Below are 55,059 nucleotides of genomic sequence, written 5' to 3'. Positions count from 1 at the left end.
CTCCACGCCCTGCCGCTATTGGCGGAGGGCCGGGCCATCCTGAATGTCGCGCTGGATTGCGGCTACGACAGTCCGAGCGCCTTCGCGGCTGTGTTTCGCCGCTCCCTTGGGCGCCCGCCGAGCGTGTATTTCCGCACTCCGCAGTCAGAAAACGACGCTGCGACCCGCGATATGTCGCCTGTGCTGGCGAGAACGTGACACCCGGTCCCGCCTGACGGCGTGAACCTCGGCGGTGGATCGCCGTTGATCGCCGGTTGCCGATCCCCGCATGTCTGCCGGGTGGCGAACCGAGAATATCAAAGATTGTCCATGGGCTGGCCCCGCCGCATCCTCCTTACCGCCGGCCTCGCGACCGTGGCGGCCGGAATAACGCTCGGCCTCGGCCGGTTCAGCTACGCGCCGATGCCGGACCGTGCGGACTTGCTCAATCCGGACCGCTACCCGATCCAGACCGCGTTCGATGTCCTCGGGCGCCGGGTCTCCCGTGCGGAGGCGGAGCACCTCAATGGCACCGAGGCGGGCCGCAGGGAGCTTTCAGCGGCCAGCGGCGCCGTGGCGATCGATCCCGCCATGGTCGAGCGTGGGCGGCAGGCTTTCTATCAGGAGACCTTCGGGAACGAGGTCTTCCTCACCGACGTGATGGGCATGCTCGATGGCGGCCTGACACCGACCGAAGTCGCCCTCGCGGTGGCTCGGCTGGGCGGGCAGGGTACCACCAATCTTCAGGTCGCCATGGCCCGGGACATGCGCATCGGCGCCCGGTCCTATCGCAAGGGTGAATTGGTGCCGACCGGGCTCGACGTGCCGAAGGGCGGTGCTTTCATCATCGGCATCAAGACCTTCTCGGACCGGGGGCACCTGCGCATGGGTATCACCTGCGCCCTGTGTCATGCCGCGGTCGACCCGAGCACCGGCAAGGTCGTGGAGGGAGCGCCCAACACCGACCTCAATGCCGGGCTGCTGATGGCGCTCGCCAGGAATTCCTCCGCCTATTTCATGCATGCCAGCGTGCCGGAGGCCGATGCCAAGCCCGCGGCCGAGCCCGAGCATGCCGTCTCCACCGGGACCGGTCTGGCCCTGCCGGATGCCGAGGCGGTGGAGGCGGCCACCAAGGTCCAAGTCGCGAGCTGGCCGCCGGGCAGCTTCGACTCCTCGGCCGACCGGGTGACCAACCCGACCTCGATCCCGTCGAGCTTCTCCGCCCACGGCGAGCCCTACAGCTGGAGCGGGCGTGAAGCGGTCGGACCGTTTGCGGGCCTGTCTTCCCTCAACAACAACGTCCACGCCGCCAATTCCGATACGACGCAACTCGCCGCCGCAGCGCCGTGGCTGTTCGGCATTGATGCGGAGACCTATCTCGGCATCGTCCTGCGGGGCGCTGCCACCGAGTCCTTTCGGTACAACCCCGGCGCGTCCCTCAAGCCCTCGGAGGTGCTGCGCAGCGTCGACCCGACGCCGGCCTCTCCGGGGCTCAACAGCTATGCGGTGCTGCCGACCTATCCGGCGACCAACTACGTCACCGACAACGGCCTGTTCACCTCCGTCCCCGGGGAGTCGGTCAACCACGCCAACAACGCCATGTCGGCGTTCCAGAACCTTCTGCACCCGCCGCCGACTCGGCAGGATGCCGCCGCCGTGCAGGCCGGGCGTGCGGTGTTCGAGAAGGCCGGTTGCGGCGCCTGCCATGCCGGGCCGGCGCTCACCAACCATCGGATCATCCCGGAGGCCGAGATCGGGACCGAGCCGACCCGGGCCAGGGCCGGCGCCAAGATGGAGGCGCGGCTTTCGCCCCCCAGCCTGTTCGCAACCGATACGCCATTCCCGCTGCCGGCCGATCCTGTGATCGTTCCGGTGCCGCTGTCGGGTGAGCGGTTCGCCCAGGTCCAGCTGGCCTGGGGGCAGGGGGGCACCGCGGGTGGCTACAAGGTGCCGAACCTCGTCGGGCTGGCCTGGACGGCGCCCTACCTGCACGATTCGGGCATCGCGGTCGGCTCCGATCCGGCGACGCAGCTCGGCGTTCCGGGCACGCTCTATCGCGGCATCGCCCCCGATCCGTCGAATAGCCTTCGCAGCCTGATCGACCGGGATCTGCGGACACGCGTGATCGCTGCGAATAAATCCTCGGATACGGCGCGGATCGCGCGCGTTACCGGCGAAGGGCACGCCTACTGGGCGGACGCCGGCGCTGGCGTCTCGCGCCCGGAGCAGGATGCGCTGATTGCCTACCTGCTGTCGATCGATACGTTGACCGAGCCGGCGGCGACGCCCTGATCATGACGGAACGGATCCCCATGGCAAACACCCAACCGGTCTGGCTCATCACCGGCTGCTCCACCGGTTTCGGCCGGGAACTCGCCAAGCTCGTCATCGCCCGGGGCTGGCGGGCGGTGGTGACGGCCCGCGACCGGGCCACGGTCGCCGACCTGGTGGAGGGCGCCGCCGACCGGGTCTTGGCCCTTTCGCTCGACGTTACCGACTCCAGCCAGATCGCCCAGGCGGTCAGCGAGACGACGCAAAAGTTCGGGCGTGTCGACGTGCTGGTGAACAATGCCGGCTACGGCTACCAATCCTCGATTGAAGAGGGCGAGGAAGACAAGATCCGCGCCCAGTTCGACGCCAACGTGTTCGGGCTGTTCGCCCTGACCCGGGCGGTGCTGCCGGCGATGCGGGCGCAGCGCGCGGGCCATATCCTCAACGTGACCTCGGTGGCCGGCTTCGTCGGCTTCCCGGGATCCGGCTACTATGCGGCGACCAAGCACGCCGTCGAGGGCTTCTCCGACGCGTTGGCGGCTGAGGCCGGCCCGCTCGGCATCAAGGTCATCTGCATCGAGCCGGGCCCGTTCCGTACCGACTGGGCCGGCCGCTCGCTGATCCAGACCCCGAACACGATGGCCGACTACGCCGAGACTGCCGGCGCCCGCCTCAAGGCGACGTCGGAGAAGAGCGGGACGCAGGCCGGCGACCCGGTCCGCGCCGGCGAGGCGATGATCCAGATGACGGAGATCGACAACCCGCCCCGCCACCTCGTTCTCGGCGCCTGGGGGTACGATGCGGTCACCACCCGGCTGAAGCAGACCCTCGCCGAGATCGAGGCGTGGCGCGCGACGAGCCTGGGGGCGGACTACCCGGAGGGGTGAGCGTCGAGGCGCTCTCATCATCGCCCTTGCACGCGGTTCGATCCGTTTCGGGGCGGATCGCTCCGTTCACGCCGTGCTCGCCAGTGCAGCGATGGACCTCGAGCACTGTGCGATCGCCGCAGGCCGCGTGCCCCTCGGTTGCTTCGCTGCGCTGGGACGAACGGGAAGGGCTGTCGCCACGACCCACGGACCTTCGCGCCGCCGACCGCTATCAGGTCGCGTGACGCGACCGAGGCCAGGCCACCTCAAATCACCGCCTCGATCAGACCCCGGCGCTTGGCTTCTTCCGCCTCGAGATACCAATTGGCCGGCGCCTTCTCCAAGACCTCGTTCAGCGTCACGTCCGAGCCCTGGATCAGGTTGGAAAAGCCCTCGTTCTGGATCACGATCGAGCATTCGATCTCGTGCAGGGTCGCCTTCACGGCGGCGATGCAGGTGGTGAGCGGACCCTGAACGTGGAGCTGCTTGTTCATCTTGCGCTCGTGAATCATCAGCCGGGTGCCCCGGGTGAGATAGCGGTTCGGCCTGGCGAAGAAGCTCATGAACGTGGTGCCCGCCGAGTAGATCGCGGCCTTGCCGAGGAAGACGAAGCGGCGCTCCGGGTTCATCTCGGTGTGGTAGCGGATGTCCTCGCCCATCATCCGGGCGACCTCCGGGTCGCCGCCGAGCGTCGAGAGCTCGATCACGACGATGTCGCGCTCGGCGGCCTCGGCGAACTGGCGGCGGAACTCCTTGTACATGTCGTAATCGACAGGGCCCGACAGCAGCACGGCGGGGCTGCGGAAGGCAGTGGGGTCGAGGGGCGTCGTGTCCATGGGAGTCCTGGGCGTTGCGCCGGCCCGGCCGCGGGAACGGAACCAGGCCGGGTGAAATCAGCGGACGGGGTCGGGCGCACCGTGACCCTTGCCGACGAACGGGATGCCCTCGATCGGGCATTCCTCGGTGCCGACGCTCTGGCGGGTAATGGCGCGAACGGCGTCGCGGGTTCCGTCGGGATCCTCGATCCAGCGGCGGTAGAACTCGTAGGGGCATTCCGATAGCCCGTGCCGGTTCTCCTTCGAGTTGATCATGCCGGTATAGCCCCGGTGCAGCAGCTTGAAGAGGTGGTTCTCGGACTGGCCGTGGGCGCGCGAGTCCCGGATCAGGAACTTCGACAGGGCGGCGTACTGGATGCCCATCTCCTCCTCGCCGCACTCGCCGAGCGTCCGGCCGTCGAAGCCGATGATCGCCGAGTGGCCGAAATAGCTGTAGACGCCGTCGAAACCGGCGGCATTGGCCACCGCCACGTAGGTGTTGTTGGCGAACGCCATCGCCTTCGACATCAGGATCTGCTGCTCTTTCGCCGGGTACATGTAGCCCTGGCAGCGGATGATCAGCTCGGCGCCCCGCATGGCGCAGTCGCGCCAGATCTCCGGGTAATTGCCGTCGTCGCAGATGATCAGGCTGATCTTGAGCCCCTTCGGCCCGTCCGAGACGTAGGTGCGGTCGCCCGGATACCAGCCCTCGATCGGCGTCCAGGGCATGATCTTGCGGTACTTCTGCACGATCTCGCCCTGGTCATTCATCAGGATCAGGGTGTTGTAGGGGGCCTTGTTCGGATGCTCCTCGTGGCGCTCGCCGGTGAGCGAGAACACGCCCCAGACCTTGGCCTCCCGGCAGGCGGCGGCGAACACCTCGGTCTCCGCGCCCGGCACCGAGGAGGCCGTCTCGTACATCTCGGCGGCGTCGTACATGATGCCGTGGGTCGAGTATTCGGGGAAGATCACCAGGTCGAGGCCGGGCAGGCCGGTCTTCATGCCGATGATCATCTTGCCGATCGCCTTGGCATTCTCCAGCACCTCGGCGCGGCTGTGGAGGCGCGGCATCTTGTAGTTCACGACGGCGACGCCGACGCTGTCCTGGCTGGACGAGATGTCTCCGTGCATCATGGCGTGGATTCCTCCTGTTTCGAGGGCGCACGAGGCGCCGTTTCCCTCCCCCCTCTGCGGGGAAGGGTGGCCCCCGAAGGGGGTCGGGATAGGGGAGCGCCGCGTCCGGAAAGGGCGTACCGGGCGTGACATCCTGAATCGTCGCGCTGCCCCTCTCCCGCCCCGCATGCGCGGGGCACCCTTCCCCGCAGAGGGGGGAGGGTGGTTGGCGGTTCAGTGGCTGATCATCCAGGGCCGCGCGCTCGGAAAACTCTTGGCCGCAGCGGGGGCCGGGGTCGTCTTCTTCGGCGCGCAGCAGCCGCAGCCGGCGCCGTGACCCGAGGCACGCCGCGGCGCGTGGCGGCTGCGCTCGTTGGTGGCGTGAGCCGCCTTGAGCCCCGCATCCATGCCCGAGATCCGCGGCGCGGTGAGGAAGGCCCGGTCGCACGCCGACCCGCAATCCGGGCAGGCGTGCGGATCCTTGAACTCCGCCATCGGCCGCATGGCGGTGAACGGACCGCAGGCCGTGCAGGCATACTCGTAGACGGGCATGATCAAAGATCCGGCGAGAGCGGCATCTGGATCGAGCCGTCGAGGAACTTGGTCGGTCCGTCGGCGCCGGGGTTGATGTCGAATTCGAAGATCTTGGTGGGAATCCACAGAGTTGCGCAGGCGTTCGGGATGTCGACCACCCCCGAGATGTGTCCCTGGACCGGCGCCGTGCCGAGGATCGAGTAGGCCTGGGCGCCCGAATAGCCGAACTTCTTCAGATATTCGATCGCGTTGAGGCAGGCCTGCCGGTAGGCGATGTGCACGTCGAGGTAGTGCTGGCCGCCGTGCTCATCGACCGAGATGCCCTCGAAGATCAGGTGATCGTCGAATTTCGGTGTGATCGGCGACGGCTTGAAGATCGGGTTCTTAATCCCGTACTTGGCCATGCCGTCCTTGATCAGCTCGACCTTGAGATGGACCCAGCCGGCCATCTCAATGGCGCCGCAGAAGGTGATCTCGCCGTCGCCCTGGCTGAAATGCAGGTCGCCCATCGAGAGCCCGGCGCCGGGGACGTAGACCGGGAAGTAGATTTTTGACCCGCGCGACAGGTCCTTGATGTCGCAATTGCCGCCGTGCTCCCGGGGCGGGACCGTGCGGGCGCCGGTGGCGGCGGCCGCGTCCTTCGCGTCACCTTTCAGCCGGCCCATATGGGCGGTCGGTCCGAAGGGCAGGGTGGCGAGCGCGGGCACACGCTCCGGGTTGGTGTCGTAGAGCGCCTTCTCGCGGGTGTTCCAGGTCTCCAGCATCTTCGGATCGGGCAGGCAGCCGATCAGGCCGGGATGGATCAGGCCGGGAAAGCGCACGCCCGGTATGTGGCGGGACTTGGTGAACATCCCCTCGAAATCCCAGATCGACTTCTGGGCCTGGGGAAAGTGCTCGTCGAGGAAGCCGCCGCCGTTCTTCTTGGAGAAGAAGCCGTTGAAGCCCCACTGGCTCTCGGGCTTGGCGCCGATATCGAGGAGGTCGACCACCAGCAAATCGCCGGGCTCGGCGCCCTCGACCCCGATCGGACCGGACAGGAAGTGGACGATCGACAGGTCGATGTCGCGCACGTCGTCGGCGGAATCGTTGTTCTTGATGAAGCCGCCGGTCCAGTCGTAGGTCTCGACGATGAAGTCGTCGCCCGGCTTCACGGTGGCGACCATGGGGATGTCCGGGTGCCAGCGGTTGTGCACGCTATCGTTGTCGTAGGCCGATTGCGTCAGATCGACCTTGATCAGCGTCTCGGGCATGTTCTGTCTCCAGCTCCCTAGAACCTTGGGGCGGACCCCATCCGCGCGCCGTTGCGCGAAACTCACCCGCTCGCGAGCAGCTCTTTCAGCGCGTCGTCGAGGATCTTGATGTCGCCCGGGCTGGTGCCGGGGCCGCCGGCGAAATGGCCCCACCACGTGTCGATCACGCGCAGCTCCGCATCCGGCATGGCGGCCGCCTCGATGGCGTTGTCCTCGGGCGGGAAATACAGGTCGGTGGAGGCGGGCATCAGGATCGCCTTCGCGCGGATCGCGCCCAGCGCGGCCTTGAAGTCGCCCTTGAAGGTGTCGTTGGCGCTGATGTCGCCGTGCTGCCAAGTCCACAGCATGGCAAGGAGGTTGTTGGCGTCCCGCGCGTAGAACAGCCCCTCCCAGAACCCGATAAGGAAGTCCTCCAGGGACGCGTAGCCCATGTGGGTGATGTCGGCCTCGAGCCGGTAGAAGGTCTGCGACAGGCCCCAGCCGGCATAGACCCGGCCGAAGGCGCGCAGGCCCCGGGTCGGCGGCTGCGCGTACCAGCCCTCTTCCCAGGCGGCGTCGGCCTGGAGCGCCGCCTTGGCGCCTTCCAGGAAGACGTAATTGTGCCGCGAGCACTTGGCCGAGCCCTGAAACGGCAGGATCCGCGGCACCATGTCGGGATATAGCGCCGCCCAGTGGTAGGTCTGGAGCGCGCCCATCGACCAGCCGGTGACTAGAACCAACTTCTCGATGCCGAAATGCTCGGTGACGAGGCGGTGCTGGGCGCGAACGTTGTCGTAGGCGGTGACGTTGGGGAAGCGCGGCCCGTTCCAGGGCGCCGGCGTGTTGCTCGGCGAGGACGAGAGCCCGTTGCCGAACATGTTCGGGATGATGATGAAGTACTTGTCCGGATCGAGCGCCCTGCCGGGGCCGATCAGCCATTCGTTCTCGGTGTGCTGGCCCGAATACCAGGTCGGGTAGACGATGGCGTTGTCCTTAGCGGGGCTCAGGGTCCCGAAGGTCTTGTAGGCGAGCTTGGCCGCACGCAGCGTCTTGCCGCATTGGAGCACGAAGTCGCCGAGTTCGAAGATCTCGTGATCGGCCATGTGGGCGCCCCTAGACCGACAGGAACCGGGCGACGGCCGCCTCGTCGATGCCGTCCCGCGGCCCCTCGTGGACGATGGCGCCGTTCTCCATCACGATCACCCGGTCGGCGACGTCGAGGGCGAAGCTCAGGACCTGCTCGGACACCACGATCGACAGGCCGCGGTCGTCGCGGATCTTCTTCAGGGTCCGGCCCATCTCGCGGATGATCGAGGGTTGGATGCCCTCCGTGGGCTCGTCCAGCAGCAGCACCTTCGGGCGGCTGGCGAGCGCCCGGGCGATGGCGAGCTGTTGCTGCTGGCCGCCGGACAGGTTGCCGCCGCGCCGTCCCTTCATCTCCAGCAGGACCGGGAACATGTCGTAGAGGTCCTGCGGCACCTTGCGGGCGCCGGTGACCGTCAGGCCGGTCTCGATGTTCTCCTGCACCGTCATGGTGGAGAAGATCATCCGGCCTTGCGGCACGTAGGCGAGGCCCTTGGCGACCCGGGCGTGGCTCTTGAGCCCCGCGACCTCCTCGCCCTCGACCCGGATCGTCCCGGATTTGACCGGCACGAGACCCATCAGGGTCTTCATCAGGGTGGTCTTGCCCATGCCGTTGCGGCCCATCACGGCGACGATCTCGCCGGGTGCCACCGAGAAGCTCAGCCCGTGCAGAACCTCGCTCTGGCCGTAGGCGGCGTGGAGGTCGTGGATGTCGAGGGCCGGGGCCACGTCCGGGATCACGACGCGCGGGGGAGCCTGGGCGAGCGGCGGGTGTGCGGTCTGGAGCGAGCCCATCGTCAATGTCCCAGATACACTTCGATGACCTTCGGGTCGTTCTTGACCCGCTCCATCGACCCCTCGGAGAGGACCTTGCCCTGGTGGAGCACGGTGACCCGGTGGGCGATGTCCTCGACGAACTTCATGTCGTGCTCGATCACCAGCACCGAGCGGCCCTTGATAATCTGGTTGAGGAGTTCCGCGGTCTTGATCCGCTCGCCGACGCTCATCCCGGCCACCGGCTCGTCGAGCATCAGCAGCTCCGGGTCCTGGATCAGCAGCATGCCGATTTCGAGCCACTGCTTCTGGCCGTGGCTCAGGAACTCGGCACGCTCCTTGAGCTGATCCTTCAGGAAGATCGTCTGGGCGATCTCGTGGATCCGGTCGCGGACTTCCGCATCCCGCTTGAACGTCAGGGCGCCGAACACCGAGCGCCCGCGGGGGAACGAGATCTCCAGATTCTCGAACACCGTGAGGTCGTCGTAGATCGACGGCGTCTGGAACTTGCGGCCGACGCCGGCCTGCACGATCGCGCTCTCGGAGAGCTTGGTCAGCTCCTGACCCTTGTACTTGATCGAGCCGGTGCTGGCCTTGGTGCGCCCGCAGATCAGGTCGAGCACCGTGGTCTTGCCGGCGCCGTTCGGGCCGATGATCACCCGGATCTCGTCCGGGTCGACGTAGAACGACACGTCGTTGACCGCCTTGAAGCCGTCGAACGAGACCGTCAGCGCCTCGACGGCGAGGAGGTAATCCGCCGGGGCAGCTTCGGCGCCGACCACGGGGGAGGAGAGGAGCGCGGCGTTCATGGGTTCCTCACTCGGCCGGAGCGCCAACGGGCGCCTTTTGGGACGGGGCGATGGCGGGCGGGGGCGCGCGCAAACCCTTCACCCGGCGGGTCAGGCGGGGCTCGATCTGCTCGCGCCAGATGCCGGCCAGACCGTTCGGGAAGGCGAGCACCACGGCGATGAACAGGGCGCCGAGGCCGAACAGCCAGAGATCCGGAAAGCTCTCGGAAAAGCTGGTCTTGGCCCAGTTCACCAGCAGCGTGCCCCAGACCGCGCCGAACAGGGACAGGCGCCCGCCGACCGCGGCGTAGATCACCATCTCGATCGAGGGCACGATGCCGACGAAGGAGGGCGACATGAACCCGACCTGGAGGGTGAACATCGCCCCGCCGATCGCCGCGAAGCCGGCCGCCAGGCAGAAGGCGAAGACCTTGAAGCCGGCGACCGAATAGCCCGAGAACCGGACCCGGTCCTCCTTGTCGCGCATGGCGACCAGGATGCGCCCGAGCTTCGACTTCTTCACGTACTGCGCCGCCAGGATGCAGGCGATGAGCAGGCCGCCGTTCACGAAGTACAGGATCACCTTGGCGTGGTCGGTGCGGATGTCCCAGCCGTGGAGGGTGCGCAGGTCCGTAATGCCGTTGATGCCGCCGGTATAGCCCTGCTGGCCGACGATCAGGATCGTCAGGATCGCGGCGATGGCCTGGGTGATGATCGCGAAATAGGTGCCGCCGACCCGGCGCTTGAACATCGCGTAGGAGATGATCAGCGCGAACAGCACCGGGACCGCCACCACCAGGATCAGGGTCAGCGGCAGGCTCCTGAACGGTAGCCAGAACCACGGGATCTCGGTGATCTGGTTCCAGTCCATGAAGTCCGGGATGCCCGGGGTCGATTGGATCTTGGTGTTGGCGACGCTTGAAGCCTCAAGCTTCAGGTACATCGCCATGCAGTACCCACCGAGCCCGAAAAAGACGCCCTGGCCCAAGGACAAAATACCGGCATAGCCCCAGCAGATCACCAGCCCGAGCGCCACGAAGGCGTAGGTGAGGTACTTGCCGACAAGATTGAGGCGGAACCCGTCGAGGGCCAGCGGCAGGACCACCAGGATTACCCCGGCGAGCAGAGCCAAGCTCAGCCACTCCACCGGCTTCATGAACGGGTTGTCGTTGACGGTGACCGACTTGGTCAGGGTCTGGACCGGAATCGTCATCGTGGACATCCTCAGCGCCGGACCTTGAGGGTGAAGAGGCCCTGCGGCCGCAACATCAGGATGCCGACCACCGCGAGCAGGGTGATCACCTTGGCCATCGAGCCGGAGAGGAAGAATTCCAGGGTCGATTGCGTCTGGGAGATCGAGAAGGCCGACGCGATGGTGCCGAGCAGGCTCGCGGCGCCGCCGAAGACGACGATCAGGAACGTGTCGACGATGTAGAGCTGGCCGGAGGTCGGCCCGGTCGAGCCGATCATCGTGAAGGCCGAGCCGGCGACCCCTGCGATGCCGCAGCCCAGCCCGAACGTGTAGCGGTCGACCTTCTCGGTATCGATGCCCACGGCGCCTGCCATGGCGCGGTTGGCCATCACGGCCCGGACCTGCTGTCCGAAGCGCGAGCGGTAGATCAGCATCGCCACGCTCACGGTGATCAGGATGGTGATGGCCATCACGAACAGGCCGTTGACCGGGATCTCGATCGTGTCGGTGACCTGCACCGAGCCGATCAGCCAGGACGGCAGCTCGACGCCGACCTCGCGGGCGCCGAAGATCGACCGGTAGGCCTGCTGCAGGATCAGCGACAGGCCCCAGGTGGCGAGCAGGGTGTCGAGCGGGCGCTTGTAGAGGAACCGGATCAGGCTCCACTCCACCAGCATGCCGAGCGCTCCGGAGGCCAGGAACGCCAGCCCCATCGCGACGAAGAAGTAGACCGGGAACAAAGCCGGCAGGTAGCTCTGGCAGAAGGCCGAGCAGAGATAGGTGACGTAGGCCCCGAGGATCATGAATTCCCCGTGGGCCATATTGATCACGCCCATCTGCCCGAAGATGATCGCCAGCCCCAGCGCCATCAGCAGGTAGACCGAGAACAGGATCAGGCCGGCAAAACCCTGCATGGCGAAGATCGCGCCGAGGTCGCCGAGGGAATACTCGCCCAACATTGTTTCGTGTCTCCCGCGATCTTGCTGGTGTGTCGGCGTCCGCGACGCTCTCCCTCCCCCCCCCCCTGCGGGGGAGGGTGGCCCGCGAAGCGGGTCGGGAGAGGGGAGCGCCGTATCCGGAGAGGGCGCGGCGGAGATGAAATCCTGCTCCGTCGCGCTGCCCCTCTCCCGACCCCGGCTGACGCAGGGGCCACCCTCCCCCGCAGAGGGGGGAGGGGGATTCTTTAGGCCACGGCAAGGCACCCGATGCTGATCTACATCCTCAAACGCCTGGTCTACGTGACGCCCGTGGCGTTCGGCGTCAGCCTGGTCTGCTTCCTGCTGGTTCATCTCGCGCCGGGTGATGCCCTGAGCGCGGTGCTGCCGGCGGACGCGACGCAGGAGACCATCAACGAGATGAAGGCCGCCTACGGCTTCGATAAGCCGTTGCCGGTCCAGTACCTGATCTGGCTGTGGCACGTGCTGCACGGCGATCTCGGCACCTCCATCGCCACCGGCCGGCCGGTGCTGGGCGAGGTCACCCGCGCCGTCATCAACTCGCTGATCCTGGCCTCGGTGGCGACCGTGATCGGCTTCACCTTCGGGACGCTGTTCGGCTTCGTCGCCGGCTACCACCGCAACTCGGTGGCCGACCGGGCTGCGTCCGCGCTCTCGGTCTTCGGCGTGAGCGTGCCGCATTACTGGCTCGGCATGGTGCTGGTGATCGTGTTCTCGGCGACGCTGGGCTGGCTGCCGCCCACCGGCGCCGGGCCCGACGGCTCGGGCAACTGGCGGCCCGATTTCGAGCATCTGCGCTACCTGATCCTGCCGGCGGTGACGATGTCGGTGATCCCCACCGGCATCATCGCCCGCACGGTGCGCGCCCTGGTGGCCGACATCCTGGCCCAGGACTTCGTCGAGGCCCTGCGCGCCAAGGGCATGGACGAGTTCGGGGTGTTCAAGCACGTCGTGCGCAACGCCGCCCCGACCGCGCTCGCGATCATGGGTCTGCAGCTCGGCTATCTGCTCGGCGGCTCGATCCTGGTCGAGACCGTGTTCGCCTGGCCCGGCACAGGCTTCCTCCTCAACGCCGCGATCTTCCAGCGCGACCTGCCCCTGCTCCAGGGCTCGATTCTGGTCCTGGCGATGTTCTTCGTCGTCCTGAACCTGCTGGTGGACGTGATGCAGACCGCCCTCGACCCGCGCATCGAACGCGCCTGACCCGGAGGCCGATGATGACCGCACCGATCACCGCAGCCTCGATGGCCCTCGACGGCGGCGTGCTCTCCGCCGGAGACGCCGCCCCGGAGGCCGCCTTCGTCCCGTCCCGTGGCTTTTGGGGGCATGTCGGCCACCGCTTGGTGCGCGATCCCGTCGCCATGGGCGCCGGGGCCCTGATCCTTCTCGTCGTCCTGGTCGCGATCCTGGCGCCCTGGATCACCCCGATGGACCCGTACAAGGGGTCGATGCTGCGCCGCCTCAGGCATGTCGGCGACGCCACCTACTGGCTCGGCTCGGACGAACTCGGGCGCGACATGATCAGCCGGCTGATGCTGGGGGCACGGCTGTCGCTGTTCATCGGGGTCACCCCGGTTCTGATCGCCTTCGTGATCGGCTCCGCCATCGGCATCCTCGCCGGCTATGTCGGCGGCTGGCTCAACACGATCCTGATGCGCACCATCGACGTGTTCTTCGCGTTCCCGTCGGTGCTGCTGGCGATCGCCCTGTCGGGCGCGCTCGGCGCCGGCATCTTCAACTCGATCGTGTCGCTGACCTGCGTGTTCGTGCCCCAGATCGCCCGGGTCGCCGAGAGCGTCACGACCGGCATCCGCAAGCGCGACTACATCGACGCCGCCAAGCTGTCCGGCGCCTCGCCGCTGACGATCATGCGGGTGCAGGTGCTGGGCAACGTCGTCGGGCCGATCTTCGTCTACGCCACCAGCCTGATCTCGGTCTCGATGATCCTCGCTTCGGGCCTGTCCTTCCTGGGTCTGGGCGTGCGCCCGCCGGAGCCGGAATGGGGCCTGATGCTCAACACCCTGCGCACCGCGATCTACGCCAACCCGGTGGTCGCGGCCTTGCCGGGCGTGTGCATCTTCGTCGTCTCGATCGCCTTCAACCTGTTCTCGGACGGCCTGCGCGCCGCGATGGAGATTCGCCAGTGAGCGTCATCCCGAGCGCCCCGGATCCGTTCGCCCGCGACCGCGGCGGACCGGCCCAGCCGCTCCTGTCGGTGTCAGGGCTCTACAAGCATTTCCCGGTCCGCAAGGCCGGGGGCAAGAAGCAGGTGGTGCGCGCGGTCGACGGCGTCGATTTCGACGTGCTGAAGGGCGAGACCCTGGGCATCGTCGGCGAATCCGGCTGCGGCAAGTCCACCACCGCAAAGCTGCTCATGGGCCTGATCGAGCGCGATTCCGGCTCCCTGCTGTACGACGGGCAAGCCGTGGGCGAGCGGGTGATGCCGTGGCGGTCCTACCGCCGACAGGTCCAGATGGTCTTCCAGGACAGCTACGCGTCCCTCAACCCGCGCATGACGGTCGAGCAGTCGATCGCCTTCGGCCCTAAGGTCAACGGCGTGCCCGGCCGGGAGGCGGTGGAGCGCGCCCGCGCCCTGCTCGCCCGGGTCGGACTGGAGCCCAAGCGCTTCGCCGGCCGGTATCCGCACGAGATCTCCGGCGGCCAGCGCCAGCGGGTCAACATCGCCCGCTCGCTCGCCCTGGAGCCGCGGCTGGTGCTGCTCGACGAGGCGGTCTCGGCGCTGGACAAATCGGTGGAGGCGCAGGTGCTGAACCTGCTCCTCGACCTCAAGGCCGAGTTCGGCCTGACCTACATCTTCATCAGCCACGACCTGAACGTCGTCCGGTTCATCTCCGACCGGGTGATGGTGATGTATCTCGGCCGGGTCTCCGAGATCGGCCCGTCCGACACGGTGCTCGACGCGCCGGCCCATCCCTATACCGAGGCGTTGCTGGCCTCGATGCCATCCCTCGATCCCGACAATCGCACCCAGGCCGCGTTGCTGCAGGGCGACCCGCCGAACCCGATCGACCCGCCCTCCGGCTGCCGGTTCCATCCCCGCTGCACCCTCGCCGAACCGATCTGCAGCGAGAAGGAGCCGCCCCTCGACACGGTCGGGCCGCTGCACCGGGTCTCATGCCTCGCTCGTCAGCCGGGCTCCGGCCATTCCGCCGCCCCGGCCCGGGCGCTCGCAGCATGAGCGCCCCGATGTCGAACCCGGAACCCGCCGTCACCCTCGGGAACCTGCGCGTCGCCTTCGGCAACGTGCAGGTCGTCGACGGCGTCGACCTCACCGTGGAGCGCGGGCAGGCGATGGCGCTCATCGGCGAGTCCGGCTCGGGCAAGAGCGTGACCCTGCGGGCGATCCTGCGGCTGTTCCACGAGGGGCGCAGCCGGATCGAGGGCACGATTCTGGCGGCCGGCCGGGACGTCCAGGCGCTGAGCAAGCGCCAGCTCGCCGATTTCCGCGGCGGCGACGTCTCGATGATCTTCCAGGAGCCGCTGCTGGCCTTCGATCCGGTCTACACGGTCGGCCAGCAGATCACCGAGGCGATCCACCGTCACGAGAAGATCTCGAAGGACGATGCCCGCAAGCGCGCGCTCGCCCTGTTCGAGCGGGTGCGGATCCCGAGCCCCGAGCGGCGGCTGGACAATTACCCGCACGAGATGTCGGGCGGCATGCGCCAGCGCGCGATGATCGCGCTCGCGCTCGCCTGCCGGCCGCAGGTGCTGCTGGCCGACGAGCCGACCACCGCCCTCGACGCGACGGTGCAGATCCAGGTGTTGCTGCTCCTGCGCGAGCTTCAGCGCGACCTCGGCCTGTCGATCATCATCGTGACTCACGATCTCGGCGCGGCCGTCGAGGTCGCAGACCGGATCGCCGTGATGTACGCGGGCAAGATCGTCGAGACCGGCACCGCGCATCAGGTCGTGCTCGATCCGCACCATCCCTACACGATCGGCCTGCTGCGCAGCCGGGCGGAAGGGGCCTTGGCGAAGGGCTCGCGGCTCCAGACCATCCCGGGCAGCCCGCCCGATCTCGCCAACCGGCCGCCCGGATGCCCGTTCGCGCCGCGCTGTTTTCTGGCCGAGGAGCAGTGCCGCCGGGAGATGCCGCCGGTGGCCGAGATCGCCTCCGGCCACAAGGTCGCCTGCTGGCGGACCGACGAGGCCGCGGCCGCCTACCGGGCCGGACCGACCCCGGTGCGCGCGGCGGAGCTGGTCACGGCCTGACCGGTATCGGGGATCGACGCATCCGCGCGAAGCCTTTATCCGGCTTCGCGCGGCTTTCAGGCGGACCACCGTGCGACCGGCCGCCCGAGCACCGCAATGAGCCAAACCTCCGCTGAGATCGTCCTGGTTCCCCGCGGGGAGGGCGGCCATTTCCTGCCGGCGGCGCTGGGCTGGATGGGAAAGCCGGTCACCGTCACGGCCCATCCGGGGGCGGCCAACCACATCCTCTGCCTGCCGGTTCTCGACTTCGTCCGGCTCGGCTTTCCGGAGGCGAACGGACGGCTCGACCTGCTGGAGCCCGGGGACGTCGAGAACCTGCGCTCCGGGCGGGCGGCCCTGCTCCTCGACCTGTCGAACGAGGGGCCCGGCCTCCATGCCCCGACCTTCGAGGCGCTCCACCGCAACCTCGAAGGCCTGGGGATCCCGCGGGACCGGGTCACCCTGGTCACCCAGAACCGGCTGCTACGGCTGGATTACGAGCGGCTCTACGGTGAGGGCCTGCGATTCTGGATCTTCGAGTTCTTCCCGCTCCAGGTCGCCCTCTGGCTCGACGAGGAAGCCGACCCGCGGCTCTTTCCCGAACACTTCCTCGACCGGACGGGCTACGCACCGTTCGCTCAAGACACAGGCCCGGCCCGCTTCCTCTGCCAGAACGCGGCCCTGCGTTGGCACCGGGTGCTGCTCTATCGCTGGTTCCAGCTCAACGGCCTGGACCGCGACGGCCTGATCTCGTTCCACGGCATCGGCGCGGACAACCCGAAGGCGGGCGGCATCGACGTGTTCCACGCGCCGCCGGAGATCGAGACCGCCTTCGGGCCGCTGCTGGCGGATGTCGGCACCTGGATCCCAAGGCAGGCGCGGCGCCTCGATACACCGGCGCCGGGCGGCGACATGGTCCTGACGGTCGATACCCAGGCCTATGCGGCGTCCGACCTGACCATCATTTCCGAGACTGACTTTTTCGAACTGGGCGTCGAGCGCATCACGGAAAAGTCGCTCAAGGCCGCGGCCATGGGGCTACCCTTCGTGACGATAGGCGCCCCCCGCGCCGTGGCGCTCCTGTCGGAACTGGGCTTCCACACCTTCGGCAGCCAGATCGACCATCAGTACGACCGGATCGCCGACCCGATCGCGCGCTTGCCGCTCGTGTTCCGGTCGATCGAGGCGGCCTGGGCCGATTGCAAGCGCGACCGCGCTGCCTGGCGCCGCCGGGCGCAGGCGCAGGCCGAGGCGAATGTGGCGCATGCCCGCCATGGGTTGCTCAAGCAACTCGACCGGGTGATGGTCGCGCCGCTGGTGGAGCGCCTGGCCCGATTCATGGAAACGGGCGCGCTCGTGCCCTGAGCCACGTTCCGCCGTGCCGCCCGTCATGCCCCGCGCGCCCTTCCGCTGCACCGCCTGCAACGGTGGCCACTATGTGCCGGTGCGGTTCTGCCCGTTCTGCGGCAGCGAGCAGGCGCGGCCGAAAGTCGAACCGCCGGCCCCGCCTCCACCAGCGCTGCCGACACCGCCTCCTCCACCGGTCGACATACCCTCGGAGCCCACGCCGCCAGCGGCAGCCGCACCCAAGGAAACGCCTCCGCTGCCGCCGGCCGAGCCGGATCCGGCGCCCCCGAGGCCGGTCTGGACGAAGCGCCCGCCCGCCCGGCGGCGCGGACGGCTGGTCCGCCTCCGTCAGGCCGCTCTCGCGCTTGTGGCCATAATCGGCCTTGCGGCTCTCGCGCTGACGCGTCGCGACGTCGTGCCGGCTCCGACGCGGGTCGCGGTCGGGCCGGCATGGACCGCGGTGGCACTGAGATCCTTCCGCACCGTCTCGCTTCTGCGGCTCACCGCAGACGGCGCGTTCAGCCTGCGCCTTGACGGTGAGCGGGTGCAGCGGGTCAGCCCGTCGAGCGGCGCGACCGTGCGCCCCAAGACCCTCAAGAGCCTGGAACTGCGTGCCGGACGCGGGCCTATCACCGTCACGCTGACGCCCCGGGGGGAATGACAGGGCGCGCGCGGCACCCGTTACCTGACCGCCCGCAGGATTTCGGCCATCCGCCGCACCGCCGGTTCGATCGCCCGCTCCTGTACCGCCGCATAACCGAGCAACAACCCCGGCTCCGGAGCGCCGACGTGGTAGGCCGAGAGCGCAACCGCCGAGATGCCCGCCCGACCAAGCTGCGCGACCGCCTCGGCATCGCCGAGCGTGTCCGGCCAGGCCGAACCGGGTCGAGCGATCAGGTGCATCCCGCCATCCATCGGAGCGATCCTCACCACGTCGGCGGCGTGGCGGCGGGCCGCCTCGACCAGAGTCTCCTGGCGCAGGGCATAGAGGCGGCGGGTCCGGCGCAGATGGCCCGCCAGGTGCCCATCCTCGATGAACCGGGCCAGCGCCCACTGGCCAATTCCAGGCGGGGCCGGACCGATCTCGGCGAGCGCCTGGTTCACCGGCGCCACGAGGCTCCGGGGCAGGACGAGGTAGCTGAGGCCGAGCGCGGGCAGCAGGAGCTTGGAGAAGCTGCCGACATAGATGACCCGCCCGCCGCGATCGAGCGTCCGCAGCGGCGCCAACGGACGCCCGGCATACCGATAGGCGCCGTCGTAATCGTCCTCGACGATCCAGCCCGAGGCGGTTTCCGCCCAGGCCAGGAGGTCCAGCCGATTCTCGAGGCTCATGGCATGGCCCAGCGGGTAGTGGTGGGCCGGCGTGACGACGGCGAGCCGTGCCCCCTGCAGCAACGGCCCAGCCTCGGCCACCGCGAGGCCCCCAGGGCCGACCGGGATCGGGACCGGGCGCAGGCCCGCGCTCGCCAGCGCCTGGGCGATCCCGGGAAAACCCGGCTCCTCGACGAGCGCGATTTCGCCGGGATCGAGCAGCAATTCGGCCAGCAGGCGCAGGCTCTGACGGATACCCGCCGTGACGATCACGTCCTCAGCCTCGCAGGCGACGCCCCGGACCTGAGCCAGATAGGCGGCAATGGCGGCCCGAAGCGCCGGCGAGCCGCGTGGATCAGGCCGTTCGGCTGGTCCGTGCCGCCACTCGGCCTGAAGCAGGCGTGCCCAGACGTCGTACGGGAAGGCGTCGAGCGCCGGGCGCCCGAGTGCGAAGGCGTCCGGCACGCCAGGCCCGGCCATGAACCGTCGGCCCGGAGCCGCTACGAAGCGGCCCCCCCGACGCGACAGGCTGGGAAGCGCCGTGCCGGTCGGTTGCGCCACCTGAATTTGGGGGAGGGTGTCGTCTGGAAGCATTGCGGCGACACGGGTCGCAGAACCGGATCGAGCCGTGAGGTAGCCCTCGGCGATGAGCTGCTCCAGGGCGAGGACGACCGTTCCCCGGGCACAGCCGAGATCGGTCGCCATCACCCGGGAGGACGGCAGCCGGGCCCCGCGCGGAAGGCGTCGGTCGAGGATCGCAACACGCAGCCCTTCGCGCAGCTGGGCGTGCAGCGGCGTTGGCGCAGTCGGATCGAGGCTGACAGGCAGCGGCAGCGGGCCCCGGGCCATGATGAAAACTGGTCCAGACGGAATTCGAAAATCGGACCTTTCGCCTGGTCCGCCCTACGGTCAAGCAGGAGGGCGCCTCAAGGACGGGTTCGATGTATCAACCGCCGCACTTCCGGGATGACACGCGCACTGCGCAGCATGGGCTGATCCGTGCCCTTCCGCTCGGCCTGCTGGTGACCGGCGGCCCGAAGGGCCTGATGGCCAACCCGGTGCCGTTCCTGCTGGACGAGGCCGGCTCGCAGGGCACCCTGCGTGCCCATCTCGCCCGCGCCAACCCGCAATGGCAGGCGCTGGCCGAAGCCGCCGAATGCCTCGTCGTGTTCCAGGGGCCGCAGGGCTATGTCACCCCCGCCTGGTACGCGAGCAAGCGCGAGCACGGTCGGGTGGTGCCGACCTGGAACTACGCCACGGTCCACGTCTGGGGCCGGCCGCGGGTGATCGAGGATACGGGTTGGCTGCGCCGCCAGATCGCCGACCTCACCAATCTGCGCGAGGCCCCGCGCGCCGCCCCCTGGGCGGTGGACGACGCGCCCGCGCCATTCGTAGCGGCGCAACTCCGGGCCATCGTCGGCATCGAGATCCCGATCACCCGAATCGAGGGGAAGTGGAAGATGAGCCAGAACAGGCCCGAGGCCGACCGCGCCGGCGTCATCGCCGGGATGCGGACGGAGGGTGAGACGATCCTCGCCGCGATGGTCGCCGACCGGAGTGGATCGTGAGCGTACGCGTCAACGATTTCGGCCAGCCGATCGGACCGGCCCTGCCGGACTGGACTCCGTGCCCCCGACCGCCACGGACGCCCCTGGAGGGCCGCACCTGCCGGATCGTACCGCTCGATGCTGTAGCCCACGCGGCCGGTCTGTTCGCCACCTACAGCGCGGCGTTGGATCGGCGCGGCTGGACCTATCTGCCCGACGAGATGCCCGAGAGCGAGGCCGCGTTCCGCAAACGGCTTGAAACCCGGGCGGCGAGCGAGGATCCGCTCTTCTATACGATCCTCGACCGGCGTAGCGGCTCGCCCCTGGGGGTCGCCTCCTACCTCCGGATCGACCCGGGCAACGGCGTCATCGAGGTCGGCCATCTGCATTTCGGCCCGAAGCTTCAGCGCTCGCCTGCATCGACCGAGGCGATGGCGCTGATGATGGCCCGCGCCTTCGATGAGCTCGGCTACCGCCGCTACGAGTGGAAATGCGACAGCCTCAACGCGCCGTCCCGGGCGGCAGCGCTCCGCCTGGGCTTCACCTTCGAAGGCGTCTTCCGGAACGCAGTCGTCGTGAAGGGCCGCTCCCGCGACACGGCATGGTTCTCGATCACCGACGCGGACTGGCTGCGGGCCAGAGCGGGCTTCGCGGCCTGGCTCGACCCGACGAATTTCGATGCGGAGGGGCGGCAGATCCGCGGGCTCGCGGATCTGCGCGCCGCGGTCGGCTGACGTCAGCGGCCGGCCAAGAAGGCCTCCGCGGTGCGCAAGCTCAGCGCCATGATAGTCAGGGCCGGATTGGCGGCGAGCGAGCTCGGGAAGGTCGAGCCGTCGCAGATCCAGAGATTGTCGATGTCGAAGCTGCGGCCGACCGGATCGACCACGGCGCTCGATCCGTCGCGCCCCATCCGGCAGGTGCCGATCGTATGGGCGACCCGTTCCAGCACCCAGATATCCTCGGCGCCGGCCGCCTGCCACAGGTCGCGCATGACCTTGGTGGCGTGGGCGTTGAGGCGCTCCTCGTTGGTACTGTAGCCGAAGCTGATCTGCGCCTTCCGCATTCCGCGCGCGTCGGTCTCGTCGGACAGGGTCAGCACGTTCGAGTCGCAGGGCAGCGTCTCGCCGTTGATGCCGATACCGGCGAGGTGGTTGTAGCCGTCGAGATAATCGAGAAGCTTCTGGCCCCACAGGCCGCGTCCGCGCGCCACCGCGTTGCCGAAGGTCAGCGGGACCACGCCGAGGCTCTGAATCAGGTAGCCGCCGGCGAAGTCGGCGCCGGCTCGGATGAAGTCCTCGGTGATCAGCGACGAGGGATAGCCGCGGTTCATGCGCACCTCGTTGGCAAAGGTGCCCCAAACCTGCGTGGCGACATGGCCCATGTAGTTGCGACCGACCTGATCGCTGGAATTGGCCAGTCCCAGATGCAGCAGCAGCCGGGGCGTCTCGACGGCACCGGCACAGAGGAACACCGCCCCACAGCGCTGGCGCCGCTCATGCCCGTCCTGGGTATAGACGACGGCGGTGACTCGGCCATCCGTGCCCCGCTCCAGCCCGTGGACGAAGGCCCCGGGCCGGATCTCCGCCCCGTGCGTGACGGCCAGGGGCAGATAGGTGACGTCCATGCTGGTCTTGGCGCCGTTGCGGCAGCCCTGGTGGCAATAGCCGCAATTGATGCAGGCGTTGCGCCGCGATCCATCCTCGGCTTCGAAGTCTCGTGAGACCACGGCCGCCGGGGCGTCGGCCCAGCGGATGCCCAAAGCATCGCAGGCACCGGCCATGATCTGCGCGGGGCCATTGCGTGGCACCGGCGGCAGGGGGTAGCGACGGCCGGGATCCCAGGGATACGATTGCGGTCCCGACACGCCGATGAAGCGCTCGACCCGCTCGTAGAACGGGGCCAACTCCTCATAGCTCAGGGGCCAGTCGACGCCTTCGCCGGTCTCGGTGTGGAGGCGCAGGTCGCGGGCATCGGCGCGGGGCACGAAGGCGCCCCAGTGGAGGGTCGAGCCACCGACGCCCGTGCCACTGTTGTTCGCGCCGAACGCCTCCGGGGTGGAGCCGCCGCTCAGGCGCTCCTCGGTCCAATAGATCTCGTCCGCCAGCGTCTCGTCGAAGGCGAAGCGTTCAGGGGTGAAGTTCGGCCCCGCCTCGAGGGCCACCACCTTCAGGCCGGCCGCGGCGAGCCGGGCGAGGAGCGGCGCGCCGCCCGCCCCCGTACCGACGATGACCGCGTCGACGGCCTCGTCCGTCCGATAGGTCCGCATCCCGTCGAGATTCATCGTACCGTCTCCCCGTGCGTCGGGCGCGGTTCCCAGGGTTCCGGCGCGTCGAGTCCAACCTTATGAAAGCCCGGCAAACCATCCGCGATCGGACCCGGCCGATCGCCACCGGCGCCGATTCCGGAAAAACCGACCCGGGCCAGAGCTGCCGGATGGGCGAGCCAGAGACGCACGGCATCGGCCCGCAGATCCTCGAACCAGAACCGCATCCGGTCGCCATCGAGGCGACCACCGAGCGTTTCGGGCACAGACAAGTCGCCGCGTTGAGCGAGGGTCAGCAGGGCATCCTGATCCCGCCCATCGAGGACAACGAAGGGCCGGCCGTAAGCGGCACGGGCTCCCGCGTCGAGGGTGCGCAAAGCAGCCCGATACGCTTCCGGGTCCGGCGGCAGAGCCACGAAGCGCCAGCCGTCACCGGCGCCGGATGCCAGGCGCTTGTCGAGCCGTGCGGCGATGTCCACGCCGGGCGCCGGCAGGACGCGGGCACAGGCGGTACGGAGGATCGCGAACTCCACGGGATCGAGGGCTTCCGGGCGGTAGGCCGGATCGTCGGGCTCTGCGCGCTCGTCCAGGGCCGCCCGAAGGCGGCTGTTGACCCGCTCCGATGCGATCAACGCGGCATAGCTCGGCGATATCGCAGCAGCCCGCGACGTGTCTCCCCGTGGACGGTCGCGAACGTGATCGTGCAGCGATGCGGCCAAGGCCTCGGGACGCTCCAACGGCAGGAGATGGCCGACGCCGTCGATCGTGACGATCCGATGATGGGCGAGATGCGGCGCCATCAGGGCCGTCTGCGCATCGACGCCGAGATCGGCATCCTCGGACCCGGCCAGGATCAGGGCCGGAGTCTGCAGGATCCCGATTCGGCGGCACAAATCTTCGTGCGAACCGGCTTCGAGCCAAGCCTTCCAGGCAGCCGGTGCAGCCTGCAGCACGTCGGCAACCACACGGGCTTCCGTCTCGGGATCGAGTGCATCGCCGACATTCGCACGCACAAAGGCTTTGGCCTCACGCAGGCGCGTGTCTGGATCCGCGTCGATCCAGGCGATCATCTTGGCGCGGCGATCATCGGGGATTGGCTCTGGACTGGGCGGCGAGCCGGAGATCAGGATCAAGTCGGTGAGCCCTTCCAAGCCGGGCTCGCCGTCCTCGGAACGGCGGGCAAGCGCCAGAGCGACCTTGGCGCCCATGCTGTGGCCGGCAATGGCGAAGCGTGCCGGGGCCCGCGCTCGGATTGCAGCCGCCACATGATCGGCCATCGCGTCGACGGAGAAACCCGTCACACCGGCAGCGTTGCCGAAGCCCGGCAAATCGATGGGCACGCAGACCGGCGTTTCGCCGAGGGCTTTGGAGAACGGCTCCCAGGTTCGGGCGCTACCGCCGAGAAAATGGAGGCTGAAGAGACGGTCAGGCGCAAGCATGGCCCGGACATCGCGCGGAATTGGAATGCTTCAAGCGTACGCGACGCCGCACGGCCCTGCTGGCGTCGGGGTGGCGCGGTGCCCACCGGCATGGGATCAAACAGCCGGAGCGTATCATGACGTCCGACATCGATCTGGCTTGGCGTGTCGAAGAGGCCTGCCTCAACGCCTGGCCCAGCCCACGCCAGCTTCTGGTCCACGGCTATCTCCTGCGCGCCGCGAGCGGCGGCTCGAAGCGGCAGAACTCCGTGAACCCTCTGCGCGGCAGCGGCGCTCCAGAGAAGGCGATCGCGGCCGGCCAAGCGCTCTACGCGTCCCTCGGTCGGCGGGCGATCTTCCGAGTGCCGGACATCGCGCCGCAGATGGAGCCACTCCTGGCGGGGGGCGATTACACCGTCGTCGACGAGACCTGCACGCTGTTTCGCGACCTCGCCGACCTGTCAGGTTCGCCGGATCCCGTGGTGAGACTCACACCGGCGCCAGATGTGGAATGGCTGGCGGTGCGCGACGCCGTGAACCGGGCCGACGCGGCCGCCGCGCAGGCGTTCCGCGATACGGTGGACGCCCTGATCCTGCCGCGGGCCTTTTCGGCGGCGCCCGCGGAGGGCCGGATCGGCGCCTTCGCGTTCGGGGTTCTCGACGATGATGTTTTGGTCATCGAATCGGTCGCCACGGTCGAACGTCTGCGCGGCCGCGGCCTTGGCAGACGCGCCGTGAGCGCCTTGCTCCACTGGGCCAAGAACCAGGGGGCCCGAGCAGCTTGCCTGCAGGTGGTGGCGGCGAACAGACCGGCGCGGGCGCTCTACAGGGGGCTGGGGTTCGAGCGGGAACTGTACCGGTATCACTACCGCGTTGGCCCGGACCCTCAGGAATGAGGTCGTCCGATTAGGCGTCGAAGAGCGAACCCTGCCGCGTCGCTGCGGCGGCACTCGCGGGCTTAGGCTTCCCCATCTCTGCACCGGATGACGAACGCGTACGCGTCGTACGCCGGGCCGGCTTGGCGGACACGGATGGGTCAGGAGTCCCATCCGGCACCGCATTGACGGTCCCGTCGGCGAATTGCAGGCTGAGGCGGCTGGCTGCTGCAGCCTCGGCGGCGTGGCGGACCGGCAGGCCGGCGGCATCGCGGACCAGGACATAACCACGCTCCAACACGGCGTGATAGCTGAGCGAGCCCAGGAGATGCGCGAGGCCTTCGAGCCGGTCGCGGCGGCGCTCGATGCCGCGCAGTCCGGCCTGGGTCAGGCGATCCGTCAGGGCAACGAGGCGGTCGGCCCGACGCGCCTGCAGCGCTCGCGCCCGCTCCAGGCTGGCATCCCGGGCGACGACGAGGCGGCGGCCGAGTTGGGCCAGGGCCTCGCCCTTGCGCTGAACGTCGTTGCGCAAGGCGGTCAGCGGACGGTGATCGATCCGGGCCAAGCGCGCCCGCGCATTAGCTAGAGCCACGTCCGGCGAGCGGCGAGCCATGCGGTCGAGAAGGAGCTGCAGCCGGGCGCGGTGCCGGCTGGCGCCGGCCGCGAGCGCCGGGGCAAGGCGCGCCTCGGCGAGGTCGAGACGCTGACGCTTGGCAGCGAGGATGGCGTCCGCGCTCGGCAGGGCGCGGGCCAGCGCACGCAGGTCGGACCGGTCGCGCTCGACCCGGCGCCCGATCGATCCGATCGCGCGGGCCGAGAGATCCGTCACCGTGGCGATCAGGTCGGCGCGCACCGGTACGGCCATCTCGGCGGCGCCCGTCGGCGTCGGGGCCCGCCGATCGGAGACGTAATCGATCAGCGTGGTGTCGGTCTCGTGCCCGACCGCCGAGATCAGCGGGATTACGCTCTCGAAGGCGGCGCGGACAACGCATTCCTCGTTGAAGGCCCACAGATCCTCGATGGAGCCGCCGCCCCGGGCAACGATCAGCACGTCCGGGCGTGGGACAACGCTGTTCGGCCCCAGCGCGTTGAAGCCCCGGATCGCGGCGGCGACCTCTTCAGCCGCGCCGTCGCCCTGGACACGCACCGGCCAGACCAGCACGGGACGCGGGAACCTGTCCTCCAGCCGGTGAAGGATGTCGCGGATCACCGCCCCGGTGGGCGAGGTGACGACACCGACAACGCGCGGCAGGTAGGGAATGGCGCGTTTGTGCTCCGGGGCGAACAGCCCTTCCGCGGCAAGCTGCTTCTTGCGCTCTTCCAGCAGGGCCATCCAGGCGCCGAGTCCCGCCGGCTCCAGGCTCTCGACCACGATTTGATACGAGGATTTGCCCGCGAAGGTGGTGATGCGGCCGGTAGCGACCACCTCCAGTCCCTCCTGCGGCTTCTGGCGCAAGCGCCCGAACACGCCCTTCCAGACGACGGCGTCGATCCGGGCCTGTCCGTCCTTCAGGGAGAAATAGGCGTGGCCTGAGCCGTGCTGCCCGCGATAGCCGGAGATCTCGCCGCGCAGGCGGACATGGCCGAACGCATCCTCCAAGGTCCGCTTGAGTGCGCCTGCCAGCTCGCCGACCGACCATTCGGGCTGGTTAGCGGTGAGCACGCTGGTCGGCGGGATATCCGCCGCAGGCGAGGCTGCGGGGCGCGGAGGCGGCACGAGGGGCATGGGCGGACGCTAGAGCAAGCGGTGGAAAAGTGGAAACCGCATTTCCGACTCGATCAAAACCGACACGGAAGAGCAGTGACGATCGCGCGGCACTTTTCCCCCGGCGTTCCGCCGGTCATCGAAAATCCGCCTCCCAATCGCGGCCACCATAGAAGATGCGCAGGATCACCACCCGGTGATCCTCGACCATGAAGGCAATCGTCACGCGCCGGCCGAAGCCCACAGTGCGCAGGCCCGGGCGGAGATCGCTGTGCAGAGTCCCACGCTCGGAACCAGATTCGAGCCGCTGACAGAAATCCCGGATGCTCTGCTCGTAACCCGATGCGATGGTGGGAGTGCTGGCTTTCGCGATGGTGTCGTAGATCCAATCGAGGTCATCACCGGCGGCGGGCGCGTACGTGATGCTCCGACGCTTCATTTGCCATCCCGCATCCGCGCTTCGTGACGCCGACGCATCCGCTCGGCCATGTCTTTCGACGACACCGCGCGTTCGGGATGGGCTTTCATCTCGTCGTACGTCGCAACCACCTCGTCGCGAAGCCAGCGCTCTACGGCGGCGTCACGCTCTTGCAGCGCGCGGAGACCGGCGCGCACCACCTCACTCGCGCTTGCGAACGCGCCGGCCTTGACCTGGGAGTCGATGAAGGCCGCCTGTTCGATGGGAAGGCTGAAGGTTCGCTTCTCGGTCGCAGCCATGCGGGGTCCAGCGTGTGGGCGGTATGAAATGATCATACCGCCGACGGGAACGACCGCAATGGCAGACCGGCGCTGATTCGTAGCGCCGAAACGTTCGACGGCTTGAGGGTCGGCGAAGAGCCTGTGCTGCGGCGGCGAAGCCGCGCGTTCTTACTCCACGGCCAGTTCGCGCGGGGCGTCCGAGATCGTGATGCGCGGCACGAACAGCGACAGCACGAGCGTCAGCAGCGCCACCGCGAAAACCGTCCAGAACGTGCCGTGCAGGGCGTGCTGCAGCCCGTCGCGGATCGCGTCGCCGCCGGCCCCGAGGCTGGCGGGATCGTCGAGGAGGCGCCGGAGCTGGCCGGGATCGACCGCCGGCCCGCTCGCCGGATGCACCAGCCGGTAGTTCAGCACGGCCCCCAACGCGGTGGCGCCCAGGGTCGAGCCGAGGTTGCGCGCGAAGATGTTCGAGGCGGTGGCGGCGCCGCGCTGCGCCCAGGCGACGCTGTCCTGGATGATCACGATGGCGGCGGTCGAGAGGAAACCCATGCCGAGTCCCATCACGATGGAGCCGCAGGCGGCCACGATCGGCGAGGTCTCGGAACCCAGGGCGACGAAGGCCGTGGCGCCGAGCGGCAACAGGGCCGCGCCGAACAGGAGCGTCGGGCGCAGGCCGAAGCGCACGAAGTTGCGCGCCGCCGTGGTGGCGCCGATCGGCCAGCCGAGCACCATCAGCGTCAGGGTCAGGCCGGCGATCAGCGGCGATTGCCGGAGCACGCCCTGGACGTACATCGGCAGGAACGCGGTCAGCCCGATCACGGTCATGCCGGAGAGCAGGGTGGCGGCGTTGGTGGTGGCGATCGGGCGCTGCATCCAAAGGCGAATGTCGAGCATCGGGTCGGCGGCCCGCCGCTCCTGCAGCACGAACAGGATGGCGGCCACCACGAAGCCGAGGGCCGGCCACAGGGCCGCAGCCGCCGAGGTGCCGGCCTCAGTCAGCGCCATCATCAGCGCCGCGATGGCCGTGGTGAACAAGGCGGCGCCAAGCGCGTCGATCGGCCGGCTGCGGCGCTCGACGCTCTCCCGCAGGTAGAGCAGGAACAGACCGGCCGCGACGACGCCCACGGGCAGGTTGATCCAGAAGATCCAAGGCCAGCTCAGATGGCCGATGATCAAGCCGCCGACGAGCGGGCCTGCCACCGACGAGATACCCCAGACGCTGGCGAGATAGCCCTGGACCTTGCCGCGCTCGCGGGCCGGGTAGAGGTCGCCGATCACCGTGAGGCTCACCGGCTGGATCGCCCCAGCTCCAACGCCCTGTACAAGCCGGAACAGGATCAGCGAGGGCATCGACCAGGCGAGCCCGCACAGCAGCGAGCCGGCCAGGAAAACCGCGATACCGAACAGCAGCACGGGGCGCCGGCCATAGAGATCGGACAGCTTGCCGAACACCACCGTGGTGGCCGTCTGGGTCAGCAGGAAGGAGCCGAAGACCCAGGCGTAGAGGTGGAGGTCGCCGAGCTGCCCAGCAATCTGCGGCATAGCAGTCGAGACGATCGTCGCCTCGATGGCGATCATGAACATCGCCGCCATCACCGCGGCGAGGACCAGCGGGCGGCGCGTCTCGGAGGGGCTCGGCATCCCTGCGGTCTAGGCCCGCAGCCGCCAGCGACCTAGCGTTGGAGATGTGCTCCCGCATGGCCCCGCTTCCGAGCCGTGCGGGAACGCACACGGGCGGCTACGCTTCGAGCTCCGCGTCAAGGTCGCGTCCGCGGGTCTCAGGCAACAGGAACGCCGCGATGGTCCCGACCAGGCTGAAGGCAGCGAGGTAATAGGCCGGGGCCAGCCGATCGCCGGTCGCGGCGATCAGCCAGTTGATCACGTAGTTGGTGCTGCCGCCGAAGATCGAGACCGAGAGCGCGTAGACGATCGACAGCCCAGCGCTGCGCACCGCTCTCGGCAACGCCTCCGGGATGCCGACGATCACCGCGGCGGCATTGATCGAGGACAGGGCCGAGAGCAGGAAGGTCACCGCATAGACGCTGGCGGCGCTCGGCGCGCTCACAACCCAGGCGAAAGCCGGCACAGCCAGGACCAGAATCAGGGCTCGCGGCCAGATCATCAGCGGGCGCCGGCCGAAGCGGTCCGCAAGCCAGCCACCCAGAAGCGGAAAGATCACCGAGGCGAGGCCCAGGGCGATCGGTACGGCGGTGGCGGCGGTCTCGCTAAGGCCCAGGGTCGCGCCGGCAAAAACCGGCATGTTGGTGCCTACGGCGTTCGACACGGTCGAGGCGGCAATGACCAGGAAGGTCAGACCCAGCAGGCGGCCGTGCTCGCGCAACAAGCGCTTGACCACAGCCAGCGTCGAGGGAGCCGCATGCGGGTCCTCTTCGGCGCCGGCGGTCTCCGGCAGATGGCTCCGGATCACGAGGCCCACCGGGACCACGCACAGGCCCAAGGCGAACATCACCCGCCAACCCCAGGCCGACATCGCCTGGTCGCCGACGATGAGCGCCAGGAGCGTTGCGACGATCCCGGCGACCAGGGCAGCGCAGCCCTGGCTGGCGATCTGCCAGCTGGTCACGAAGCCGCGCTTGGCTGGGGGCGCAGCCTCGAGAAGGTAAGCGGTCGACGGGCCGACCTCGCCGCCCAGCGCCAAACCCTGGATGAGGCGCCCGGCAATGACGATCACCTGCGCCCAGCCGCCGATGGCCGCGTAGGACGGGCAGGCGGCCAGCATCAGCATGCCCAGCGCCATCAGCGCGATGGTGATGAGCATTGCCGGCTTGCGTCCGGCCCGGTCCGCGAAGGCGCCGATCAACACGCCGCCGATCGGCCGCATCACGTAGCCGATGCCGAAGAGAGCCAACGACGCCAGGAGGCTGTGGGTCGGGTCGGTCGCCGGGAAGAACGCCTCGCCGATCGGCTTGGCGAAGAAGGCGTAGACGGTGAAATCGTAGAATTCGAGGGCGTTGCCCAGCACCACGGCACCGACCGCCTTGCGATCAAGGGTGGGATGCGGCGTGGCTCCGGCGGGAATCGTCGTCCTGGCATCCATCAGCGCGTCGGCTCCCCGGCGGGCGGATGCTTGGCGAGTCCGCCGGTCACCGGCTCGGCCCCGTCAGCGATGGCTTCGTCGTAGCCCGCAAGCCAGTGCGTGCGTGCCTCCGTACCCTCGGCATAAGGACAGGCCTCGCGTGCAAGGCCCTTCCCGGGGGCAGCGCGTCCGAGAGCGTGCGTGTCGAGATCGTTCGGGGGCGAATCCATGCGGGCGCAGTTCCTCGTGTGTCGCGTTTGGCGCGATGTAGGGCACCCACGCGCGCCGGCGCCTCAATGAAGCGTGGGATCCGCGTCCGGCGGCGGAGAAACGGCCTCGCTGAACGGGAATTCCAGCACAACCTCGCCCGCGGCATCGGTGACGATCAGGCAGGCGGTCAACAGTCGGGCCTGGTTTTGCGGATTGGCAAGGGCCGCGCGGATCGTGTTCTGGGCTTTCTCCCAGGCCTGATCCGGATCGCGCAGTTCGCACCCGGTCGGATCGGTGATCGTGTCCGCACCGATTTGCGTGTGGAAGAAGTAGCGCGGCATGGCCGTCGTCCCCGGGGTCGCGCGCTCCTGCGAAGAGCGCATTCTCCAAATGGGGATCGGGACGGCTCAGGTCAGCACCGGGGTGTCCACCGGACCGGTCAGGAAGATCCATCCGTTACGATGCCGTGCGCGGTGCTCAGCCGTTGGCGGCTTGCGCCATGGGGGCCGAAGGGACCGGTCGGAGGGTGTGAACGGTGGCGGAAGCCGTCCCCGTGCGATGGAGCTTCTCCATCGCCATCAGCGGACGCAACTCGGGCTCGGCGAAATCCATCAGTCGGGCGTTGCGCCAGCGCGGCTTTCCGGCGCCGCGGCCGAACCAGCGCGGGCGTACCTCTTCGACGAGCAGCACGAGCCGGCCCGTCCAAGATTTGCGGAACCAGAAGCGCCCCGTCAGAGCCATCGTCCCATCCCCAGAAACGGACGCCGACCGACGCAGTCGAGCGCGCCGATACGGCCCCGCGATCGGCACTTCCAATATCGGATTTGGCCGCAGAAGTACCGATACATCTCGCTGGCGCACCGCAGATCGACCGATATCCACCGGTCGAGTTAGGTCGTAGGCAGCACTCAGCGCGCGAGGTGACGGAGCACCAGACCGACCACGAGGAGCCAGACGAGGCCTGATATCAGGTAGACGAAGCCACGCAGCAGCAGGGCTTCAAGGGCCCGGTGCGTGGAGCCCTGTTCGGCGGGTCCGATCCTGCGTTCGGCAGGCCGCGGCACCGGCTCGCTCACGTCGGCGGAAGACGCACCGAGGTAGCGCGTCAGGCTCTCCGGCAGGGGGCGTTCGTCAGTCTGCACGGGCACGCGATTCGTCGCCTCCGTCTGCGCGCGGCAAGAGAGCGCTTGCGGGTGAATCACAGAAGGACGCGTGATACTGATCACCGGCTCCGGCGGCACCGCCCGCCCTCGGTGTCCGGTCATGTCCCTGCCTCCTGTCCTGATCACAGGCGTCGCCGGATTCATCGGTAACGCACTCGCGCTGCGCTACCTCGAGGCGGGCCGAAGGGTCGTGGGCCTCGACAATCTCAATGCCTATTACGATGTCGGCCTGAAGGAGGCGCGGCTTCGACGCCTCCAACCGTTCGAAGGTTTCGGCTTCGAGCTCCTCGATCTGACCGATGGGCCCGGGCTCGACGCACTGTTCCGCCGCCAGGGTTTCCGCACCGTCATCCACCTCGCCGCACAGGCCGGTGTGCGTCACTCGTTGACGAATCCGCACGCCTACGCGTCGAGCAATCTCGTCGGCTTCCTCAACATCCTGGAAGCGTGCCGGCACGGCGGCATCGAGCACCTGCTCTATGCCTCCTCCAGCTCGGTCTACGGCGCAGTCACCGCCATGCCGTTCTCGATCCATCAGAACGTCGACCACCCGGTAAGCCTCTACGCGGCAACCAAGAAGGCCAACGAGCTGATGGCGCACAGCTACAGCCATCTCTACCGGCTGCCGACCACGGGCTTGCGCTTCTTCACCGTGTACGGGCCCTGGGGTCGGCCCGACATGGCAATGTCTCTGTTCACGCGCGCCATCCTGGCCGGCGAGCCGATCCGGGTGTTCAACGAAGGCCGGATGCGCCGGGATTTCACTTATATCGACGACATCGTCGCAGGGATCGTCGCCCTCGCGGAGAAGCCGGCCGCGCCGAACCCTACCTGGAGCGGCGCCGAACCTGATCCCGGCACCAGCGCGGCGCCCTACCGGGTCTACAACATCGGCAACAACGAGCCGGTGGAGCTGATGCGCATGATCGCGCTCCTCGAGGACTCGCTCGGACGGAAGGCCGAGACGATCCTGCTGCCGATGCAGCCGGGCGACGTGCCGGCGACCTACGCAGATATCGACGACCTGGCACGCGACACCGGGTTCCGGCCGGCAACCCCGCTGACGCTCGGGATCGAGCGCTTCGTCGCGTGGTATCGAACCTATCACGGCCTCTGAGCGCGCCGCCGATAGCCGAGGACGGCTGCGATCCCGACGAAGACCGCGAGCCCCGTCCACATCCCGCCCGCGCCGAGTTTCTCGACGACAACCCCAAGACGCTCCGGTTCGTCGAGAACCGCGATAGCCAGAGCGACGAGGCCGCAGAGCGTGACGAAGATCGCCAGCGTGCGAAAGGTCATCGTGGGCGCTCCGCTCCCGACACCGCCATAGACGCGATCCCCCGGCCAGCCGGTTCGACCTGCTTATGGCGTCACCGGCGTGATCCGCAAACGGACGGCATCGCAAGCTGGCTTCGCCTCCGAGCTTGTCCCCAACGCTCCAGCTTCCATCCGCCGCAGGCAGCTCAGCACGCGGCCACGTGTTGAGGGTCTGGTCGGCCCACGCAAACAGCGGAACGGCGGCTCTCGGGAGGCTAGGCCGTTGCACCATCTGCGTGTAATCATTTAGAGCTGTTCCAGGCAGGCAAGCTCTGCTCTAAACGCTGCCGCGCTAGCGGTCATAAGGAGGAAATCCATGCGTTCTTTCGTTTTCGGCGCCGTTCTTGCCGCCCTGATCCCGCTCTCGGCGCAGGCCCAGGAGGCTGGTGATGCGGCGGCAGGCGAGAAGGCGTTCGCCCCCTGCAAGGCGTGCCACAACTTCCAGAAGAACGGCGTGGGCCCGGATCTGAAGGGCGTCGTCGGGCGCAAGGCCGGCACCTACGAGGGCTACAACTACTCGGCCGCGCTGAAGAATTCCGGCCTCACCTGGGACGAGGCCACGCTTCACGAGTGGCTGAAGAACCCGAAGGCCAAGGTGCCTGGCACCAAGATGATCTTCCAGGGCTACCCGGACGACAAGAAGATCAACGACGTGATCGCCTACCTCAAGACGCAGTCCTAAGCGCGCGCGCCATCGCGCACTTGAAGCTGGGGGCATCCGCGCAGCCGCGCGGGTGCCCTTATGCGTTGTGAAACAGCGCGACGAAGCCGCGTTCGCACTACTCGGGGATCAGGCCGGCCTGCAGGCCGAGCCGCAGGGTGACGAGGTCGTTCAGCAGGTCCTTACGGCCCTGCATGTTGAGCCCGGTCCGATCGCCGGCCTCGTCGGGCACGCAGGCGAGCACGTCGCGCAGCGATTGTCCTGCAGCCGTCAGGAAGATGCTGACCTGCCGCTCATCAGCTCGGTCGCGGGCTCGCCGCACGCGACCCGAGGCTTCCAGACGCTTGAGCAGCGGAGTCAGGGTACCGGAATCGAGGAACAGGCGATTGCCGATCTCCTTGACCGACAGGCCATCCTCTTCCCACAACACCAGCAGGACAAGATATTGTGGATAGGTCAGCTCGTAGCGGCCGAGAAGAGTTCGGTAGGCGCGGCCGAACGCGTGCGCGGCGGCATAGACCGCGAAGCACAGCTGGTTGTCGAGGCGCTGCCGATCCCGTGGCGACGACTGGTCGACGCTCGCATGACCCGCTTGGTTCGGCTCAGCGCCGCTCTGCGAAGCAGTCGGGCCTGACATCGGATAAACTCTCTCTGGTAAAGGCGACCTATCGTACCGGTATGCCGACGGGCCACTCTTAGTCAGTTCGTCAAACCTGTACAATTCGCGGGGACAGGCGGCGTGCCACAGATCGCGTGCGGCGTTCAGCCATCCATAAGCGGGTGCAGGTCTCGTACCATCGCCTTCAGGCGTTCATCGAGGACGTGCGTGTAGATCTGCGTCGTCGAGATGTCGGCGTGGCCGAGCAATTCCTGGACGATGCGCAGATCGGCCCCGTTCTGCAGGAGATGACTGGCGAAGGCATGGCGCAGCACGTGCGGGCTCACGCGGTCTGCGCGCAATCCGGCGGCGACAGCCACAGCCTTCAGGTCACGGGCGAAGGCCTGCCGGGTCAGGTGGCCGCTGTCGCTGTCGGCTGGGAACAGCCAGGGGGATTCCTCCGGCACGGCCGCCAAGTGGGCGGTCATCGCGGCCCGGGACGCCTCGGTCAGCGGGACGAGGCGCTCGCGGCCGCCCTTACCCTTGATGAACAGGTAGCGCTCGCTCGTGGTGCCGGCGGCGCGCGGCAGGGCGACGAGTTCCGAGACGCGCAATCCCGTCGCGTAGAGAAGCTCGAGCAGGCAGACCATCCGGCGTGCGCGCCGCGCCGGCCCCGCCTCCTTGTCGGCCGCAGCCGCATGCGCAGTGGCCAGCAGCCCGTCGACCTCGGCGATCGACAACACCTTCGGCAAGGTCCGGCCCCGGCGCGGTCCGGAAACCGCGACGCTCGGATCGGCCTCGGCATAGCCCTCGGCGTAGAGAAACTTGTGGAAGCCGCGCACGCAGGACAGGCGCCGTGCGGCCGAAGACGCCATGAGACCGCGGGTCTCCAGATCGGCCACGAACGCCCGAAGGCTGTGCGTATCGGCCTCTTCGAGCGGGATACCTGCGCGATCCAGATAGGCCAGATAATCGTCGAGGTCGCGCTTGTAGGCTGCCAGCGTGTTGGCGCCTGCCCCGCGCTCGGCCGCCAGCATGTCGAGATAGGCGGCGACCTCCGGAGAGGGGGGCTGGGCCGGACTCCCTGCCGCCGCCGCGCTCAACGGTTGCCCGGCTGGAGCTTCGAAGCCGGGATGGTCACGATCATCTCCCGAGGGGTCGGCACCACGAAATTCGCCAGCGCGAACATCGCAGCGAAGACAAGACCGGCCAGGATCGCGAGGGTGGCGAAGAAACGGAACAGGGTCGGCACGTCGGTCGAACCTCGGGCAGACGAGCGCAGTCGGCGGGGAGGGGAGCGCGCGGAAAGCCACCCCCAGGATGTCGCGAGAGATCGGTTTCCACCACGCGATCGCGGCGCTGACAAGGCCCGCAAGGACACAGCGATGCGTTTCGCAGGCCGCTTGAATCGCGCTAAGAGCCTGGCACAGGATTGGAAGCCCCCGGCGAGGCGCGTACGGGGCGGCCGATAGGGAGCCGGAGACGCCGCGACCATGCGATGCTGCCGTCGATGAACGAAGAGGATGTCGGTGAACCGATCGAGGCGCGCCTGCGCCGGGCGCTGGGCCTGCGCTCGATCGTGCTCGTCGGCTTGATGGGAGCGGGCAAGAGCACGGTCGGCCGGCGCCTCGCCAGCCGGCTCGGTCTGATCTTCAAGGATGCCGACAGCGAGATCGAGGCGGCGGCCGGCCTGACCATCCCCGACATCTTCGCTATCTACGGCGAGCCGAGCTTCCGGGACGGCGAAGAACGGGTGATCTCGCGCCTGCTGCGGGCCGGCCCCCTCGTGCTGGCGACCGGCGGCGGTGCCTATCTGCGCGCGGCGACCCGGGATCGGATCAAGGAATCCGCCATCTCGGTCTGGCTCAAGGCCGATCTCGACGTCCTGATGCGGCGGGTGCGCAAGCGCGGAAACCGCCCTCTGCTCCTCACCGAGGATCCCGAGGCGACGATGCGCGACCTCATGGCGATCCGTCACCCGGTCTACGCGGCGGCCGACGTGGTGGTGATCTCCCGGGAGGTGTCGCACGACCGGGTCGTTCAGGACGTGCTGGAGGCGCTGGACGTCCACCTGAATGGCGGAAGCCCGAACTCCATCGCCGCCCAGTGACCTTGCAGTGAGTCTGTCCGTGACCGAGCCCTCGCCCCATCCGGTTCCCCTGACGGTCCACGTCCCGCTCGATGCCGGCCGCGCCTACGACATCCTGATCGGCCGCGGCCTCATCGAAACCGCCGGTGGGCAGATGGTCGCCCTCGGTGCCAGGCGGGCGGCGATCGTCACCGACGAGAACGTCGCGGCGCTGTATGCCGATCGCCTGCGGGACAGCCTGGAGCGCGCCGGCTTCAATGCCGGCGTGGTGACGGTGGCGCCCGGCGAGGCCTCGAAATCTTATGCTGGCTACGCTCAGGTCTGCGATGGCCTGCTGGCGCTGAAAGTCGAGCGCGGCGACCTGGTGGTTGCATTGGGCGGTGGCGTGGTCGGGGACCTCGCGGGGTTCGCGGCTGCGACCCTGCGGCGGGGCGTGCGCTTCGTGCAGGTCCCGACCAGCCTGCTCGCACAGGTCGATTCCTCGGTGGGCGGCAAGACCGGGATCAACGCCCCACTCGGCAAGAACCTGATCGGCGCCTTCCATCAGCCCCGCCTCGTCCTGGCCGACACGGCGGCGCTCGACACGCTGTCCGAACGCGAGATGCGCGCGGGCTACGCCGAAGTCGCCAAATACGGACTGATTTCCGATGCCGGCTTCTTCGATTGGTGTGAGGCGAACTGGCGGGGGATCTTTTCCGGCGGGCCGGAGCGCGAGGAAGCAGTGGCGTCCTGCTGCCGCGCCAAAGCGGCCGTTGTCACCCGTGATGAGCGGGAAGACGGCGAGCGTGCCTTGCTCAACCTCGGCCACACCTTCGGGCATGCCCTGGAGCGACTGACCGGCTACGACTCGGCCCGGCTGGTGCACGGGGAGGGGGTCGCGATCGGCACGGCCCTGGCCTTCCGGTTCTCGGCCCGGCTGGGTCTCTGTTCCGGACAGGATGCAGGCCGCGTCGCCAACCACCTCGCTCTCGCGGGACTTCCGACCCGGCTCCAGGCGGTTCCGGGCGGTTGCGGCGACGCCGACGCCCTCCTCGACGCGATGGCCCAGGACAAGAAAGTCCGCGACGGGGCCCTGACCTTCATCCTCGCCCGCGGCATCGGCCAAAGCTTCATCGCCCCCGGCATCGACCGGGGCGAGGTGCGGGCGTTCCTGCAGGACGAACTGGACGCCGATCCGCGCCCCTGATCGCGCCATCGGCCTTGCCTTGCGCCGGTCGGACCGCTATGAGCCTGCCACGTCCGGGACGGCGCGAACCGTCACGGAGGTCTGGCTCGGACCGTCCTTATCGGCGCTCGGGACAGACGTTCAAGATCGGTACGCCGATCTTGCCGGTTGCCGGTGTAGCTCAGTGGTAGAGCAGCGCTTTCGTAAAGCGAAGGTCGGGGGTTCAAATCCCTCCTCCGGCACCATTTTGTCTGACGGACAGCGCTAGCGCGTCCGATCATTCCCGAGTTCGGGTACTGGCGAGAGATCCCCGGGAGACGTCCCATTGGAACGTCACCGTGCTTGGCACCTCCCACGGAACCTGACGGCCTGTCCTGATGTAGGTCGATCTGTGCCGCGCGTCGGCTCAGCAGACGGGAACACGCCATGAAACCCGAGATCCTGGGCGTCCGGTTTATCCACGAGGGCTGGAGCAGGTTCGGGATCGCAACGGTGCGCCTCGCCGACGGCGCCGTGGTCGAGCGCGAGATCGAGGATCACGGCAACTCGGTGGGCGTCCTACCCTACGATCCCGAGCGGCGGGTCGCTACGCTGGTGCGGGAATTACGGGTGCCGCCTCTGTTCGCCGCTGGCGAGCACGTGCAATTGGAGGCGCCGGCCGGTCTGATCGACGCGGGCAGCCCGGAGGAGAACGGCCGCCGCGAGGTGCTGGAGGAAGTGGGCCTGCGCCTGCGCGATCTCGAATTCGTGGGCGCCACCTATTCCTGCGCCAGCCTGACAACGGAGAAGCTGCACCTTTATCTGGCGCCCTACGGGCGAGCTGACCGGACTGAGGATGGCGGCGGCGCAGACGGCGAGCACGAGAACATCCGGATCGTCGAGATCCCCCTCGCTGACCTCGCCGGGAGGGCGGACCGGGCCGAACTCACAGACCTGAAGACGCTGACGCTGATCCTGGCGCTTCGCGCACGGCACCCGGAGCTTTTCGCGGCGTGAGAATCCGCTATCGCGTATTCGTGCAATGGTTGATCACCGGCGCAGTGGTCTTCGCGGTCGCCTGGATCGCGTTCCACCTGCGCTGAGTAGAACCCCGTCCCAGGAATCGAAGCGATGAGCGAAGACGCCGGCACCGCCGAACCGCACGGCCTCGACCGGGGTCTGACCAATTACGGCGACCGTGATTTCGCGCGCTACCTGCGTCGCTCCTTCGCCCGATCGATGGGGATCTCGCGCACGCTCCTCGACAAGCCGGTGATCGGCATCGCCATGACGCCGTCCGGCTTCAACAACTGCCATCGCGGCATGCCGGAGCTGGTGGAGGCGGTCTCGCGCGGGGTGCTGGCGGCGGGAGCCCTGCCGATGCCGTTCCCGACCGTGTCGCTCGGCGAGGTTTTCCTCAATCCAACCAGCATGATGTACCGCAACCTCATGGCCATGGACACGGAGGAGATGATCCAGGCCCAGCCGATGGACGCGGTCGTGCTGATCGGCGGCTGCGACAAGACCGTGCCGGCCCAGCTGATGGGCGCGGCCTCCGCGGGCCTGCCGGCGATCCAGGTGGTGACCGGCCCGATGTCGACCGGCCGCCACCGGGGCCAGCGTCTCGGCGCCTGCACGGATTGCCGGGGTTTCTGGGCGAAGTACCGCGCCGGCACGGTGGATGCGGAGGAGATCGCCGAGGTCGAGGGAAGGCTCTCGGTCACGGCCGGCACCTGCGCGGTGATGGGCACGGCCTCGACCATGGCGTGCATCGCCGAGGCGCTCGGCATGTCGCTGCCGGGGACCGCCGCGATCCCGGCGGTGCATTCGGACCGGCTGGTCGCCGCCGAGGAGACCGGGCGCGCGGCCGTGCGGCTCATCCAGACCAAGATCACCCCGGCCCAGGTCATCACTCGGAAGTCGGTGGAGAACGCGATCCGGGTCCTGATGGCGGTGTCCGGCTCCACCAATGCCATCGTGCATCTGACGGCCATCGCTGGGCGCCTTGGCATCCGCATCCCATCCGGCCGCTTCAACGAGATCTCGGACGAGACGCCGGTGCTCGTCGATCTGAAGCCGGTGGGCGAGGGGTATATGGAGGATTTCCATGCCGCCGGCGGCATGGGCGCACTGCTGCGGGAATTGCGCCCGCTCCTGCACCTCGACACCGTGGACGTGGAGGGCCGCACCCTCGCAAAGCGCCTTGACGAGCCGCCCGGCTGGGTCGACCGCGCGGTGATCCGCGCGTTCGACAACCCGGTCTCGCCGGTGGGCGGGCTGGTGGCGCTCAGCGGCAATCTCGCCCCCGACGGAGCGATTTTCAAGCGCGCCGCCGCGACGCCGGCGCTGTTCGAATCCGAGGGGCGGGCGGTGGTGTTCACCGGCCTCGAAGACCTGAGCCGCCGCATCGACGACCCGGATCTGGACGTGGCGCCGGGCGACGTGTTGGTGCTGCAGAATGCCGGGCCGCATGCCGCCGGCATGCCCGAGGCCGGCTATCTGCCCATTCCGAAAAAACTCGCCCGGGCGGGGGTCAAGGACATGGTGCGGATCTCCGACGCGCGGATGTCCGGCACCGCCTTTGGGTCGATCGTGCTGCACATCGCCCCGGAAGCGGCCATCGGCGGTCCGCTCGGCGCCGTACGCGACGGCGACCGGGTCCGCCTGTCGATCCGCGACAAGCGGATCGACCTGCTGGTGGACGAGGCCGAGATCGCCCGGCGGCTCGCGGACCATCAGCCGCCGCCGGCACCCAAGCGGGGCTACAAGGCACTCTACCGGCGCACCGTCACCCAGGCGCCGGAGGGTTGCGATTTCGACTTCCTGATCGGCGACGGCGAGCCCGGCTGAAACGCGGCTTGATCCTCAGCCGACCCAGGGCCATCGTTCGACGAAGAATCGGGAGGAGTCGAGAGCATGACGCGCGCCTGCATCGTGGGCTGGGCCCACACCCCCTTCGGCAAGCTCGAGGAACCGGATGTCGAGGGCCTGATCGCACGGGTGTCGGGCGAGGCGCTGGAGCATGCCGGCGTCGATGAATCCCAGGTCGACGGGATCTATGTCGGCGTCATGAACACCGGCTTCTCGAAACAGGGCTTCGAGGGGTCTCAGGTCGCACTGAACCGGCCGGGCCTCGCGCATGCGCCGGCGACCCACCTGGAGAATGCCTGCGCCACCGGCTCGGCGGCACTCTACGCGGCCCTCGACTTCGTCGATAGCGGCCGCGGCCGGATCGCCCTGGTGGTCGGCGCCGAGAAGATGACGGCGAAATCCGTGGCCGAGACCGGAGACATCCTGCTCGGCGCCTCCTACCGGAAAGAGGAGGCTGACATCGAGGGTGGCTTCGCCGGTGTGTTCGGGCGGATCGCAGCGGGCTACTTCCAGCGTTACGGCGACCGCAGCGCGGAACTCGCCCGCATTGCTGCCAAGAACCATCGAAACGGTGTGGCCAACCCGTACGCGCAGCTCCGCAAGGATCTCGGCTACGAATTCTGCAACACGGTCTCCGAGAAGAACCCCTATGTTGCAGCACCGCTTCGACGCACCGATTGCTCGCTGATCTCGGACGGCGCCGCCGCCATCGTGGTGGCGGATTCCGAGACTGCCGAGGGGCTGACCCGTGCGATCGGGTTCCGCGCCCGAGCACATGTCAACGATATCCTGCCCCTGTCGCGCCGGGATCCGACCGAATTCAAGGGCGCGCGGCTTGCCTGGGAGAAGGCCCGCGCGCAGGCCGGGATCGGCAACAGTGATCTGTCGTTCGTCGAGACGCACGATTGCTTCACCATCGCCGAGCTCATCGAGTACGAGGCGATGGGGCTGGCCGAACCCGGCCAGGGCTTTCGCGTCGTGCGCGAGGGCCTGACCGAGAAGGGCGGACGGCTGCCGATCAATCCGTCCGGCGGGCTGAAGTCCAAGGGCCACCCGGTCGGCGCCACCGGCGTCTCGATGCACGTGATGGCCTGCCTCCAGCTCATGGGCGAGGCCGGTGAGATGCAGGTTCCCGGCGCGAACCTGGCCGGGATCTTCAACATGGGCGGCGCGGCGGTGGCGAACTACGTGTCGATCCTGGAGCGGCGGCGATAGCGCGACCCAGCCTAGGATTGGTGGCGGAGAGGGGGGCGATCCCCCTCAGCCGAGTTTGTCCAGCGCCTGCGCGAGGTCTGCGATCAGGTCGGCCTCGTTCTCCAGCCCGATCGACAGCCGCACGGTCTCCGGGCCGACCTGAGCCGCGGACTTTTCACCCTCAGGCAGCTGCCGATGGGTGGTCGAGGACGGGTGGATCGCGAGCGATTTGATCTCGCCGATGTTGACGAGGTGCGAAATCAGCTCGAGCCCCGCGATGAATTTCAGCGCGGCCGACTCGCCGCCCTTGAGCGCGACGGTAAAGATCGAGCCCGGCCCCTGCGGGGTGTAGCGCTGGGCCAATTCTTCCCCGGGCTGCCCCGGCAGGCCGGGATAGCTCACCCAGGCCACCGCCGGATGGTCCTTGAGGAAGGCCGCGACAGCCCGGGCATTGGCGCAGTGCCGCTCCATGCGCAGCGGCAGGGTCTCGATGCCCATCAGCGTCAGGAACGCGTTCATCGGCGACAGGCCGGGCCCAAGATCGCGCAGGCCGAAGAACCGGCAGGCCGCCGCAAAGGGCGTCTCCGGGAAGCTCTTGGTTAGGACGAGGCCGTCGTAGTCCGGCCAGGGCTCGGTGATCAGGTTGTAGCCGCTGGTCCGGGTCCAGTCGAAGGAGCCGGCATCGCAGATCATGCCGCCGATGGTCTGGCCCGAACCGCTCAGGAACTTCGAGGTCGAGTGCCAGACGATGTCCGCACCGTGCTCGATCGGCCGGATCAGGGCCGGCGAGGCCAGGGTGTTGTCGACGACGAGGGGTAGGCCGTGGCGCCGGGCCACCGCGGCGATCCCGTCGAGGTCCACCACCGAGGCGCACGGGTTCACGATCGACTCGCAGAAGATGGCCCGGCATTCCGGCGTGATCGCCGCCTCGAAATCCTCCGGCCGCATGCCGCGGGCGAAGCGCGGCTTCAGATCATAGCGGCCGTCGAGCCGGCGCATCAGACCGAGGGAGCCGCCGAACAGGCGCGGCGAGGCCACGTAGGCGTCGCCGCTCTTCATCAGAGTCATCAGCACGAGCATCATCGCCGACTGCCCGGATGACACCGCGACGCCCGCCTTGGCGCCTTCGAGATCGGCGACCCGCCGCTCCAGAGCGGCGACCGTGGGGTTCGAGCCCCGTGAATAGGAAAAGCCGGAGCGGCGGCCGGCGAAGATGTCGGCCGCCTGCTCGGTGGAATCGAACACGAAACCGTTTGTGAAATAGATCGGCTGGACCCGCGCGCCGGTGGCGGGGTCCGGCGCCGCGCCGGCATGGATGGCCCGGGTCGCGAAACGATGCTTGCGGCTCAAATCCGTCATGGCTCTCGGTCGGCTGTTCGACGCCCGGATCGTGGATGCGCCCGAGCCGGAAAAGGCTTCACGCCGCGCGATGGATGAAGGCCTGCAGGGTTCGGACCAGAGTCGTCGGCTCGTAGGGCTTCGGGATGAAGCGAGCCCCGTCGGGCATGTCGTTGGGCCCGGGCGTGCCCATGCCGGAGACGACCAGCACGGGAATCCCAGGCCACCGATGCGCCACCAAGCGGGCCAGGGCAAACCCGTCCATCGAACCCTGCGGCATGTCGACATCCGTCATCAGGACGCCGACATCGTCGCGATTTTCCAGGACCTTGAGCGCCTTGTCGGCGTGACTGGCCTCCAACACGGTGAAGCCGGCATCGGCCAGGGTGTCCGACGCCTCCATCAGCAGAAGGCCGTCATCTTCCACGAGCAACACGACGGGTTGGTCGGATGGGCTCTCTGACATCAGACCTGCAAAGGTTAAAGCCGCGACGTTCGAAGCCCGCGCCGTATGCCCCGGGCCTGTCCCCGTCAAGGCGCGGGAGCTTCCGCTTCAGGCGGCCTCCTCGCGCTTGCCGAGGCGCTTATCGAGGTAGGTGTCGACCGTCTGGGTCAACTCGTCGACCTTGCCGTCGAAGAAGTGGTTGGCCCCCTCGACCATCTGGTGCTCGATGATGACGCCCTTCTGCACCTTCACCTTCTCGATCACCGGCATGACATCCCGGGCCGGCGCGACCCGGTCTTCGGAGCCGTGCACGAAGAGACCGGAGGAGGGGCAGGGGGCCAGGAAGGTGAAATCGAAGCGGTTGGCCATGGCGGCGATCGAGATGAAACCCTCGATCTCAGGACGGCGCATCAGCAGCTGCATCCCGATCCACGCGCCGAAGGAAACGCCGGCGATCCAGCACGACTTCGCCTCCGGATTGACCGACTGCACCCAATCGAGGGCTGCGGCAGCGTCGGACAGCTCGCCCGAGCCGTGATCGAACGCGCCCTGGCTGCGGCCGACCCCGCGGAAATTGAAACGCAGGGATGCAAAGCCGCGATTGGCGAAGGTGTAAAAAAGATTGTACACAATTTGATTGTTCATCGTACCCCCGAATTGGGGGTGCGGGTGCAGCACGATGGCGATCGGCGCGCCGCGCTTCTTGGGGGCCTGGTAACGGCCTTCCAGACGTCCGGCCGGGCCGGTGAAGATGACTTCAGGCATCGTTCGACTCTCGTTTCAGCGGTCGCCGGCCGCGCGATCGTGGGCAGTGGAGAGGCAGCCTTGACTCGCCGCACGCACACCATACAAACGCTCTTAGAATTGTTCTAGGCGATTAGAACTATTCTAAAGTAGCTTAGACGGCGTGCAATGCTTGCGCGCTGCACCAGCCTCACGGTTGGCGAGACCTCATTTGTCGGCGCGCCTTAGCACGGCGAGCCGGGGCGCGGGCAAGGAATTGTAACGCGCTGCAGCAGGGGACGACACGGAATCAGCATGAGCCGGGCCCGCGCCTATCTCGATCACAACGCGACCGCCCCCGTCCGCCCCGCCGTGGCGGAGGCGGTGGCACGCGCGCTGATGCTGCCCGGCAATCCCTCATCGATCCACCAGGAAGGCCGTGCGGCGCGTGCAGCCCTCGAAGCCGCCCGCGCCCAAGTCGCTGCCCTGATCGGCGCCCGTCCGGCACAGGTGGTCTTCACTAGTGGCGGGACCGAAGCCGCGAATGCGGTTCTGTCCGGGGCGCTCGGCCGACGCGGGCAGCCGAAGCCGACCCGCCTTCTCCATACGGCGACGGAACACCCCTGCGTAGCCGCCGGCCATCGCTTCCCCGAGGGCGCGGTCGAGTTGCTGCCAGTTACGTCGGCCGGCGTGATCAACCTCGCCGCCCTCGAAAGTCGTCTCACAGCGCTCGCGGGCGAGAATGTGCTCGTCTCAGTCCACGCCGCCAACAATGAGACCGGTGCCGTCCAGCCTCTGGCCGAGATCGTAGCCTTGGCCCGCGCCCATGGCCGGGTGCTGGTGCACAGTGATGCCGTACAGGCGGTTGGCAAGATCGCCCTCGATATGCAGGCCCTCGGCCTCGATGCGCTGACCCTCTCGGGCCATAAGTTCGCCGCCCCGAAGGGCGTCGGGGCGATGATCCTGGCCGACGACGTCGCCCTGGACGCGGCCTTCCTGCGCGGCGGCGGGCAGGAGCAGCGCCAGCGCTGCGGCACCGAATGCCTGCCGGCCATCGTCGGCATGGGTGAGGCGGCGCGGATCGCCGGCGAGGCGCTCGTCCCGGAGGCCGCGCGCCTGTCGGTCCTGCGCAACCGGATCGAGGCCGGTGTGCTCGCCCGATCCCCCGATGCGGTGGTGTTCGCGGCCGATGCGCCGCGCCTGCCCAACACGCTCAGCTTCGCGGTCCCGGGCCTCGATGCCCCTGCGGCGCTGATCGCCCTCGACCTCGCCGGCGTGGCGGTATCGTCGGGCTCGGCCTGCTCCTCAGGCAAGGTCGCGCGCTCGGCGACGCTGGCGGCGATGGGTGTCGATTCCGAGCTTGCCGGGGGTGCGCTGCGCGTTAGCCTCGGCTGGAACACGGTGGACGAGGATGCGTCACGCTTTCTCGACGCCTTCGAACGGGCCTTGCAGCCCCTATATAAACGGCGAGGGTACGCGGCCTGAGCGACCGCGTTCCACGCTTTCCGACAGACGCTTCCCGGTCCTTGAAACCGGGCTTGCCAGGAGATGCTGATGCCTGCCGTGCAGGAAACAATCGACCGGGTCCGCTCGATCGACCTCGACCAGTACAAGTACGGGTTCGAGACCACCATCGAGATGGAGAAGTCCGAGAAGGGCATCTCCGAGGATGTCGTGCGCTTCATCTCGGCCAAGAAGAACGAGCCGGCCTGGCTGCTGGAATGGCGCCTCGACGCCTATCGGCGCTGGCTGACCATGAAGGAGCCGGAGTGGGCCCGCGTCTCGTACGACAAGGTCAATTATAACGACATTTACTACTACGCGGCGCCCAAGCGCCCGGCGGCGATGTCGCTCGACGAGATCGATCCGGAGATCCTGAAGACCTACGAGAAGCTCGGCATCCCGCTGCGGGAGGTCGAGGTGCTGGAAGGCATCGCGCCGGAGCGCCGCGTCGCGGTCGACGCCGTGTTCGACTCGGTGTCGGTGGCCACGACCTTCAAGAAGGAGCTCTCGAAGGCCGGCGTGATCTTCATGCCGATCTCCGAGGCGGTGCAGGAATATCCGGAGCTGGTGCAGAAGTACCTGGGCACGGTGGTGCCTTCGACCGACAACTTCTTCGCCACGCTGAACTCGGCGGTCTTCTCCGACGGCTCGTTCGTGTACATTCCGCCGGGCGTTCGCTGCCCAATGGAATTGTCGACCTATTTCCGCATCAACGAGCGCGACACCGGCCAGTTCGAGCGCACGCTGATCATCGCCGACAAGGGCTCCTACGTCTCGTATCTCGAGGGCTGCACCGCCCCTAAGCGCGACGACAACCAGCTCCATGCCGCGGTGGTCGAGCTGGTGGCGTTGGACGATGCCGAGATCAAGTACTCGACCGTTCAGAACTGGTACCCGGGCGATAACGACGGCAAGGGCGGCATCTACAACTTCGTCACCAAGCGTGGCGATTGCCGCGGCGCCCGCTCGAAGATCTCCTGGACCCAGGTCGAAACCGGCTCGGCGATCACCTGGAAGTACCCGTCCTGCATCCTGCGCGGCGACGAGTCTCGCGGGGAGTTCTACTCGATCGCGGTGTCGAACGGCATGCAGCAGGTCGATTCCGGCACCAAGATGATCCACCTCGGCAAAAACACCACCAGCCGGATCATCTCGAAGGGTATCTCCGCGGGTCGTTCGCAGAACACCTACCGGGGCCTCGTCTCCGCCCACAAGAAGGCGACGAACGCCCGCAACTTCACCAACTGCGACTCGCTGCTGATCGGCGACCAGTGCGGGGCGCACACCGTGCCCTACATCGAGTCGAAGAATGCATCCGCGGTGTTCGAGCATGAGGCGACCACCTCGAAGATCTCCGAAGACCAGAAGTTCTACTGCCTGCAGCGCGGCCTCTCCGAGGAGGAGGCGACCGCCCTCATCGTCAACGGCTTCGTCCGTGACGTGCTGCAGCAGCTGCCGATGGAGTTCGCCGTGGAAGCCCAGAAGCTGATCTCGATCAGCCTCGAAGGCTCGGTCGGCTAGGCCTTCAGCGGATCGAAGCAACAGAGCGATCACGGCACCTGCGCCGTGATCGCAGACCGGATCGAGCGAAGGTTTCGACGCTCAAGATCCGTGCGGAAGAGCTTTCAGAATGGCCGTCCCGGTGGCGGCACGACAGGAACTGACGGCGCGCAGTTGGCGTACGGGTCCGACCCGCCGTTCGATAGGACTTGAACTAACATGTTGGAAATCAAGAACCTCGTCGTACAGATCGAGGACAACCGCATCCTGAACGGCCTGAACCTCACTGTGAACGACGGCGAGGTCGCGGCGATTATGGGTCCGAACGGGTCCGGCAAATCGACCCTGTCCTATGTCATCGCCGGCAAGGAGGACTACGAGGTCCTCGACGGCGAGATCCTGCTCGACGGGCAGAACGTGCTGGAGATGGGCGCCGACGAGCGCGCCGCCGCCGGCGTCTTCCTGGCCTTCCAGTACCCGCTGGAGATCCCCGGCGTCGGCACGATGACGTTCCTCAAGGCCTGCCTCAACGCCCAGCGCCGGGCGCGCGGCGAGGGCGAGATCTCGACCCCGGACTTCATCCGCAAGGTCAACGCTGCGGCGGACAAGCTCGAGATCAACAAGGAAATGCTCAAGCGCGCCCTCAACGTCGGCTTCTCCGGCGGCGAGAAGAAGCGCATGGAGATCCTCCAGATGGCGCTGCTGGAGCCGAAGTTCTGCGTGCTCGACGAGACCGATTCCGGCCTCGACATCGACGCCTTGCGCATCGTCTCCGAGGGCGTGAACGCATTGCGGGCCCAGGGCCGCTCGTTCCTGGTGATCACCCACTACCAGCGGCTGCTCAACCACATCGTGCCCGACACCGTGCACGTCATGTCGAAGGGCCTGATCGTGAAGACCGGCGGCAAAGAGCTGGCGCTCGAGCTCGAAGCGTCGGGCTATGCCGAGTACCGCACCAACGAGGCCGCGTAAGCCCATGGCCGACATCCAGAACCTGCGCACCAGCGCCGAGACCGGGCTGTCGAGCCTGTTCGAGTCGGCGCGCAAGAGCTTCGCCTCGGAAGAGGCGATCGCCCGCGAGGAGGCGTTCCGTTTCTTCGAGGCCACTGGCCTGCCGAGCCGGCGGGTGGAGGCGTTCAAGTACACCGACCTGCGCGCCGCCATGAAGGAGGCCGTACCCCCGGCTGAGGCTCCGTCGCCGGAGGCCGCTCAGGCGGCCGTCGCCTCCGCGAAGGGTTTCGCTGGTCTCGACGCCGCGCGCCTGACCTTCGTCAACGGGCATCTCATCCGGCCGCTCTCGGACCTCGACGGATTGCCGGCCGGCCTCACGGTCACGCCGCTCAACGACGCGATGGGCAAGAGCGATGTTCGCCTCAGGCTCCTGGCTCCTGTCGAGCAAGCCCGTGAGAACCCGGTCTACCAGCTCAACACCGCCTTCCTGGCCGACGGCGCGCTGATCTCGGTGGCAGCCGGCACGAAGATCGAGCGCGCTGTGCACCTGCGCTTTATCGGCACCGGGACCGATGGCTTCTCAACCGCCACGCGGGTGCTGGTCGATCTCGGCGCGGGCGCGGAGATCACCGTGTTGGAGAGTCACGAGGGACCGGACGGTCTCACCTACCAGCCGAACGACGCCCTCGACGTGCGGGTCGGCAAGCAGGCGGTGTTCCGCCATGCCCGGCTCAACCGCGAGGGGAACGCCGCCATCGCGCTCTCGACGATCAGCGTGCGTCTCGATGACGAGTCACATCTGGAGACGGTCAATCTGGTCACTGGTGCCGTCCTCTCCCGCCACCAGATCTTCATGCATGTCGCGGGCGAAAACGTGAACGCCGTCGTCAACGGCGCTGCGATGCTCGGCAACGGCCAGCTGGCTGACTCGACTCTGCTGGCCGACCACGCGGCCGTGGGCGGCGTGGGCCGCGAGATGTTCAAGACGGTGATCGACGGGAACGCCACCGGCGTGTTCCAGGGCAAGATCATCGTCCGGCAGGCCGCGCAGCAGACCGACGGCAAGATGAAGTCGGATTGCCTGCTCCTCAGCGACGAGGGGCAGATGATGAACAAGCCGGAGCTGGAGATCTTCGCCGACGATGTCGCTTGCGGCCACGGTGCCACCTGCGGCGCGCCGGACGACGATCTGCTATTCTACCTGATGGCCCGCGGCCTGCCCCGTGCGGTGGCCGAGAGCCTCCTGGTCCAGGCGTTCGTCGGCGAAGCGATCGAGTCGGTCACGCACGAGGGCGCTCGCGCAGCGCTGATCGGCGAGATCGAGGCCTGGCTGGCGGCACGCGCTTGAAGTCTCGGCCGATCTCGTTTCGGGATCGGCCGACCTCGCGAACCTGAATTGCATCCGGCCCGACGGCGAAGCCGCCGCGATGGGATGAGATAGGGTCCGCGAACTGCTGTCTGGAGGCTTCGTTCGAAGTCTCTGCTTCACTCCGGCGCCTCCGAGGAGGTGGCCCATGGGACGGACTTAGGTCTCAGAAGGTCGCGACGATGAACGCACCCGTCCTCACCACCGGCTACGACGTCGCGGCGATCCGCAAGGACTTCCCGATCCTGTCGCAGACGGTCTACGGTAAGGCACTGGTCTATCTCGACAATGCCGCTTCGGCGCAGAAGCCGCGCCAAGTGATCGACGCGATGGTGTCGTGCATGGAGACCGGCTATGCCAACGTCCATCGCGGCCTGCACTTCATGGCGAACGCCGCGACCGAAGGCTTCGAAGGCGCCCGCGAGACCACGCGTCAGTTCCTCAACGCGGCCTCCACCGATGAGATCATCTTCACCCGCAACGCCACCGAGGCCTACAATCTCGTGGCCTCCAGCATGGGCTGGGCCGGGCTGATCGGCGAGGGTGACGAGATCATTCTGTCGATTATGGAGCATCACTCCAACATCGTGCCCTGGCACTTCCTGCGGGAGCGGCGCGGTGCCGTAATCAAGTGGGCGCCGGTCGACGAGGAGGGCAACTTCCTGGTCGAGGAATACGAGAAGCTGTTCACGCCGCGCACCAAGATGGTCGCGATCACCCAGATGTCGAACGTTCTCGGCACCGTGACGCCGGCCGAGGAGATCGTCCGCATCGCCCACGCCCACGGCGTGCCGGTGCTCCTCGACGGCGCCCAGAGCGCCGTCCACCAGCCGATCGACGTCCGGGCGCTGGACTGCGACTTCTTCATCTTCACCGGCCACAAGGTTTACGGTCCGACCGGTATCGGCGTTCTTTACGGCAAGAAGGAATGGTTGGAGCGGCTCCCTCCGTATCAGGGCGGCGGCGAGATGATCCGGACGGTCAGCCAGGATACGGTTACCTATAACGACCCGCCGCACCGCTTCGAGGCCGGCACACCGGCAATCATCGAGGCGGTCGGGCTCGGAGCAGCCCTCGAATACATGCTGGGGCTCGGCCGGGAGAACATCGCGGCGCACGAGGCGATGTTGACCCGCTACGCCCACGAGCGGCTCGGCGCCATGAACGCCCTGCGGATCATCGGGACCGCCAAGGGCAAGGGTGGCGTCGTCAGCTTCGAGATGAAGGGTGCCCACGCCCACGATATCGCCACGGTGATCGACCGTCAGGGCGTCGCGGTGCGCGCCGGCACCCATTGCGCCATGCCGTTGCTCACGCGCTTCGGTGTGACGTCCACCTGCCGGGCGTCGTTCGGCCTGTACACGACCACCGCCGAGATCGATGCTCTTGCCGAGGCACTCGGCAAAGCCGAGATGATGTTTGCCTGATCGGCGCAGCGTCCCAAACCTGATCGTGCGGGCGATGCGTGAGCCGCGAGGAAACCGGTTCCGTTTGGGCGGCACCGGGGGAGAATGAAACCATGAGCACCGACGCTACAATCACCGGCGGCGCCAACGCCCCCGCGGTCGAAGCCGCTTCGGCGATCCCGCCTGCCGAACTGGATCGCCTGACCGACGACATCGTCGCCGCGCTGAAATCCGTCTACGATCCGGAGATCCCGGCCGACATTTACGAGCTCGGCCTGATCTACAAGGTCGATATCGGAGACGATCGGAAGGTCGCGATCGACATGACCCTCACGGCCCCGGGTTGCCCGGTGGCCGGGGAGATGCCGGGCTGGGTCGAGAATGCCGTCAGCGCCGTACCGGGTGTGCAATCCTGCGCTGTGACGATGGTGTTCGATCCGCCGTGGGATCAGAGCCGGATGTCCGACGAGGCCCGCGTCGCCCTGGACATGTGGTAGGGCCGCGCGAGCAGGCCATTGCTCAGAACCGAAGCGGCCTGTCGAACGCCGCCTGACACGCGGATCGAATAGGCAAACGCTCAATCGTGTGCCTATTCGGAAACAGTATCGTCGCCAATATGCATTCTATACCAGCAAACCCTGAGCAATTGCGGCAGAAGCAATTACTACTGGCCGTACCATCCGCCCCGAAAACGGAGTTTCACGCAGGTTTTCCCGACGTGACACTGGCCTTCATGGAAGCAAGAGTGGCTCGGTGGCAGAAATTTGATTCGGCCTCGACTGTCTAATAAGTCCAGCCAGCTTCGCAGCATATATCAATCTACGCTGGCATTAAGATCTCGTTAACCACGATTGCGCACAGGGGTCATGCGGCTGCTGGTTTGGGCGGCGCCGCTCGGTGCGAATGGTGGGGACGGATGGGTCCGGGTTACGTGGTCGCGGCACTCCTTGAAGGGGCCGGACTCAGCGGTCTCGTATTGGCCGCGGTGGTGATACGTACCGAGCGGAAGACGCGCGTGGCCGAGTTGCGCAATGTCCTTCGATCAGGTCAGAGCGCGGTCGCGGCTGCCGGACCGGCTTTGCAGAACCGCTGGCGTGTGAGCGCGCCGCGTGTCGTCAACGTACCCGTGGTCACGGCAAACCGCGGTGCCGGGCGGCTCCGCGAATCCGCAGCCCGTTCGGCCCTGGGTCGCGCCTTTGCGCGGACCAATCTTCCGGCGGCGCGGGCCCCGTCGGTCTCGATCAGCGCAGAATGATGTCGAGGCCACTGCCGAGCAGGGTGACGGCGCTGAGCAGGAACATGAACTTCAGGTCTTCGAAACGGGTACTCATGACAGGTCCTTTATTTATCAAGGGGTTCGTCGGGCTCGGATGCTGCATTATCACCTGATTAACGACTCTTTCGCGAGTCGTTTCAGGAACTGTTAGGGATTGGTCCGCGCTTTCCATTTAGTAAGGTTGACGACCGGTTAAGATTGCCTCGTCCTGTTGAACCGGTCTTAACGGTTCCCCGACGGGCCGGCGGTGCGGCGACGCACGGTCGTGTGGCATCCAGAAAGGCGCAGGCCCATGACGCAGCGGCCGTCAAATTCCCTCGTGCGGGCGCGCGACTGGATGTTCCAGGATCGCCGAACCGGCGCCATCACGGTCGCGCAATGGCCCAATCTGCCACTGTGGTTATTCCTCGCGCTGACGTTGGCAACTTGGATCGCTCGCGGCGCTGAGCCTGCTGCGTCCTGGCTCGCCTTTGCGGCGGACCTCGCCCTCGGCTGGTGGGCGATCGATGAGCTTGTGCGCGGCGTGAATCCCTGGCGCAGGCTTCTCGGACTCGCGACGCTGATCGGCCTTGCGACGCTCTTCGTGCTGCGGCGGGCCGGCTGACGGTTCCACGGCGAACGCCGCCGATGAAGACTTTTATCCGGAGCTACCGCCAAGTATACAACTTCGCTAAATTTGCCATACGACGATAGATTCAACCTGTGCTGAATTTGGCATCTGACGGGGAGTGTTACGTCCCCTGCGAACACTAAGCATGTGATCGGGACACATAGGACTACTGAGAAGCGTAACGGTAGGTTGCAGCGCCGCGAAAAGTTGGGAATGGTCGCGGCAAATTTCGCTCTGTGTCATGCGGGCGGATCGGCGCTCCCGTCGTCAGAATAAGCTGACGTTTAGGCTGGAAGGCATCATGATCGACACAGGAGGGTCCGAACAGGCTGATACCGACTCTCGCGTCACCGAGCCGGCGCAGCTCCTCGGTCAGATTGCCGAAGCTTTGGACCTGCCCGTATCCACCTTTCGTCGGCCCCGTGCCGCCGCGTCGAGCGAAGGTCCGACGGCGAGCGAATGTTCGAAAATCCTGGCGTCCTTCGTGCGCATCCGTGATCCGGATGTCCGCCGGCAATGTCTGGCGATGATCGAGCGTTGTGCAGGGGGCTGTGACGAGGCCAGTCCCGCTGTGCGCTCCCGCACCTGAGCGCGGTGAGAGCGGCGCGCGCGCCGTGCTATAGGGGCACCCGCTTTCGGAAATGGCCCGCCGGCCCGGGCAGGCCTACCGAACCATCGCAACGCCTTTGCAAGCGGCATTCGCCTTCGCTGGAGCGGCGATTGTTGGCGCACGATGCCCCGTATTCCACTCAGGCCCTGATGCCGATCATCTCCATCTCGAAGCTGTCGAAGACGTACACGTCCGGCTTCACCGCCTTGAGCGAAATCGATCTCCGTATCGAGCGTGGCGAGATCTTCGCGCTCTTGGGCCCGAACGGCGCCGGCAAATCGACGTTGATCAACATCGTCTGCGGGATCGTTACGCCGAGTTCAGGCACGGTCACGGTAGACGGTCACGATATCGCTGCGGATTATCGCGCTGCGCGCCGAGCCATCGGTCTCGTTCCGCAGGAACTGACCACCGATGCCTTCGAGACCGTACTGAACACCGTGAGCTTTTCTCGCGGGTTGTTCGGGCTGCGACCCGATCCGGCGCATATCGAGCGGATCCTGCGCGCCCTGTCCCTATGGGACAAACGCGACAGCCGTCTCATGACTCTGTCCGGCGGGATGAAGCGCCGGGTTCTGATCGCCAAGGCTCTGTCGCACGAACCCCGGGTGCTGTTCCTGGACGAGCCTACCGCGGGCGTCGACGTGGAACTGCGTCAGGACATGTGGGCCCTCGTCCGCGACCTACGCCAGCAGGGCGTCACCGTCATCCTCACCACCCATTACATCGAGGAGGCCGAGGAGATGGCCGACCGCATCGGGGTGATCCGACGCGGCCAGATCATCCTGGTCGAGGAAAAGGCCGCCTTGATGCGCAAGCTCGGGCGCAAGCAGCTCACCTTGCAGCTCCAGGCGCCGATCTCCGCGGTTCCGCCTGACCTATCCGATTACGAGCTCGCGCTCGCCGGCGACGGCCGTGAGCTGGTCTACACGTATGACACACGCGCCGAACGGACCGGGATCACCGGGTTGCTAACCGGGCTGGCGTCCGCCGGCATCCGCTTCACCGATCTCCATACCGAGCAGAGCTCCCTGGAGGACATCTTCGTCGGCCTCGTGCGCGAAGGGGAGACACGGGCATGAGCGACGCGATGAGCATGAACTGGCCAGCGGTTCGGGCGATCTACCGGTTCGAGATGAGCCGTTTCTGGCGGACCGCAGGGCAGAGCATCCTGGCTCCCGTGATCTCGACGACCCTGTATTTCGTGGTCTTCGGCGCCGCGATCGGCTCCCGGGTCTCTGCGGTGGACGACGTGCCCTACGGGCTGTTCATCGTGCCCGGCCTCATCATGCTCTCACTGCTGACCCAGAGCATCGCCAACGCCTCGTTCGGGATCTACTTCCCGCGCTTCGCCGGCACGATCTACGAGATCCTGTCGGCGCCGATCTCGCCGCTAGAGGTCGTGCTCGGCTTCGTCGGCGCGGCGGCCTCGAAGTCGATCCTGATCGGCCTGATCATCCTGGCGACCTCAGCCCTGTTCGTCCCCCTGCGCATCGATCACCCATTCTGGATGATCGGCTTCCTGCTGCTCACCGCGGTCACGTTCAGCCTGTTCGGCTTCGTCATCGGACTCTGGGCGGACGGGTTCGAGAAGCTGCAGCTGGTGCCGCTCCTCGTGGTAACGCCTCTGACCTTCCTGGGTGGCAGCTTCTACGCCATCAACATGCTGCCGCCGTTCTGGCACGCGGTGAGCCTGATCAACCCGGTCGTCTACCTGATCAGCGCGTTCCGCTGGGCCTTCTTCGGAAAGGCCGATGTGAGCATCGCGATCAGTCTCGGCATGACGACCCTGTTCCTGGTGATCTGCCTTGGCTTGGTCACCTACATCTTCCGCACGGGTTACCGTCTGAAGAGCTGACGTCAGGGCTGCGCGGCGAGGAAGGCCAGCACGCCATCCCGGTGCGGCTTGGCGCCGACTGCCGTGGAGTGGTCCTTGCCTTCGATCTCCAGCGCGCGCGCGTCCGGAATCAAAGCGGCCAGCGCCGGGCCGGAGCCTGCCACCGTGTCCAGGGTGCCGACCGAGACCAGCACCGGCACCTCGATCTGAGCGAGTTCCGCCCGGCTGAGCGT

At 67.6% G+C, this 55,059-nt stretch carries 58 protein-coding genes and 1 tRNA gene (2 of these 59 running past the window's edge); 30 read left to right on the top strand and 29 right to left on the bottom strand.

The genetic code is table 11. The features are described from left to right. The 3 genes from MKK65_RS31435 to MKK65_RS25940 all read left to right on the top strand — a co-directional run. Positions 1-198: the final stretch of an AraC family transcriptional regulator gene (locus MKK65_RS31435; RefSeq protein WP_243960897.1), read on the top strand. 609 nt of this gene lie to the left of the window's left edge; the window shows 198 of its 807 coding nt (coding positions 610-807); its start codon lies beyond the left edge, outside the window; its stop codon occupies positions 196-198. A gap of 111 nt (positions 199-309) precedes the next feature. After that, a complete protein-coding gene (locus tag MKK65_RS25945) occupies positions 310-2,271 on the top strand; it encodes a cytochrome C oxidase Cbb3 (protein ID WP_243960895.1) in 1,962 nt (653 codons plus the stop codon). Positions 2,272-2,291: 20 nt separating this feature from the next. After that, positions 2,292-3,137, top strand: coding sequence for an oxidoreductase (locus tag MKK65_RS25940; RefSeq protein WP_243960893.1), 846 nt, complete (start codon positions 2,292-2,294; stop codon positions 3,135-3,137). A gap of 245 nt (positions 3,138-3,382) precedes the next feature. Here MKK65_RS25940 and MKK65_RS25935 read toward each other — a convergent pair whose 3' ends face one another. The 9 genes from MKK65_RS25935 to urtB all read right to left on the bottom strand — a co-directional run bounded on the left by MKK65_RS25935 (position 3,383) and on the right by urtB (position 11,603). Further along, positions 3,383-3,952, bottom strand: coding sequence for a ClpP family protease (locus MKK65_RS25935; RefSeq protein WP_243960891.1), 570 nt, complete (start codon positions 3,950-3,952; stop codon positions 3,383-3,385). 57 nt (positions 3,953-4,009) lie between these two features. Next, a complete protein-coding gene (locus tag MKK65_RS25930) occupies positions 4,010-5,065 on the bottom strand; it encodes an aliphatic amidase (protein ID WP_243960890.1) in 1,056 nt (351 codons plus the stop codon). 213 nt (positions 5,066-5,278) lie between these two features. Continuing rightward, entirely contained in the window at positions 5,279-5,596 is a 318-nt protein-coding gene (locus MKK65_RS25925) for an FmdB family zinc ribbon protein (protein WP_243960889.1), read from the bottom strand. A gap of 2 nt (positions 5,597-5,598) precedes the next feature. Further along, positions 5,599-6,828: a formamidase gene (gene fmdA, locus MKK65_RS25920; RefSeq protein ID WP_243960888.1), complete on the bottom strand. Its 1,230-nt coding sequence runs from the start codon at positions 6,826-6,828 to the stop codon at positions 5,599-5,601. A gap of 62 nt (positions 6,829-6,890) precedes the next feature. Then, a complete protein-coding gene (locus MKK65_RS25915) occupies positions 6,891-7,910 on the bottom strand; it encodes an alpha/beta fold hydrolase (RefSeq protein ID WP_243960887.1) in 1,020 nt (339 codons plus the stop codon). A 10-nt stretch (positions 7,911-7,920) separates the two neighbouring features. Then, positions 7,921-8,685, bottom strand: a complete 765-nt coding sequence (gene urtE / locus MKK65_RS25910) for an urea ABC transporter ATP-binding subunit UrtE (RefSeq protein WP_243960886.1) — start codon at positions 8,683-8,685, stop codon at positions 7,921-7,923. A gap of 2 nt (positions 8,686-8,687) precedes the next feature. Next, positions 8,688-9,473 carry an urea ABC transporter ATP-binding protein UrtD gene (gene urtD / locus MKK65_RS25905; protein WP_058191210.1) on the bottom strand — a complete coding sequence of 262 codons (786 nt, stop codon included), beginning with the start codon at positions 9,471-9,473 and terminating at the stop codon, positions 8,688-8,690. 7 nt (positions 9,474-9,480) lie between these two features. Further along, positions 9,481-10,665, bottom strand: a complete 1,185-nt coding sequence (gene urtC, locus MKK65_RS25900; protein WP_243960885.1) for an urea ABC transporter permease subunit UrtC — start codon at positions 10,663-10,665, stop codon at positions 9,481-9,483. A gap of 11 nt (positions 10,666-10,676) precedes the next feature. Continuing rightward, complete coding sequence (gene urtB, locus MKK65_RS25895) at positions 10,677-11,603, bottom strand: urea ABC transporter permease subunit UrtB (RefSeq protein ID WP_243960884.1); 927 nt, start codon at positions 11,601-11,603, stop codon at positions 10,677-10,679. Between the two features lie 246 nt (positions 11,604-11,849). Here urtB and MKK65_RS25890 point away from each other — a divergent pair, with 246 nt between their 5' ends. The 6 genes from MKK65_RS25890 to MKK65_RS25865 all read left to right on the top strand — a co-directional run bounded on the left by MKK65_RS25890 (position 11,850) and on the right by MKK65_RS25865 (position 17,820). Further along, positions 11,850-12,803 carry an ABC transporter permease gene (locus MKK65_RS25890; protein ID WP_243960883.1) on the top strand — a complete coding sequence of 318 codons (954 nt, stop codon included), beginning with the start codon at positions 11,850-11,852 and terminating at the stop codon, positions 12,801-12,803. Positions 12,804-12,817: 14 nt separating this feature from the next. Beyond that, complete coding sequence (locus tag MKK65_RS25885) at positions 12,818-13,747, top strand: ABC transporter permease (RefSeq protein WP_243961017.1); 930 nt, start codon at positions 12,818-12,820, stop codon at positions 13,745-13,747. Continuing rightward, on the top strand, positions 13,744-14,799 hold the full coding sequence (locus MKK65_RS25880; protein ID WP_243960881.1) for an ABC transporter ATP-binding protein: 1,056 nt from the start codon (positions 13,744-13,746) through the stop codon (positions 14,797-14,799). The genes MKK65_RS25885 and MKK65_RS25880 overlap by 4 nt, the downstream gene beginning before the upstream one ends. 8 nt (positions 14,800-14,807) lie before the next feature. After that, a complete protein-coding gene (locus MKK65_RS25875; protein ID WP_243961016.1) occupies positions 14,808-15,833 on the top strand; it encodes an ABC transporter ATP-binding protein in 1,026 nt (341 codons plus the stop codon). A gap of 96 nt (positions 15,834-15,929) precedes the next feature. Next, on the top strand, positions 15,930-17,177 hold the full coding sequence (locus MKK65_RS25870) for a hypothetical protein (RefSeq protein ID WP_243960880.1): 1,248 nt from the start codon (positions 15,930-15,932) through the stop codon (positions 17,175-17,177). 442 nt (positions 17,178-17,619) lie between these two features. Then, positions 17,620-17,820 (top strand): hypothetical protein, encoded by a 201-nt coding sequence (locus MKK65_RS25865; RefSeq protein WP_152997379.1) that lies wholly within the window; start codon positions 17,620-17,622, stop codon positions 17,818-17,820. A gap of 20 nt (positions 17,821-17,840) precedes the next feature. Here the strand turns inward: MKK65_RS25865 and MKK65_RS25860 are convergent, their stop codons facing one another. Next, positions 17,841-19,319, bottom strand: a complete 1,479-nt coding sequence (locus MKK65_RS25860; protein WP_243960879.1) for a PLP-dependent aminotransferase family protein — start codon at positions 19,317-19,319, stop codon at positions 17,841-17,843. A 92-nt stretch (positions 19,320-19,411) separates the two neighbouring features. Here MKK65_RS25860 and MKK65_RS25855 point away from each other — a divergent pair, with 92 nt between their 5' ends. Both MKK65_RS25855 and MKK65_RS25850 read left to right on the top strand, forming a co-directional pair. Next, positions 19,412-20,038 (top strand): FMN-binding negative transcriptional regulator, encoded by a 627-nt coding sequence (locus MKK65_RS25855; RefSeq protein ID WP_243960878.1) that lies wholly within the window; start codon positions 19,412-19,414, stop codon positions 20,036-20,038. After that, the gene (locus tag MKK65_RS25850) at positions 20,035-20,751 is read left to right on the top strand and encodes a GNAT family N-acetyltransferase (RefSeq protein WP_243960877.1); all 717 of its coding nucleotides are present in this window, start codon (positions 20,035-20,037) and stop codon (positions 20,749-20,751) included. The genes MKK65_RS25855 and MKK65_RS25850 overlap by 4 nt, the downstream gene beginning before the upstream one ends. 2 nt (positions 20,752-20,753) lie before the next feature. Here MKK65_RS25850 and MKK65_RS25845 read toward each other — a convergent pair whose 3' ends face one another. After that, positions 20,754-22,298: a GMC family oxidoreductase gene (locus tag MKK65_RS25845; RefSeq protein ID WP_243960876.1), complete on the bottom strand. Its 1,545-nt coding sequence runs from the start codon at positions 22,296-22,298 to the stop codon at positions 20,754-20,756. Continuing rightward, positions 22,295-23,719: an alpha/beta hydrolase gene (locus MKK65_RS25840; protein WP_243960875.1), complete on the bottom strand. Its 1,425-nt coding sequence runs from the start codon at positions 23,717-23,719 to the stop codon at positions 22,295-22,297. Before MKK65_RS25840 ends, MKK65_RS25845 begins: the two co-directional genes overlap by 4 nt. A 116-nt stretch (positions 23,720-23,835) precedes the next feature. Here MKK65_RS25840 and MKK65_RS25835 point away from each other — a divergent pair, with 116 nt between their 5' ends. Next, positions 23,836-24,594, top strand: coding sequence for a GNAT family N-acetyltransferase (locus MKK65_RS25835; protein WP_243960874.1), 759 nt, complete (start codon positions 23,836-23,838; stop codon positions 24,592-24,594). Between the two features lie 10 nt (positions 24,595-24,604). Here MKK65_RS25835 and xseA read toward each other — a convergent pair whose 3' ends face one another. From xseA to MKK65_RS25790, 9 genes are all read right to left on the bottom strand, one after another. Then, positions 24,605-26,299: an exodeoxyribonuclease VII large subunit gene (gene xseA / locus MKK65_RS25830; protein WP_243960873.1), complete on the bottom strand. Its 1,695-nt coding sequence runs from the start codon at positions 26,297-26,299 to the stop codon at positions 24,605-24,607. A gap of 115 nt (positions 26,300-26,414) precedes the next feature. Next, complete coding sequence (locus MKK65_RS25825; RefSeq protein ID WP_243960872.1) at positions 26,415-26,717, bottom strand: type II toxin-antitoxin system RelE/ParE family toxin; 303 nt, start codon at positions 26,715-26,717, stop codon at positions 26,415-26,417. Then, a complete protein-coding gene (locus MKK65_RS25820) occupies positions 26,714-26,995 on the bottom strand; it encodes a type II toxin-antitoxin system ParD family antitoxin (protein WP_243960870.1) in 282 nt (93 codons plus the stop codon). Before MKK65_RS25820 ends, MKK65_RS25825 begins: the two co-directional genes overlap by 4 nt. Positions 26,996-27,145: 150 nt before the next feature. Then, complete coding sequence (locus tag MKK65_RS25815) at positions 27,146-28,618, bottom strand: MDR family MFS transporter (RefSeq protein WP_243960868.1); 1,473 nt, start codon at positions 28,616-28,618, stop codon at positions 27,146-27,148. A 97-nt stretch (positions 28,619-28,715) separates the two neighbouring features. Continuing rightward, positions 28,716-30,035 carry an MFS transporter gene (locus MKK65_RS25810; RefSeq protein ID WP_058190524.1) on the bottom strand — a complete coding sequence of 440 codons (1,320 nt, stop codon included), beginning with the start codon at positions 30,033-30,035 and terminating at the stop codon, positions 28,716-28,718. Next, positions 30,035-30,244, bottom strand: coding sequence for an Rmf/CrpP family protein (locus MKK65_RS25805; RefSeq protein WP_058190525.1), 210 nt, complete (start codon positions 30,242-30,244; stop codon positions 30,035-30,037). Before MKK65_RS25805 ends, MKK65_RS25810 begins: the two co-directional genes overlap by 1 nt. A gap of 63 nt (positions 30,245-30,307) precedes the next feature. Further along, on the bottom strand, positions 30,308-30,565 hold the full coding sequence (locus tag MKK65_RS25800) for a DUF6894 family protein (RefSeq protein WP_243960866.1): 258 nt from the start codon (positions 30,563-30,565) through the stop codon (positions 30,308-30,310). Between the two features lie 136 nt (positions 30,566-30,701). Next, positions 30,702-30,965, bottom strand: a complete 264-nt coding sequence (locus MKK65_RS25795) for a hypothetical protein (RefSeq protein ID WP_243960865.1) — start codon at positions 30,963-30,965, stop codon at positions 30,702-30,704. A 167-nt stretch (positions 30,966-31,132) separates the two neighbouring features. Further along, the gene (locus tag MKK65_RS25790; protein WP_243960863.1) at positions 31,133-31,372 is read right to left on the bottom strand and encodes a hypothetical protein; all 240 of its coding nucleotides are present in this window, start codon (positions 31,370-31,372) and stop codon (positions 31,133-31,135) included. Between the two features lie 115 nt (positions 31,373-31,487). On the opposite strand from MKK65_RS25790, the gene MKK65_RS25785 reads away from it, so the two are divergent. Continuing rightward, positions 31,488-32,504, top strand: coding sequence for an NAD-dependent epimerase (locus MKK65_RS25785; RefSeq protein ID WP_243960862.1), 1,017 nt, complete (start codon positions 31,488-31,490; stop codon positions 32,502-32,504). Here MKK65_RS25785 and MKK65_RS25780 read toward each other — a convergent pair. Continuing rightward, positions 32,492-32,686 (bottom strand): hypothetical protein, encoded by a 195-nt coding sequence (locus tag MKK65_RS25780; protein WP_058190527.1) that lies wholly within the window; start codon positions 32,684-32,686, stop codon positions 32,492-32,494. The two genes, MKK65_RS25785 and MKK65_RS25780, sit on opposite strands and share 13 nt — an antisense overlap. A 334-nt stretch (positions 32,687-33,020) precedes the next feature. Between MKK65_RS25780 and MKK65_RS25775 the strand changes: the two genes are divergently transcribed. After that, entirely contained in the window at positions 33,021-33,386 is a 366-nt protein-coding gene (locus tag MKK65_RS25775; protein ID WP_243960861.1) for a c-type cytochrome, read from the top strand. A 97-nt stretch (positions 33,387-33,483) separates the two neighbouring features. On the opposite strand, the gene MKK65_RS25770 is transcribed toward MKK65_RS25775, so the two are convergent. The 3 genes from MKK65_RS25770 to MKK65_RS25760 form a co-directional block, all read right to left on the bottom strand. Further along, positions 33,484-34,002, bottom strand: coding sequence for a MarR family winged helix-turn-helix transcriptional regulator (locus MKK65_RS25770; protein ID WP_243960860.1), 519 nt, complete (start codon positions 34,000-34,002; stop codon positions 33,484-33,486). A gap of 125 nt (positions 34,003-34,127) precedes the next feature. After that, on the bottom strand, positions 34,128-35,066 hold the full coding sequence (locus MKK65_RS25765) for a site-specific tyrosine recombinase XerD (RefSeq protein ID WP_279596952.1): 939 nt from the start codon (positions 35,064-35,066) through the stop codon (positions 34,128-34,130). Further along, a complete protein-coding gene (locus MKK65_RS25760; protein WP_058190531.1) occupies positions 35,063-35,215 on the bottom strand; it encodes a hypothetical protein in 153 nt (50 codons plus the stop codon). Before MKK65_RS25760 ends, MKK65_RS25765 begins: the two co-directional genes overlap by 4 nt. Positions 35,216-35,461: 246 nt before the next feature. Here MKK65_RS25760 and MKK65_RS25755 point away from each other — a divergent pair, with 246 nt between their 5' ends. From MKK65_RS25755 to MKK65_RS25730, 6 genes are all read left to right on the top strand, one after another. Further along, positions 35,462-36,073: a shikimate kinase gene (locus MKK65_RS25755; RefSeq protein WP_082643104.1), complete on the top strand. Its 612-nt coding sequence runs from the start codon at positions 35,462-35,464 to the stop codon at positions 36,071-36,073. Between the two features lie 19 nt (positions 36,074-36,092). Further along, positions 36,093-37,238: a 3-dehydroquinate synthase gene (aroB, locus tag MKK65_RS25750; RefSeq protein WP_243960859.1), complete on the top strand. Its 1,146-nt coding sequence runs from the start codon at positions 36,093-36,095 to the stop codon at positions 37,236-37,238. Between the two features lie 149 nt (positions 37,239-37,387). Next, a tRNA-Thr gene (locus MKK65_RS25745) sits at positions 37,388-37,462 on the top strand. Between the two features lie 181 nt (positions 37,463-37,643). Beyond that, on the top strand, positions 37,644-38,213 hold the full coding sequence (locus tag MKK65_RS25740) for an NUDIX domain-containing protein (RefSeq protein ID WP_243960858.1): 570 nt from the start codon (positions 37,644-37,646) through the stop codon (positions 38,211-38,213). Positions 38,214-38,327: 114 nt separating this feature from the next. Next, positions 38,328-40,046 (top strand): IlvD/Edd family dehydratase, encoded by a 1,719-nt coding sequence (locus tag MKK65_RS25735; protein WP_243960856.1) that lies wholly within the window; start codon positions 38,328-38,330, stop codon positions 40,044-40,046. A gap of 66 nt (positions 40,047-40,112) precedes the next feature. After that, complete coding sequence (locus MKK65_RS25730) at positions 40,113-41,282, top strand: acetyl-CoA acetyltransferase (RefSeq protein WP_243960855.1); 1,170 nt, start codon at positions 40,113-40,115, stop codon at positions 41,280-41,282. 45 nt (positions 41,283-41,327) lie between these two features. Here the strand turns inward: MKK65_RS25730 and MKK65_RS25725 are convergent, their stop codons facing one another. From MKK65_RS25725 to MKK65_RS25715, 3 genes are all read right to left on the bottom strand, one after another. After that, entirely contained in the window at positions 41,328-42,620 is a 1,293-nt protein-coding gene (locus MKK65_RS25725) for an O-acetylhomoserine aminocarboxypropyltransferase/cysteine synthase family protein (protein ID WP_243960854.1), read from the bottom strand. 58 nt (positions 42,621-42,678) lie between these two features. Beyond that, positions 42,679-43,065, bottom strand: a complete 387-nt coding sequence (locus tag MKK65_RS25720; RefSeq protein WP_058190536.1) for a response regulator — start codon at positions 43,063-43,065, stop codon at positions 42,679-42,681. Between the two features lie 87 nt (positions 43,066-43,152). Then, positions 43,153-43,809 carry an alpha/beta hydrolase gene (locus MKK65_RS25715; RefSeq protein WP_058190537.1) on the bottom strand — a complete coding sequence of 219 codons (657 nt, stop codon included), beginning with the start codon at positions 43,807-43,809 and terminating at the stop codon, positions 43,153-43,155. A 273-nt stretch (positions 43,810-44,082) separates the two neighbouring features. Here MKK65_RS25715 and MKK65_RS25710 point away from each other — a divergent pair, with 273 nt between their 5' ends. The 10 genes from MKK65_RS25710 to MKK65_RS25665 all read left to right on the top strand — a co-directional run bounded on the left by MKK65_RS25710 (position 44,083) and on the right by MKK65_RS25665 (position 54,847). Next, positions 44,083-45,252, top strand: coding sequence for a cysteine desulfurase family protein (locus MKK65_RS25710; RefSeq protein ID WP_243960853.1), 1,170 nt, complete (start codon positions 44,083-44,085; stop codon positions 45,250-45,252). A 69-nt stretch (positions 45,253-45,321) separates the two neighbouring features. Further along, positions 45,322-46,791, top strand: coding sequence for a Fe-S cluster assembly protein SufB (gene sufB, locus MKK65_RS25705; protein WP_243960852.1), 1,470 nt, complete (start codon positions 45,322-45,324; stop codon positions 46,789-46,791). 198 nt (positions 46,792-46,989) lie between these two features. Further along, on the top strand, positions 46,990-47,742 hold the full coding sequence (gene sufC, locus MKK65_RS25700) for a Fe-S cluster assembly ATPase SufC (protein WP_092045957.1): 753 nt from the start codon (positions 46,990-46,992) through the stop codon (positions 47,740-47,742). Between the two features lie 4 nt (positions 47,743-47,746). Beyond that, entirely contained in the window at positions 47,747-49,069 is a 1,323-nt protein-coding gene (locus MKK65_RS25695) for a SufB/SufD family protein (RefSeq protein WP_243960851.1), read from the top strand. A gap of 200 nt (positions 49,070-49,269) precedes the next feature. Beyond that, positions 49,270-50,514 carry a cysteine desulfurase gene (locus MKK65_RS25690; protein WP_243960850.1) on the top strand — a complete coding sequence of 415 codons (1,245 nt, stop codon included), beginning with the start codon at positions 49,270-49,272 and terminating at the stop codon, positions 50,512-50,514. A 92-nt stretch (positions 50,515-50,606) separates the two neighbouring features. Next, the gene (locus tag MKK65_RS25685) at positions 50,607-50,990 is read left to right on the top strand and encodes an SUF system Fe-S cluster assembly protein (RefSeq protein ID WP_007566736.1); all 384 of its coding nucleotides are present in this window, start codon (positions 50,607-50,609) and stop codon (positions 50,988-50,990) included. 1,116 nt (positions 50,991-52,106) lie between these two features. After that, positions 52,107-52,373 carry a hypothetical protein gene (locus MKK65_RS25680; protein ID WP_243960849.1) on the top strand — a complete coding sequence of 89 codons (267 nt, stop codon included), beginning with the start codon at positions 52,107-52,109 and terminating at the stop codon, positions 52,371-52,373. 307 nt (positions 52,374-52,680) lie between these two features. Further along, a complete protein-coding gene (locus MKK65_RS25675) occupies positions 52,681-52,968 on the top strand; it encodes a hypothetical protein (RefSeq protein WP_243960848.1) in 288 nt (95 codons plus the stop codon). A 170-nt stretch (positions 52,969-53,138) separates the two neighbouring features. After that, complete coding sequence (locus tag MKK65_RS25670) at positions 53,139-54,071, top strand: ABC transporter ATP-binding protein (RefSeq protein ID WP_409565496.1); 933 nt, start codon at positions 53,139-53,141, stop codon at positions 54,069-54,071. A gap of 14 nt (positions 54,072-54,085) precedes the next feature. Next, complete coding sequence (locus tag MKK65_RS25665) at positions 54,086-54,847, top strand: ABC transporter permease (protein ID WP_058194356.1); 762 nt, start codon at positions 54,086-54,088, stop codon at positions 54,845-54,847. A 2-nt stretch (positions 54,848-54,849) separates the two neighbouring features. Here MKK65_RS25665 and MKK65_RS25660 read toward each other — a convergent pair whose 3' ends face one another. After that, positions 54,850-55,059: the 3' end of an alpha/beta fold hydrolase gene (locus tag MKK65_RS25660; protein WP_243960846.1), read on the bottom strand. It continues 555 nt past the right edge of the window; the window shows 210 of its 765 coding nt (coding positions 556-765); its start codon lies off the right edge, out of view — the gene reads right to left on this strand; the stop codon is at positions 54,850-54,852.

Origin of the sequence: Methylobacterium sp. J-001, from assembly GCF_022829565.1 — a bacterium.
In the GTDB taxonomy this organism is placed as follows: domain Bacteria; phylum Pseudomonadota; class Alphaproteobacteria; order Rhizobiales; family Beijerinckiaceae; genus Methylobacterium.
Note: the sequence above shows the minus strand (reverse complement) of the source record. Positions and strands in the feature narration are given on the sequence as shown.

What these genes read in the sequence shown, in the direction of transcription:
- MKK65_RS25800 (WP_243960866.1), bottom strand. Translation starts at nt 30,565, where the DNA reads ATGCCGCGCTACTTCTTCCACACGCAAATCGGTGCGGACACGATCACC.
- MKK65_RS25675 (WP_243960848.1), top strand. Translation starts at nt 52,681, where the DNA reads ATGATCGACACAGGAGGGTCCGAACAGGCTGATACCGACTCTCGCGTC.
- MKK65_RS25780 (WP_058190527.1), bottom strand. Translation starts at nt 32,686, where the DNA reads ATGACCTTTCGCACGCTGGCGATCTTCGTCACGCTCTGCGGCCTCGTC.
- MKK65_RS25860 (WP_243960879.1), bottom strand. Translation starts at nt 19,319, where the DNA reads ATGGCCCGGGGCCCGCTGCCGCTGCCTGTCAGCCTCGATCCGACTGCG.
- MKK65_RS25670 (WP_409565496.1), top strand. Translation starts at nt 53,139, where the DNA reads ATGCCGATCATCTCCATCTCGAAGCTGTCGAAGACGTACACGTCCGGC.
- MKK65_RS25680 (WP_243960849.1), top strand. Translation starts at nt 52,107, where the DNA reads ATGTTCCAGGATCGCCGAACCGGCGCCATCACGGTCGCGCAATGGCCC.
- MKK65_RS25875 (WP_243961016.1), top strand. Translation starts at nt 14,808, where the DNA reads ATGTCGAACCCGGAACCCGCCGTCACCCTCGGGAACCTGCGCGTCGCC.
- MKK65_RS25930 (WP_243960890.1), bottom strand. Translation starts at nt 5,065, where the DNA reads ATGATGCACGGAGACATCTCGTCCAGCCAGGACAGCGTCGGCGTCGCC.
- MKK65_RS25685 (WP_007566736.1), top strand. Translation starts at nt 50,607, where the DNA reads ATGAGCACCGACGCTACAATCACCGGCGGCGCCAACGCCCCCGCGGTC.
- MKK65_RS25890 (WP_243960883.1), top strand. Translation starts at nt 11,850, where the DNA reads ATGCTGATCTACATCCTCAAACGCCTGGTCTACGTGACGCCCGTGGCG.
- MKK65_RS25925 (WP_243960889.1), bottom strand. Translation starts at nt 5,596, where the DNA reads ATGCCCGTCTACGAGTATGCCTGCACGGCCTGCGGTCCGTTCACCGCC.
- MKK65_RS25915 (WP_243960887.1), bottom strand. Translation starts at nt 7,910, where the DNA reads ATGGCCGATCACGAGATCTTCGAACTCGGCGACTTCGTGCTCCAATGC.
- MKK65_RS25735 (WP_243960856.1), top strand. Translation starts at nt 38,328, where the DNA reads ATGAGCGAAGACGCCGGCACCGCCGAACCGCACGGCCTCGACCGGGGT.
- MKK65_RS25840 (WP_243960875.1), bottom strand. Translation starts at nt 23,719, where the DNA reads ATGCTTGCGCCTGACCGTCTCTTCAGCCTCCATTTTCTCGGCGGTAGC.
- urtD (WP_058191210.1), bottom strand. Translation starts at nt 9,473, where the DNA reads ATGAACGCCGCGCTCCTCTCCTCCCCCGTGGTCGGCGCCGAAGCTGCC.
- sufB (WP_243960852.1), top strand. Translation starts at nt 45,322, where the DNA reads ATGCCTGCCGTGCAGGAAACAATCGACCGGGTCCGCTCGATCGACCTC.
- MKK65_RS25785 (WP_243960862.1), top strand. Translation starts at nt 31,488, where the DNA reads ATGTCCCTGCCTCCTGTCCTGATCACAGGCGTCGCCGGATTCATCGGT.
- MKK65_RS25935 (WP_243960891.1), bottom strand. Translation starts at nt 3,952, where the DNA reads ATGGACACGACGCCCCTCGACCCCACTGCCTTCCGCAGCCCCGCCGTG.
- MKK65_RS25945 (WP_243960895.1), top strand. Translation starts at nt 310, where the DNA reads ATGGGCTGGCCCCGCCGCATCCTCCTTACCGCCGGCCTCGCGACCGTG.
- MKK65_RS25810 (WP_058190524.1), bottom strand. Translation starts at nt 30,035, where the DNA reads ATGGATGCCAGGACGACGATTCCCGCCGGAGCCACGCCGCATCCCACC.
- MKK65_RS25690 (WP_243960850.1), top strand. Translation starts at nt 49,270, where the DNA reads ATGAACGCACCCGTCCTCACCACCGGCTACGACGTCGCGGCGATCCGC.
- MKK65_RS25825 (WP_243960872.1), bottom strand. Translation starts at nt 26,717, where the DNA reads ATGAAGCGTCGGAGCATCACGTACGCGCCCGCCGCCGGTGATGACCTC.
- MKK65_RS25805 (WP_058190525.1), bottom strand. Translation starts at nt 30,244, where the DNA reads ATGGATTCGCCCCCGAACGATCTCGACACGCACGCTCTCGGACGCGCT.
- fmdA (WP_243960888.1), bottom strand. Translation starts at nt 6,828, where the DNA reads ATGCCCGAGACGCTGATCAAGGTCGATCTGACGCAATCGGCCTACGAC.
- MKK65_RS25715 (WP_058190537.1), bottom strand. Translation starts at nt 43,809, where the DNA reads ATGCCTGAAGTCATCTTCACCGGCCCGGCCGGACGTCTGGAAGGCCGT.
- MKK65_RS25870 (WP_243960880.1), top strand. Translation starts at nt 15,930, where the DNA reads ATGAGCCAAACCTCCGCTGAGATCGTCCTGGTTCCCCGCGGGGAGGGC.
- urtC (WP_243960885.1), bottom strand. Translation starts at nt 10,665, where the DNA reads ATGACGATTCCGGTCCAGACCCTGACCAAGTCGGTCACCGTCAACGAC.
- MKK65_RS25730 (WP_243960855.1), top strand. Translation starts at nt 40,113, where the DNA reads ATGACGCGCGCCTGCATCGTGGGCTGGGCCCACACCCCCTTCGGCAAG.
- MKK65_RS25770 (WP_243960860.1), bottom strand. Translation starts at nt 34,002, where the DNA reads ATGTCAGGCCCGACTGCTTCGCAGAGCGGCGCTGAGCCGAACCAAGCG.
- MKK65_RS25845 (WP_243960876.1), bottom strand. Translation starts at nt 22,298, where the DNA reads ATGAATCTCGACGGGATGCGGACCTATCGGACGGACGAGGCCGTCGAC.
- MKK65_RS25835 (WP_243960874.1), top strand. Translation starts at nt 23,836, where the DNA reads ATGACGTCCGACATCGATCTGGCTTGGCGTGTCGAAGAGGCCTGCCTC.
- MKK65_RS25720 (WP_058190536.1), bottom strand. Translation starts at nt 43,065, where the DNA reads ATGTCAGAGAGCCCATCCGACCAACCCGTCGTGTTGCTCGTGGAAGAT.
- MKK65_RS25710 (WP_243960853.1), top strand. Translation starts at nt 44,083, where the DNA reads ATGAGCCGGGCCCGCGCCTATCTCGATCACAACGCGACCGCCCCCGTC.
- MKK65_RS25940 (WP_243960893.1), top strand. Translation starts at nt 2,292, where the DNA reads ATGGCAAACACCCAACCGGTCTGGCTCATCACCGGCTGCTCCACCGGT.
- sufC (WP_092045957.1), top strand. Translation starts at nt 46,990, where the DNA reads ATGTTGGAAATCAAGAACCTCGTCGTACAGATCGAGGACAACCGCATC.
- MKK65_RS25740 (WP_243960858.1), top strand. Translation starts at nt 37,644, where the DNA reads ATGAAACCCGAGATCCTGGGCGTCCGGTTTATCCACGAGGGCTGGAGC.
- MKK65_RS25695 (WP_243960851.1), top strand. Translation starts at nt 47,747, where the DNA reads ATGGCCGACATCCAGAACCTGCGCACCAGCGCCGAGACCGGGCTGTCG.
- MKK65_RS25665 (WP_058194356.1), top strand. Translation starts at nt 54,086, where the DNA reads ATGAACTGGCCAGCGGTTCGGGCGATCTACCGGTTCGAGATGAGCCGT.
- urtE (WP_243960886.1), bottom strand. Translation starts at nt 8,685, where the DNA reads ATGGGCTCGCTCCAGACCGCACACCCGCCGCTCGCCCAGGCTCCCCCG.
- MKK65_RS25815 (WP_243960868.1), bottom strand. Translation starts at nt 28,618, where the DNA reads ATGCCGAGCCCCTCCGAGACGCGCCGCCCGCTGGTCCTCGCCGCGGTG.
- MKK65_RS25855 (WP_243960878.1), top strand. Translation starts at nt 19,412, where the DNA reads ATGTATCAACCGCCGCACTTCCGGGATGACACGCGCACTGCGCAGCAT.
- xseA (WP_243960873.1), bottom strand. Translation starts at nt 26,299, where the DNA reads ATGCCCCTCGTGCCGCCTCCGCGCCCCGCAGCCTCGCCTGCGGCGGAT.
- MKK65_RS25775 (WP_243960861.1), top strand. Translation starts at nt 33,021, where the DNA reads ATGCGTTCTTTCGTTTTCGGCGCCGTTCTTGCCGCCCTGATCCCGCTC.
- urtB (WP_243960884.1), bottom strand. Translation starts at nt 11,603, where the DNA reads ATGTTGGGCGAGTATTCCCTCGGCGACCTCGGCGCGATCTTCGCCATG.
- MKK65_RS25725 (WP_243960854.1), bottom strand. Translation starts at nt 42,620, where the DNA reads ATGACGGATTTGAGCCGCAAGCATCGTTTCGCGACCCGGGCCATCCAT.
- MKK65_RS25885 (WP_243961017.1), top strand. Translation starts at nt 12,818, where the DNA reads ATGACCGCACCGATCACCGCAGCCTCGATGGCCCTCGACGGCGGCGTG.
- MKK65_RS25795 (WP_243960865.1), bottom strand. Translation starts at nt 30,965, where the DNA reads ATGGCTCTGACGGGGCGCTTCTGGTTCCGCAAATCTTGGACGGGCCGG.
- MKK65_RS25755 (WP_082643104.1), top strand. Translation starts at nt 35,462, where the DNA reads ATGCTGCCGTCGATGAACGAAGAGGATGTCGGTGAACCGATCGAGGCG.
- MKK65_RS25820 (WP_243960870.1), bottom strand. Translation starts at nt 26,995, where the DNA reads ATGGCTGCGACCGAGAAGCGAACCTTCAGCCTTCCCATCGAACAGGCG.